Source organism: Streptomyces sp. NPDC088730, assembly GCF_044751215.1.
GTDB lineage: Bacteria > Actinomycetota > Actinomycetes > Streptomycetales > Streptomycetaceae > Streptomyces.
In genome coordinates this window covers 605,882-662,604 of record NZ_JBIVLK010000001.1, presented here as the reverse complement: position 1 = coordinate 662,604, position 56,723 = coordinate 605,882, and the positions used below count along the sequence as shown (strand labels likewise).

Here is a 56,723-nt window from a genome sequence, read left to right as displayed (position 1 = left end):
GATGATCCGCACCGGCCGTGCCGATGTGGTCCTCGCCGGTGGCACGGAGGCGGCCATCCACCCGCTGCCGATCGCCGCGTTCGCCAACATGATGGCGATGTCCAAGAGCAACGAAGAGCCCGAGAAGGCCTCGCGTCCGTACGACACGGCCCGTGACGGCTTCGTCCTCGGTGAGGGCGCCGGTGTCGTCGTCCTGGAGTCGGCGGAGCACGCCGCCGCGCGTGGCGCCCGGGTCTACGCGGAGGTGCTGGGCCAGGGGCTGTCCGCGGACGCCCACCACATCGCGCAGCCCGAGCCGACCGGGCGCGGCATCGCCGCGGCGATGCAGAACCTGCTGGACCAGACGGACCTGAAGCCGTCCGAGGTCGTGCACCTGAACGCGCACGCGACGTCCACGCCGCAGGGCGATGTGGCGGAGCTGAGGGCGCTGCGCAAGATCCTGGGCGACGACCTGGACCATGTCGCGATCTCCGCGACGAAGTCGATGACGGGTCACCTCCTCGGTGGCGCGGGCGGCATCGAGACCGTGGCGACGATCCTGGCGCTGCACCACCGGATGGCTCCGCCGACCATCAACATCGAGAACCTCGACGACGCGGTCGAGGCGGACATCGTGCGCGACGCTCCCCGGCCGCTGCCGGAGGGGCCGATCGCGGCGATCAACAACTCGTTCGGGTTCGGCGGGCACAACGTGGTGCTGGCGTTCCGCAGCGTGTGACCTCATGCCGTGAAGCCCGCCTCCCCCGTGCCGGGGAGGCGGGCTTCCTGCTGTGCGCGGCCCTTCTCGAGGGCGCTGCCCCCCGGACCCCGCTGCTCAATCGCCGGAGGGGCTTGAATGGCCCGCCGGCCCGCGGCACCGCCGGGCGCAGCCCGGCGGCAGATTCCCGCCCCGCCGACGGCTGAGGCGCGGGGGGCCGGGGCAGCGCGCCCGGAACCGGCCGCCGGTCACACCACCTGGTGGAGCCACCGCACAGGCGCGCCCTCGCCCGCGTGGCGGAAGGACTCCAGTTCGTCGTCCCACGGCTTGCCGAGGAGCTTGGCGATCTCCGCCTCCAGATCCGTCTCCCCCCGCACGGAGCGCGCCAGCGCGGCCCGCAGCCGGTCCTCCGGGACCAGGATGTCGCCGTGCATGCCGGTGACCGCGTGGAAGATGCCCAGCTCGGGCGTGGAGCTGTAGCGCTCCCCCTCCGCGGTGGGCGACGGCTCCGCCGTCACCTCGAAGCGCAGCAGGTCCCAGCCCCGCAGGGCCGAGGCGAGCTTCGACGCCGTGCCGGGCCTGGCCTGCCAGGAGAACTCGGACCGCCAGGTGCCGGGCGCGGCAGGCTGTCTGATCCAGTCGAGCTGCACCCGCACACCGAGGACACCCGCCACCGCCCATTCGACGTGTGGGCAGAGCGCGCGCGGTGCGGAGTGAACGTACAGGACTCCACGTGTCGTCACCGGGACCTCCAGTGTGGGACGAGGTTCGCCTTCCCCAGCGGCCTCGCGCCCGTAACGTCTCTTTCCAGCCGCTTCCCGAGGTTGTCATCAGTAAACAGCATCGGGAGTTAATCTCAGGAAAGGGGACGGTATGTGACGTGATGTGAGGTTCGGAAGCCACCCGAGTGGAGCCGGGCAGCCGGAGGAACCACTGGTTCGACGGGGAAAAGCTACCGTGCGGCGGCGTCCGAGGTGTGACGTACCGTCGGTCCTGGGCCCATGATTCGCCGAGCTTTCATCCAGCGGAGCGCGCGGGCCCGCCGACCGGTGCCAAGAGGGTTTGCCGGGGGCATGGACAGGAGGGGACCAGGGGATGCCGGATCGTTCCGTACGGCGCCGATCGCGCGGCGCGACGGCCGCGCTGGCCGCGTTGTCGTGTCTCGGCACGGTGGTACTGGCCGGCTGCGACTCCGGCTCGGACAGCACGACGAAGGGCGCGTCGGCCGGGCACCCCTCCGCGGCGGCCGCGCCGCTCTGGGACCGCAGCCCGGCTTCCGTCGCGGCCGTCGGGGACTCCATCACCCGCGGGTTCGACGCCTGCTCGGTGCTGGCGGACTGCCCCGAGGCCTCCTGGTCCACCGGCACGGACAGCGCGGTGAACAGCCTCGCCGTGCGGCTGCTCGGCGCCTCCGGCGCGGCGGACCACAGCTGGAACCACGCGGCGACGGGGGCCCGGATCGCCCAGCTGCCGGAGCAGATGGCGCTGGCCGCGAAGGAGGACCCCGCTCTGGTGACGGTGATGATCGGCGCCAACGACGCCTGCCGGGACTCGGTGCGGGCCATGACACCGGTGGCTGATTTCCGTAGGTCGTTCGAGGCCTCGATGCGTCAGCTGCGCGACGGCGCGCCGAAGGCCCAGGTGTACGTGTCGAGCGTGCCGGACCTGAAGCGGCTCTGGTCGACGGGGCGCGTCAATCAGCTGGGCAAGCAGATCTGGAAGCTCGGCATCTGCAAGTCGATGCTGGCCGACGCGGACGACATGAGCGCCTCCGCCGTGACGCGGCGCTCGGAGGTGCAGGACCGCGTGGTGGCGTACAACGGGGTGCTGCGCGAGGTGTGCGCGAAGGACGTGCGCTGCCGTTACGACGGCGGGGCGGTCTTCGACTACCGGTTCACCGGCAAGCAGCTCAGCCAGTGGGACTGGTTCCACCCGGGGCGCAACGGGCAGGCCCGGCTGGCGGAGATCGCGTACCGCAACGTCACGGCGGCCCGCCCGCCGGCGTAGGGCCCGCCCGGTCTAGAGTTCGCGATCATGGACACGGGTTCGAACACGGTGACGCGCACGGAAGACTTCGGCACCCTCGGGGACGGCCCGGCCGTGCACCGCTGGACGCTGGAGCGGGACGGCACGCGGGTGCGGGTGCTGACGTACGGCGGCATCGTGCAGTCGGTCGAGGTGCCGGACCGGGACGGGGTGCGGACCGGCGTGGCGCTCGGACTGCCGGACCTCGCCTCGTACCTGAAGTACACCGGGCCCTACTTCGGCGCCTTGGTCGGGCGGTACGCGAACCGGATCGGCGGCGCGGCCTTCGAGCTGGACGGGCGGACCCGGCGCCTCACGCGCAACGAGGGGCGCAACCACGTGCACGGCGGGGCCCGCGGCTTCGACAAGCGCGTGTGGGAGGCCCGGGAGATCGCGGACGGGGTGGAGCTGTCCCTGGTCTCGGCGGACGGCGAGGAGGGCTTCCCGGGGCGGCTGGAGCTCTCGGTGGCGTACACGCTGGACGCGGGCGGTGCGCTGCGGATCGCGTACCGGGCGACGACGGACGCGCCGACCGTGCTGAACCTGACGAACCACACGTACTGGAACCTGGCGGGCGCGGGCAGCGGCAGCGCGCTCGGCCAGCTGCTGCGGATCGCGGCCGGGCGGATCACTCCGGCGGACGCGGAGTCGCTGCCGACGGGCGAGTTCCGGCCGGTGGAGGGGACCCGGTTCGACTTCCGGGAGCCCCGTCCGGTGTCCGGGGGGTTCGACCACAACTACGTACTGGACGCGGGCACGCCCGGTCCGGCGGCCGAACTGTACGACGAGGTGTCCGGGCGGGTGCTGACCGTCGCGACCACGGAGCCCGGTCTCCAGCTCTACACGGCGGACCACTTCGACGGGGAGCCGTTCGTGCCGTGCGCCGGAATCGCGCTGGAGACCCAGCACTTCCCCGACTCCCCGAACCGGCCGGAGTTCCCGAGCACGGTGCTGCGGCCGGGCGAGGAGTACGTGTCTAGGACGGTGTACGGCTTCTCGGTGCGCTGAGCCGGACCGCGCCGGCCCGCAAGCCGTGCCTGCCGTGCGCACCGCGCCGGAGGCGCGGTCGGGCTGACGCTCAGTCGCCGAGGGGGTGCGGCGGGGAGAGTGCCGGTGTTCCACCGTCCGCGCTCTCCCGGTCGTCCGCCCCGTCGTCCGGGTCACCGTCCGGCCGGCCGTCCTCCCCCACCAGTTCGCGTGCCAGCAGGGTCGCACCGGCGACGGCCCCCGGCATCAGGAAGACGGCGACGAACGGGACCAGGAAGGCGAGGCCCAGCGGCACGCCGAAGCCGAGGATCAGCAGCTTGCGGCCGCGCAGCAGGACCAGCCGGTCCTTCAGCACCATGCCGCGCCGCTGGAGCGCGACGGCGGTGAGTTCCTCCGCCAGGAAGTAGCCGGTGACGCAGAAGCCGATCAGCGGGACGACGGTCTGGCCGGCGACCGGGACGAACCCGAAAGCGAAGAGCAGCAGCCCGTACAGCGCGACCCGCACCAGGATGCGCACGCTGTCGCGGGCGGAGATCCACAGTTCCCGCCAGAGCGGCAGCCCCGACTCGGGCGCCTCGCCGCCCTCGGCCCGGTCGACCTCCTCGGACAGCGCCTCGTAGAAGGGCTGCCCGACCAGCAGCGTGACGGCGGTGAAGGTGATCACCGCCAGGAACAGGCCGAACGCGAAGACCAGCACGGTCAGGGTGGTGCGGAGCAGCCCCAGCCAGGGCGAGGACCAGTCGTCGGCGAACGGGGTGGCCCAGGCCGCCAGGTCGTCGGCCCCGTAGCCGAGGCCGACGAGCGCGCCCACGTACACCACCAGGGTGATGAGACCGGGGACCAGGCCGATGCCGAGCCACCTGCCGTGCCGGACGACCCAGCGTTGCCCGTTGATCAAATGACTGAAACCCACCCCTAGATCACGCATGGCGTCAGCGTAGCGGGGAGCCGTACGGCGCAGGCCGGGTACTCCGGACACGGCCGAGGGCCGCACCCCGGACGGGATGCGGCCCTCGGCCCCGTACGGGCGCGATGCGCGGTACGGGGGTGCTGCGGTGGGGCCGGGTCAGGCGACCGACAGCTCGACCTTGATGTTGCCGCGCGTCGCGTTCGAGTACGGGCACACCTGGTGGGCCTTCTCGATGAGTGCCTGCGCGGTCGCGGTGTCGACGTTCGGGATGGTCGCGGAGATCGCGACCTCCAGGCCGAAGCCGCCGGCCTCGGTCTTGCCGATGGAGACCGCGGCGGTCACCGTGGAGCCGGAGATGTCGGCCTTCTCCTGGCGGGCCACGACGCCCAGCGCGCCCTGGAAGCAGGCGCTGTAGCCGGCCGCGAAGAGCTGCTCCGGGTTGGTGCCCGCGCCGCTTCCGCCCATCTCCTTCGGCGGGTTGACGACCACGTCGAGCTTGCCGTCGTCCGAGGAGACCCGGCCGTCACGGCCGTTCTCGGCGGTGGCGACGGCGGTGTACGCGACGGCGATGTCCTGAACGGTCATAGCTGTGATACCTCCTGCTGATGCGCCGCGACTCGCGCCCACGATCGCGACGGCCTGGGATGAGCCTAACGGGTGCCCCTGCGGCGGTGTCAGCCGAGGGAAACGATCATCTTTCCGGTGTTCTCGCCGCGGAGCAGGCCGAGGAAGGCCTCGAAGCCGTGCTCGATGCCCTCGACGACGGTCTCGCGGTACTTCAGCTCGCCCGAGGCCAGCCAGCCGGCCACCTCCTGGACGAACTGCTCCTGAAGGCCGGCGTGATCACCGACGAGCATGCCCTGGAGGCGCAGCCGCTTGCCGATGACAAGCGCGAGGTTGCGCGGGGCGGGGGTGGGCTCGGTCGCGTTGTACTGCGCGATCATGCCGCAGATGGTCGCGCGGCCGTGCACGTTGAACGAGGAGATCGCGGCTTCGAGGTGCTCGCCGCCGACGTTGTCGAAGTAGACGTCGATGCCCTCGGGGGCGGCCTTGCGCAGCTGCTCCGCGACGGGGCCGTCCTTGTAGTTGAACGCGGCGTCGAAGCCGTACTCCTCGACCAGCAGCTTGACCTTCTCGTCGGAGCCGGCGGAGCCGATGACCCGCGAGGCGCCCTTGAGCTTCGCCAGCTGGCCGACCTGGCTGCCGACCGCACCGGCCGCGCCGGAGACGAAGACCGCGTCGCCCTCCTTGAAGGACGCGACCTCGAAGAGGCCCGCGTAGGCGGTGAGCCCGGTCATGCCGAGCACGCCGAGGTAGGCGGAGAGCGGGGCGAGGGAGGCGTCGACCTTCACGGCGTGCTTGGCCGGGACGTCGGCGTACTCGCGCCAGCCGAGTCCGTGCAGGACGTGGTCGCCGACCGCGAACCCGTCGGCGTTCGACGCGACGACCTCGCCGACCGCGCCGCCCTCCATGGGGTGGTCCAGCTTGAACGGCGGGGTGTAGGACTTCACGTCGTTCATCCGGCCGCGCATGTACGGGTCGACCGAGAAGTGCAGGTTGCGGACGAGGATCCGGCCCTCGGCGGGAGCGGTGACCGGTGCCTCACGCAGCGCGAAATCCTCGGCCTTCGGCCAGCCGTGCGGACGGGCTACGAGGTGCCATTCACGGCTGGACGTGGGAAGAGCTGCAGACATGGGCTCGGTGTCTCCTCTTTGACTCGGGGGGATCGGGAGGGATCGGGGGTTCGGGCAGTGCTGTGGGGTGCGGGAAGCCGTTCGGCCGGAGCGGAAAAGCTTCACCATGTGAAACACCATGCGCCTGGATATTTCATGTTGTCAAGTAACCGGCTATCCTGAGCCTCATGGCCACTCGTACAGACCCACTGACCCTCGAAGTCGTCGAGCTCATCGGCACCGTCGTGGCGCGCTACTACGAGGAGTACGAGCAGGCCGCGGCCGCGCACAGCCTCACCGGCGCGCAGGCCCGGGTCCTCGGGCTGCTCTCCCTGGAGCCGATGCCGATGCGCAGGATCGCGCAGAAGCTGAAGTGCGAGCCGTCCAACGTCACCGGCATCGTGGACCGGCTGGAGGCGCGCGGCCTGGTGGAGCGCCGCCCCGATCCGGCCGACCGGCGGGTGAAGCTGGCCGCGCCCACCGAGAAGGGCAGCCGGACGGCACGGCAGCTGCGTGAGTCGCTCGACTTCGCCCGCGAGCCGCTGGCCGGCCTCTCCGACACGGACCGCGCGGTGCTGCGGGACCTGCTGCGCCGGATGCTGGGCATGGAACCACCTGCCTGAGCCCTGCCCGGCGATCCGGTGTGGAAACGTTGCCCCATGACCGCTGCCACGCCCTTCGGCCCCCGAGAGTTCCAGCTCGTCCTGTTGCGCCGGATGGCCGACCACCGGCCGGACCTGGTCGAGGACGCCCGGCACGAGCTGAGCGCCACGCTCGCGGAGATGCGCGAGGCCAACCGACGCTGGCAGGCCATGGTGCGGGCACCCAGGGGCCGGGGATCGCTGCGGCGCTACCGTTCCGTGCTCGGTGAGCCCGAGACCTCGGTGCGCCGCACGGTCGGCGACCTGGAGTGCGACGCGCTGCTGTGGCCGGTGCCGCTCTGGCCGGAGCTGCGGTTCGAGGTGATGGCGGGGCCCGGCGGGGCCGTGTGGAACGAGTGGCTGGTGCGGGCCCCCGGCGCGGCCGCCCCCGCCCTGCGCGGCGTCGCGGATCTGCGCCCCTGGTCGTGCACGGTGGACGAGGTGGCGCGGGCCTTCGCGCCGGCCCGCCCGATGGAGGGCAGCGCGCCGACCCGCTGGGCGCTCGCGATCACCGTTCCGGCCACGGCTCAGGACTCCGGTCCGGCAACCGCTCAGGGCGCGCCTCCGGCCGCCGGTGAACCGTATGTCGCGGAGTTCACCTGGGGGCTGTTCCAGCGGCTGCTGCCGCGCTGACGCAGCGGCCGGGCCCCGGCCGACGAGCCGTCAGCTCCGTACCCCCTACGGCGCATCCCAGCGCGCACAACGCTTCCCACCGGCGCACGATACGAGGACAGCCGGCTGCCCGTCGGTACCCCCATCAGCGCTCTCGGGAGACCCGCCGTGACCGTCAGCCTCGATCAGTTGCGCCGTTGCCATGTCGCCGTGGACCTCGGGGCCGCCCGGACCCGGGTGTACGTCAAGGGGCTCGGCCTCGTCGTCGACGAGCCGAGCGCCGCCGCCGTGAACACCCGGACCGGATCGCTCATCGCCGTCGGCGCGCTCGCCGAGCAGATGACGGGCCGCACCCCCGAGTACATCCGGGTGGTCCGTCCGGTCTCCGGCGGAACCGTCGTGGACATCGAGATGGCCCAGCGCATGCTGCGCCAGCTGCTGGGCGACAAGCTCCGCCGTCAGCTGCGCCGCAAGCCCCGGCTGCGCGCCGCCGCCTGCACCCCGCACGACAGCGATCCGCTCGCCCAGCGGGCCGCCGTCGAGACCCTGGTCGGCCTCGGCGCCCGCCGCGTGGAGCTGGTCGACACCCTGATCGCGGCGGCCGTCGGCTGCGGGCTGCCGGTCGAGCAGCCGACCGCCACCATGATCATGGTGTGCGGGGCCGCGACCACCCAGATCGCGGTGCTCTCGCTCGGCTCGATCGTGACCGCCGTACGCATCCCGATCGGCGGCGACGCGATCGACCACGCGGTCATCCAGCACCTGCGCCAGTACCACGAGCTGATGCTGCCGAGCCAGTCCGTGCGCCCCCTGCAACTGGCGCTCAGCGGCAACGGCCTGACCTCGCACGGGCCCGCCGTGACCGAGATCCACGGCCGGGACGTGGCCACCGGCCTGGCCCGCTCCGTCCAGGTCGACACCGCCGCCGTGCGGCAGGCGATCCACCGCCCGCTGACCTCGGTCCTGGACGGACTGGGCAAGGTGCTGCGGGACTGCCCGCCCGATCTGGTGGCCGACCTCGCGGACTGCGGGATCATGATGGTCGGCGGCAGCGCGCTGCTGCCCGGCCTCGACCAGATGCTGCGCGACGCGACCGGCATGCCGGTACAGATCGCCGAGCGGCCCGACGTCTGCTCGGTCCTGGGGCTCGGCGCCATGCTGGACGGGAAGATCCGCCCGATGGTCCTCGACCCGCTCTCCTGCTGAGCACCCCGGGTCGTAGGGCGGATGACCGACGAACCACACGACGCGGCGCCCCGCGGTGAGGTGCCGCAGGCGCCCCGGCTGCCGATGCTCCTGGAGGCGGTGCTGAGCGTGGGCACCGATCTCGGGCTGCGGGCCACCCTCCAGCAGATCATCGACACCGCCACCGCCCTCACCGGGGCCCGCTACGGTGCGCTGGGCGTGCTGGACCCCGAGCGCGGCACCATCAGCGAACTGATCGTCTGCGGACTGACCGACGCGGAGCGCGAGGCCATCGGGGACCTCCCGGACGGCCACACCGGCATGCTCGGCGCGCTCATCGAGGAGTCCCGGCCGCTGCGCTCCGACGACCTCACCGCCGACCCGCGCTCCACCGGCCTGCCCCCCGGCCACCCCCCGATGCACTCGTTCCTCGGCGCCCCGGTCCTGGTCCACGACGAGGTCTTCGGGAACATCTACCTCACCGAGAAGAGCACCGCGCACTTCACCGACACCGACGCGGCGCTCCTTCGGGTCCTCGCCTCGCAGGCCGGGATCGCGATCGGCAACGCCCGGCTCTACGAGACGGTCCGGCAGCGGGAACGCTGGATCGAGGGCGCTGCCGCGGTCACCAACACCCTGCTGACCAGGGAGAACGCGGCCGACGCCCTGATGACCGTGGCCGAACGCGCCAGGATTCTCAGCGACGCGGCGGCCGGGGTGATCCTCCAGCCGACCGAGGAGGGCGGGATGGAGATCGTCGTCGCGTCCACGCTCGACGACCCGGCCGGACTGGTGGGCACCGCCATCGAACCCGGCTCCCCCGTCCTGGTGCAGCTGCTGGGCGGTGAGCCGGTCTTCCTGGAGGACTCCGCGACCGATCCCCGGATGACCACCCACGTACGGTCCCGGTTCGGCCCCAGCATGATGCTGCCGCTGCAGAGCGGCGGGCGGCTCATCGGCACCCTCGCCCTGCCCCGGCGGCGCGGCGGCCGCCCCTACACGGCCGTGGACCGGCTGCTGGCCTCCCAGTTCGCCTCGCAGGCCGCCCTCGCGCTGGTCCTGGCGGACGCCCAGCACGACCGCGAGCAGCTGGCGGTGTACGAGGACCGGGACCGGATCGCCCGCGATCTGCACGACCTCGTCGTCCAGCGGCTGTTCGCCACCGAGATGATGCTGGAGTCGACCCGCCGCCGGGCCGCCACCGGGCAGACCGACGAGCTGCTCGGCCGGGCCGTCGACGAGCTGGACTCCACGATCCAAGAGGTCAGGACGACCATCTTCGCCCTCCAGCAGCCGCCCGCGCAGGCCCCCGCCACCTTCCGCGGCCAGGTGCTGCGGGAGACCCGGGGCGCGGCCGCGGTGCTGGGGTTCCCGCCGTCGGTGCACTTCACCGGGGCGGTGGACGCCCTCGTGCGGGAGCCGGCGGGCGGGCAGCTGCTGGCCGCGCTGCGCGGGGCGCTGGCGGCCGCGCACCGGCGGGCCGGGGTGTCGGAGATCGAGGTGGTCGTCGATGCGACGGCGGTGCTGCCGGACGGCCGGGCCGCCGTCCGGCTGACGGTCCGGGACGACGGGCGGGAGGAGGACGGCACGCGGCCGCCGGCCGTCAGCTGGCAGGCGCCCCTCTGAGCGCGACCCTGGTGTTGGAGTGGGCGACGCCCGCCTCCCGCCTCAGCCTGCGCAGCAGGACGTCGAGCGCCGCGGTGTCGGCGGCGACGGCGCGTACCAGGTAGTCGTGCCCGCCGGTCAGATGCACCACCTCGGTGATGCCGGGCAGCGTGAGCACGGCCTGCTCGAAGACCTCGTGGGTGGTGTCCATCCGCAGGGTCACCTCGATGAAGACGACGAGGCCGGTCCGGGTGTCGGCGGCGGGGTCGATGATCACGGTGAAGCCGCGGATGACACCGTCCCGGCGCAGCCGCCGCACCCGGTCGGCCGCCGCGTTGGCGCTGAGCCCGACCCGTTCCCCCAGATCGCGGTACGAGATCCGTGCGTCCTCCTGGAGGACACCGAGGATTTCCCTGTCCAGACGGTCCATACCGCGATTGTCTCAGCTTTCGGACATTCGCGACTTCGGGCGCCTCTCTCCCGGCCCCCGGATGGAGCACGCCGACGGGCCCGGTAGCTTCTTCCGGCCTTGACTGACTGTGTGGACACAGCCGTCAAGCAGTCACCCGCTCCGGCCGCCTCCGGCGCCGCCTACCGCAACCTCGTGATGGCCACGATCGGCTTCGCGCTCACCTTCTGGGCCTGGAATCTAATCGCGCCCATGTCCGACTCGTACAAGGAACGGCTCGGGCTGAGTTCGTTCCAGCAGTCGCTGCTGGTCGCCGTGCCGGTGCTGGTCGGTTCCCTGGGCCGGATCCCGGTGGGCGCGCTCACCGACAAGTTCGGTGCGCGGCTGATGTTCCCGCTGGTCTCCGCGCTCACCATCGTGCCGGTGCTGCTGCTGATCCCGGCGAAGGACTCCTACGGCGCGATGCTGGCGGTGGGCTTCCTGCTGGGGCTGGGCGGTACGACGTTCGCGATCGGCATCCCGCTGGTCAACTCGTGGTTCCCGCCCGCGGAACGGGGCCTGGCCCTCGGGGTGTTCGGCATGGGCATGGGCGGTGTGGCGCTGTCGGGGTACTTCACCCCGAGGATCGCCAAGCACGGTGACAACCTGCCGTTCCTGGTGGTCGCCGGGGCGCTCGTGGTGTACGCGGCGCTGGCGGCGGTGCTGGTCAACGACCGGCCGGGCCGGCAGGTGCCGACCGACACGCTGGCCCACCGGCTGGGTGCGGCGGGGCGGCTGCGGGTCACCTGGGAGCTGTCGGCGCTGTACGCGATCGGCTTCGGCGGCATCGTGGCGTTCGGTGTCTACCTGCCGACGTACCTGAAGACCTGGTACGACCTCTCGCCGACCGACGCCGGTACGAAGGCCGCCGGGTTCGCCCTGGTCACGGTGGTCTTCCGGCCGATCGGCGGCTGGCTCTCGGACCGGATGCACCCGGCGCTGGTCTCCGCCGCGGCGCTCGGCGTGGCCGCGCTGATGGCGATCGTCCAGGCCTTCGACCCGAAGCTGATGCCCGGCGGCACGATCGCGCTGCTGATCATGGCCGCCGGTCTCGGTACCGCGAGCGGCAGCGTCTTCGCCCTGGTCTCCCAGGTGACCCCGCAGGCGAAGGTGGGCAGCGTCACCGGGATCGTCGGTGCGATGGGCGGGCTCGGCGGGTTCGTACCGCCGCTGGTGATGGGCGCGATCTACAGCTCGAAGGGCTCCTACTCGATCGGCTTCATGCTGCTGTCCGATCTGGCGCTGGCCGGCTGTGTGTACGCGTACGGGCGGATGCGGACCATCACGCGGGACGCCTGAGGGCGGCACCGAAGGAGAACGGCAGCGTCCCCGCCGGGACGCTGCCGTTCGTCGTGGGCCGGCTCAGTCCGCGGACCGGGCCTCGTCACGCTGCTGCTCGAACCGGTCGGCCCAGTAGGCCGTCCGGTCGAGGTAGGCCGTCTCCGCGGCGGCCCCGGTCTTCCCGTACGCCCCTTCGTACGTCTGGTAGCCGTGTCCGGCGGGCGGGGTGCCCGACGCGGGTTCGATCGAGCTGCCCTCGTGCCATTCGTTGAAGGAGGTGACGGAGACCCAGGAGGGTGATCCGCCGATGTCCGGGTCGAGCGCGTTGCTCCACTCCAGGTCGTAGGAGGCGCCGTCCTCGCGTCCCAGGGTGGGGGTGGTGTTGCCGGGCACGGCCCGGTCGTCGATGTAGCCGGGGGCCACCGAGGGCGCCCAGACCAGGTTGTTGGCCTCTGCGTACTCCCCCGCCTGCTTCCAGCCGGGGGCGGTGGCGCCGGCGATGCCGTCGTAGGTGTAGATCCCGCCGAAGTGCGCGACCTTGGTGGTGTCGGTGGTCTGGGCGAGGACGATCGCGCTGTCGCTCACCGCGTCCAGGGCCGACCAGTCCTGGATCCTCAGGCTCTCGAAGATGTAGAACGCCGGCCGGTTGCCGTGCTCGGCGTCCCGGTAGTAGGCGGGGCTGTCGCCGTACTTGTCGTTCAGATAGGTGATGTCGTCGACCACGGAGGCCGCCGTCCGGCCGCCGTACGGTTCGATGTGCCAGGCGACCTTGATGCCGTGCCGGGCGGCGGCGTCCAGGACCATCGGGGCGAGCTTGTCCTCGTAGCCGCCCTGTCCCCACCAGCTGTAGACGATGACTCCGGCGCCCGACTGCTCGATCCACTTCATGTGCTGCTCGACGGCCCCGGCGGCGTCACCGGAGTCGTACGGGCCGAGCTTCGGGTAGAGGTCGGCGCCGATGTCGTCCCGCGGGGTGTGGCCGCCCTGCTCCCAGTGGCGCCAGCTGCCGTTGGTCTCCGGGGTGCCGTACCAGGGGTAGTAGAAGAGGTGCACGCCGGAGGAGCCGGCGGCCTTGGTGTCCCGCTCCCTGGCCAGGGTGAAGCTGTCGATGTCGAAGAGGGAGCCCGCTCCCCCGGTGAACCGGAGGAACAGCGGGCCGGAACCGGCACCGCTGAGGGCGCCGGTCACCTCCGTGAAGGTCTCCCAGCCGCCGGTCGGGGCGACGTCCACGGAGCCGAGCAGCGGTCCGGTGGCCGAGCCGGAGCGCACCTCGATGGTGCCGCCCGCCCCGGCGGACGAGACCTTCGCGGTGAAGGATGTGGCCCCGGCGGTGTCGACGGAGGCGTACCCCGTCCAGTCGCCGTTGTCGATGTAGCCGAGCGTGGCCCCGCCGCCCGCTCCGGCGTGCGCGGCGCTCTGCACGCCGGAGGAGGAGGTGTACGACTCCGCCTCCACGGACTCGTCACCGGGGCCGGTCGTTCCGGAGCCGCAGTCGGCCGGCACCGCGCCGGCCGCGTACTGGATGCCGCCGAGCAGCAGTCGGCGGAAGTCCGGATCGCTGTACGACTCGATGGTGTGGCCGAGGCCGGTGTAGAACGACCGCCCCTCCTGCTGCGGGTGGCACCAGGTGATCGGGTGGTCGTCGCCCATCTCGCCGCCGGTGTAGCTGCTTTCGTCCAGGGTCTGGAGCACGTGGACGTCGGCGCGCGGGTTGGTGCGGTAGTTGTACAGCTCGTCGGTCCGGGTCCACTCGTCGGCCAGGTGCGAGGTCGCCGGGTGGGCGTGGTCCTCGGTGACGACCTTGGCTTCCTGGATCGCCGGGTGGCTCTTGAACCAGGCGCCGACGAGGTGTTCGTAGGACGGCCAGTCGTACTCGGTGTCGGCGGCCGCGTGGACGCCGACGAATCCGCCGCCGCCGTCCACGTACGCGGACAGGGCGTCCTGCTGCGCGGTGTCCAGGACGTCGCCGGTGGTGCTGAGGAAGACCACCGCCTCGTACCCGGCGAGGTTCGAGGGGGTGAAGGCGGCGGCGTCCTCCGTGGCCGTGACCTCGAAGCCGTCCGCCGCGCCCAGTTCCTGGATCGCGGTGATGCCGGCCGGGATGGAGTCGTGCCGGAATCCGGCGGTCTTGGAGAAGACCAGCACGTCGTACGGGTCAGCGGCCGCGGCGGCTCCCGCCGGGGCGGGGGCCAGGAGGGCGGCTCCGAGGGCGAGGACCGCGGCGCACGCGATCCGGCGTGCGCGCCGGGCTGGTTGGCGTCTCATGTGCCGTCACCCCTCCGTCTCGAAGGTGAAGGCGTCCAGGTCGAAAAGGTTCCCCTGGCCCGTGGGCCCCTTGAAGACGAGGAAGAGTTCGGTGGTGCCCGCGGGCGCGTCGGTCACGTCCGCCGAGACGTCGGTGAACTTCTCCCAGTCGCCGGTGGGTGCGACGGTCAGGGTGGAGAGCAGGGTGCCGGTGGGGGAACCCGCGCGCAGCTCCAGCGTGCCGCCGGGACCGGCGGAGGAGACCCGGGCCGAGATGCCGGTGGCGTTGGCCAGGGCGTACGGCTCGAAGGAGATCCAGTCGCCGTTGTCGGTGAAGCCGACGGTGGCGCCGCCCTCCGCCGTTCCGTGCTGGGCCGCCTCGACGCCGGACTGGGCGGCGAAGTGCTCGGCCTGCCGGTGCCGGGGCTGGAGGATGTTGGCACCGTGGCCGGTGAGCCCGCCCGCGTCGGTGTACTCGGCGTCGAAGACCCCGTAGATGTTGGCGGCGCTGTCGTGCTCTCCGTCGACGGGTACGTCGATGGTGCCGGTGCAGCCGTTCTTCGAGGTGATCTGGTGCCGGTGGCTGTCGTGGCCCAGGAGGTAGGTCACCTTGACCTTCGAGCAGTCGACGGTGCCGTCCTCGGGGTCGGTGACCGTGACGGTGAAGGGCACGGAGTCACCGAAGGAGAAGAGCCCGCCGTTGGCCGGTGTGGTCAGGGTGACCGTGGGGGCGGTGTTGCCGGCCGTCACGACGAGGCTGGCGGTGCCGGTGAGTCCCTCGGGGTCGGTGACCGTGAGGGTCGGGTTGAAGGTACCGGCGGTGGTGTAGGTGTGCTGCGGATTCGCTTCGGTGGAGGTGGCGCCGTCACCGAAGTCCCAGGCGTAGCTGATCGCCCCGCCCTCGGGGTCCGCGCTGCCGTCCGCAGAGAAGGCGACGTCGAGCGGGGTGGGTCCCGAGGTGCGGTCCGCGGCGGCCTTGGCGACCGGGGAGCGGTTGCTGCCCGCCAGGTACTCGACGCGGTACAGCGCCTGGTTGCCGGAGCCGGTGCCGTAGTCCAGGACGTACAGCGCGCCGTCCGGGCCGAACGCGGAGTCCATCACCTGGGTCCCGGTCCACGGGAAGGAGTCGATGGTCCCGGGTGATCCGTCGGCCTTCACCTCGATCGGCTTGATCCACTTGCGGCCGTACTCGGCTGCGAAGAAGCGGCCGTCGAGCGATTCGGGGAACTTCACGGCCGAGTCGAGGTCCGCGTCGTAGTGGTAGACCGGGCCGCCCATCGGGGATTCGGAACCGCCCCCGAACTCGGGCGGTGAGCCCGCGTCCCCGCCGTACCTGATCCAGGCGGGCTGGACGGCCGGCAGCGTCGGCCGGCCGGTGTTGCGGAAGGAGTTGTTGGCCGGGCCGCCCGCGCAGTCGTACTTCGCGCCGGAGGGGCCGCCCGGGAAGGTGTACTCGTTGTACGTCTCCGAGGCGGTGTTGGTACCCGTGCAGTAGGGCCAGCCGAAGTTGCCGGGGGCGGTGACCCGGTCGAACTCGACCTGGCCACTGGGGCCGCGGTTGGCGTCGGTGGTGCCGGCGTCGGGGCCGTAGTCGCCGACGTATACGGCGCCGCTCTGCTTGTCGACGGACATCCGGAACGGGTTGCGGAAGCCCATCGCGTAGATCTCCGGCCGGGTCTTCTCCGTGCCGGGGGCGAAGAGGTTGCCGGCCGGGACGGTGTAGCCGCCGTCGGCCGTCGGCTTGATCCGCAGCAGCTTGCCGCGCAGGTCGTTGGTGTTCCCGGAGGAGCGCTGGGCGTCGAACTGCGGGTTGCGTTCGGTGCGTTCGTCGAGCGGCGCGTATCCGGCGGACTCGAAGGGGTTGGTGTCGTCGCCGGTGGTCAGGTAGAGGTTCCCAGCGGCGTCGAAGTCGATGTCACCGCCGACGTGGCAGCACTGGCCCCGGTCGTTGGGGACTTCGAGGACGACCTTCTCGCTCGCGGTGTCGAGGGTGCCGTCGGCCTTCATCGTGAACCGGGAGAGGTTGAGGTGCCCCTTCCACGCCTCGAAGTCGGCGGCGGTGCCGGTCACCGGGGCGTCGCCGGCCGGGGTGTCCAGTACGGGTGAGTAATAGAGGTAGAGGTAGCGGTTGGTGGCGAAGTCCGGGTCGGCCGCGACGCCCTGGAGCCCCTCCTCGTCATGCGTGTAGACATTCAGCTTGGCGGCCGTCTTCGTCGTCCCGGCGGCGTCGGTCAGCCGGACCGTGCCGTCCCTGGCGGTGTGGACGACGGACCTGTCCGGGAGGACGGCGAGGGACATGGCCTCGCCCAGCTCGTCCGTTCCCAGGGCCAGTTGGACCTGCTGGTAGTCGGCGGCCGGTATGTCGGCCTGTGCGTGGAGCGCGGTGGGGACCGCGGGTGCGGCCGCCGCGGTGCCGGCGGCGAGACCGCCGCCGGCCACCAGGGTGAGGGCCGTGAGAACCCTGGACCAAAGGGGTGGGGACAGAGGCATGAACGCTTCCTTCCTGACGGTGCGTGGGGTTGTCAGGCAAGGCGCTGTGTCGCGCTTTGCGACGTGCGTGTGCTGCCGGAGGGGCGGCGATGCGGCCAGGTTCTTACTTCGCGCCGCGCCGAGATGCCCTGCCGGAGTGAACTTTTTGCATGCTGGCAACGCAAAATTAATTTGTCAAGGTCGTATCCAAATTCCCGCCGGATGCCCCGTACAGCCATCCGGCAGCGGTTCCGGACCACATTTCGAGAACGGAAGCGCTTCACCTCTCTAGGCTTCACAGGGTGATGCCACTCTTGCCTGCACTCCAGGACCCCGCCGGTTCCCCGGCCGCCCGTGAAGCCGTCCGGTTCGGCGAACAGTCCCTCGATTACGCCCGGTTGGCCGCGGCGGCGGATGCGCTCGCGGCCCGGATCGCGGAAGCCGGCCGGGTAGCCGTCTGGGCCACCGCGACCCCGGAGACCGTGGTCGCGGTGGTCGCCGCGCTACGGGCGGGCGTGCCCGCCGTGCCGCTCAACCCGAAGACGGGCGAGCGGGAGCTGGCCCATATCGTCTCCGACAGCGCACCCTCGACGGTGCTGGCGGCGGCCGGTGACGTACTGCCTCCCGCACTGGCCGCACTGGTCCGGGTGGACGTGGACACGGCCGCCGCGCCGCGGACGCGCTCCAGCGAGTTCCCCGAGCCCTCCCCCGAATCCCCCGCTCTGATCGTGTACACCTCCGGCACCACCGGCCCGCCCAAGGGCGCGGTCCTGCCGCGCCGGGCCGTCGCCGCCACCCTGGACGCGCTGGAGGACGCCTGGCAGTGGACCGGCGACGATGTCCTCGTCCACGCGCTGCCGCTGTTCCACGTGCACGGACTGATCCTCGGCGTGCTGGGCCCGTTGCGGCGGGGCGGCTCCGTGCGCCATCTCGGCCGGTTCACCACCGAGGGCGTGGCCCGGGAGCTGGAGTCGGGCGGCACGATGCTGTTCGGCGTGCCGACGATGTACCACCGCATCGCGGAAGCGCTTGACCGGCCGGCCGCGTCCGGCGGGCTCGCGAAGGCCCTCGCGGGCGCCCGGCTGCTGGTCTCCGGCTCCGCGGCGCTGCCGGTCCACGACCACGAGCGGATCGCGGCGGCGACCGGCCGTCGGGTCATCGAGCGGTACGGCATGACGGAGACGCTCATGAACACGGGCGTACGGGCCGACGGCGAAGCCCGCCCCGGCACCGTCGGCGCCCCGCTGCGCGGCGTCGAACTTCGACTGGTCGAGGAGGACGGCAGCGCGCTCGCAGACCCCGCGTCCATCGGTGAGATCCAGGTGCGCGGCCCGAACCTGTTCACCGGCTACCTCAACCGCCCCGAGGCGACGGCCGCCGCGCTCACCGCCGACGGCTGGTTCCGCACCGGGGACATGGCCACCCTCGACCCCGACGGGTACGTACGGATCGTCGGCCGCAAGGCCACCGACCTGATCAAGAGCGGCGGCTACAAGATCGGCGCGGGCGAGATCGAGAACGCCCTGCTGGACCACCCGGGCGTCCGCGAGGCCGCCGTCACCGGCGAACCCGACCCGGACCTCGGCGAGCGGATCGTCGCCTGGGTGGTGCCGGCGGACCCCGCCTCCCCGCCCCCGGCCGAGGAGCTCGCGGGTCATGTCGCGGCCCAGCTCTCCCCGCACAAGCGGCCGCGCACCGTCCGCTACCTGGACGCGCTGCCGCGCAACGACCTGGGCAAGATCATGAAGCGGTCGCTCCATGGCTGACCGGCTCTCGGCCCGCGCGGCGATCGCCGCCGTCACCGCCGACTTCACCGAGTCCACCGCACCGCGCGAGGACACCTCGGCCGACGGCCCCCTCGGCTGGGCGGGATACGCGGACTCCCGGGCACGGGCCACCGCCCGCACCGGCGAGCGGGAGTCCGTCGTACACGGAATGGCCACCGTCGGCGGCCACCGCTGCGTGCTGGTCTCGTTCGAGTTCGGGTTCCTCGGCGGCTCGCTCGGGCAGCGCACCGGGGACCGGCTGGAGGCGGCGTACGAGGAGGCCGTGGCCCGTCGGCTCCCCCTCGTCTCGCTGATCGCCACGGGCGGCAGCCGGATGCAGGAGGGCATGATCGCGCTCACCCAGCTGCACCGGGTGGCCGCCGCCTCGGCCCGGCTGCGCGCGGCCGGCCCGGCGCAGCTCGCGGTCCTGCGCGACCCGACGACCGGCGGCGGCTGGGCGACCCTCGGCGCGGGCGCCGACGTCATCCTGGCGCTGCCCGGGGCCCAGGTCGGCTTCGCCGGCTCCCGGGTACGGCCGCCCGGCGCGGACCCGGCCGCGTACACCGCCGAGGGCCAGCTCGCGGCCGGCCAGCTGGACGCGATCGTCCCGCCGGCGGAGCTGGCCGCGACCCTGGGCCACTGGCTGGGGGCGCTGGCGTACCGGGAAGCGGGGGCCGCGGCGGAGACGGCCGGCCCGGCTTCCGGCCCCGCTCCCGCTCCCGTCCCGGAGGCCCTCTCCGCGACCGGGCTGCCCCGGACCGGCTGGGACGCGGTGCTCCGGGCCAGGTCCGCGTCGCGGCCGCGCGCCGAGGCGTATCTGGACGCCTACTTCGGGATACGGCTCCCCCTCCACGGCGACCGCTGCGGGGGCACGGACCCCGGGCTGCTCTGCGGCTTCGGACTGCGCCAGGGGCGGCCCATCGCGTACGTCGCCCAGTGCGGCACCCCGACCCGCCCGGCCGGCTACCGCACGGCGGCCCGGGTGATCAGGCTGGCCGACCGGCTCGGCGTCCCGGTCCTCACCCTGGTCGACACCCCGGGCGCCGCCAACGACGCCGAGGCGGAGCGGGCCGGTGCGGGCGCGGCCATCGCTGACGCGTTCGCGGCGATCGCGGCCGCCCGGGTCCCCGTCACGACCCTGGTGATCGGTGAGGGCGGTTCGGGCGGCGCGCTGGCCCTGGCCGCTCCGGGCAACACCCACGTCACCGCCGACAGCTACTTCTCGGTCATCGCCCCCGAGCTCGCGGCGGCGATCCTGAAGCGCTCCCCGGACCGGACGCACGCCACGGCGGACCAGTTGCGGCTGCGCCCGCAGGACCTGGTGGACCTGGGTGTCGCCCGCTCGGTCGTGAGGCCCGGCTCGGCGCGCACAGGAAGCGACAGGTAGATAGCGTAATAAAGGGGGCGGTTTCACAGGAATACATCGGGATACGTCTTCGAGCGAAGAGATGAGGCCAGATCATGGCCGCGGAATCAGAGGGCACTCCGTGCTGGGCCGACGCGACGTTCGGTGACATCGAGGGTGCGAAGCGCTTCTACGGCGAGGTGCTGGGCTGGACCTACGGCGACTCGCTGTCCGAGTACGGCAACTACACCCAGGCGTACGTGGACGGCAAGGCGGTCGCCGCCCTGATGCCTCCCGTCCCCGGCCAGGAGGTACCGGCCGCCTGGACGCTCTACCTCGCCTCGCCGGACGCCGCGGCCACCACCGCGAAGATCCGCGAGAACGGCGGCGAGGTGCTGGTGGAGCCCATGCGGGTCGGGGAGTTCGGCACGATGGTGCTGGCCCGCGACCCGGGCGGGACGGCGTTCGGCGTGTGGCAGCCCGGCAGTCACAAGGGGTTCGGTGCGCGCAACGTGCCCGGCGCCTACAGCTGGGCCGAGGTCTTCACCCGGGAGCCGGAGAAGGCGGACCCCTTCTTCCGTGCCGTGTTCGGATACGGGCTGAAGCGCATGGAGGACGACGCGGTCGACTTCGCGCTGTACGACCTGGGCGCGGACCCGGTGCTGGGCCGGATGAAGATGACGGAGGACTTCCCGCCGGAGGTGCCGCCGTACATGAACGTGTACTTCACCGTCGCGGACTGCGACGCGGCCGTGGCGAAGGCCGAGGCGCTCGGGGCGCGGCTCCGGTTCGGTCCGCTGACCATCCCGTTCGGCCGGTTCGCGGCGCTGACCGACCCGCAGGGGGCACCGTTCTCGCTGATCGACGGCACGACGACGGGCGGCGAGATGCCCAAGCTCGCGGACGTCGCCTGACGCCGCGCGGCCGCCCTTCGGGCGACGAAGGCGGTTTGACGACAGGCCTAGGCCTGGGGATCGTGTGCGTCGTACCGCGCGAACCGGGGCCACCGGAGGGCCAGCAGCAGCACGGCGGCCACGCACACGATCCCGCCCCCGGTCACCGCCAGCGCGGGCGATGCGAGGTCGGCGACCGATCCGGCCAGGAAGTCCCCGAGCCGGGGGCCGCCCGCGACGACGACGATGAACACGCCCTGGAGCCGGCCCCGCATCTCGTCCGGCACGGCGGCCTGGAGCATCGTGTTGCGGAAGACCATCGAGGTGGTGTCGGCGGCCCCCGCGAGTGCCAGGAAGACGAGCCCGAGCCAGAGCTGCCGGGTCAGCCCGAACACCGCGACGGCGGTACCCCAGCCCGCGACCGCGAAGAGCACGGCGAGCCCGTGCCGCCGGATCCGTCCCAGCCAGCCGGAGAACACCCCGCCCAGCAGCGCGCCCAGGGCCGGGGCCGCGACCAGCAGTCCGGTGGTCTTCGCGTCACCCCCGTACCAGAGGACGGCCACGACGGGGAAGAGCGCCCGGGGGTTGGCCAGCACCATGGCGCACATGTCGGTGAAGAAGGTCATCCGGAGATTGGGCCGGGTCCCCAGGAACCGCAGCCCGTCCATGACGGACGCCCGCTTCGCGGCCCCCGCGGGGTTCTCGCCCCGGTCCGGCAGCATCGAGGGGAGCCGCCACATCGCGTACAGCGAGGCGGTGAAGGTGACGGCGTCGACGCCGTAGGCGGCCCGGTAGCCCCACCAGCCGACGATGAGCCCGCCGAGCATCGGCCCGACGAGCCCGCCCGTGGTGCTGGTCATGGAGTTCAGCGCGTTGGCGGCGGGCAGCTGTTCGGCCGGCAGGAGCCGGGCGATCATCGAACTGCGGGCCGGGGAGTTGAGCGCGAAGCAGACGGCCTGGAGCGCGACGACCGCGTACAGCAGGCCCACCCGCTCCACTCCCGCGACGGTGATCGCCACCAGGGTGACGGAGAGCGCGAACGAGCCGAAGGCGCTGACCAGCCCCAGCTTGCGACGGTCCACGGTGTCCGCGATGGCCCCGCCGTACAGTCCGAAGACGACCAGGGGCAGGAACGAGCAGAACCCGATCAGTCCGACGGAGAACGCGGACCCGGTGAGGTCGTACACCTGGAGCGAGACGGCGAGCGCCGTCATCCCCTGCCCGACCCAGGAGACCGTGTTCCCGAACCAGAGCCGCCGGTAGTCGGGGGAGGTCCGCAGCGGGGTCAGGTCGGCGAATATTCGGGTGCGGGGTACATCGGGTTCGGTCGTTTCGGTCACGGAGCATGGTAGCGACCGGCCCGGACGGGCGACCTGATCCTGGAGATATTCCCGGACATCGCGAACATCGCGGACATCGCCCGCCTCCAACGGGATTTCCTCGCCCGCTCGGTGCGCTTCCTGGCCGCGGAGGCGGGGATACGCCAGTTCCTGGACATCGGCGCCGGACTGCCCACCGCGGACAACACGCACGAGGTCGCCCAGCGGGCGGCGCCGGAGTCCCGGATCGTCTACGTGGACAACGACCCGCTCGTACTGGCCCACGCCCGCGCCCTGCTCACCAGCACCCCCGAGGGCGCCTGCGCGTACCTCGACGCCGATGTGAAGAACGTCGACATGATCCTCGAAGAGGCCGCCAGGACCCTGGACTTCAGCAGGCCGGTCGGTCTGACCATGCTGGGGATCATGGGGCAGCTGCCGGACGAGGACGATCCGTGGACACTCGTCGACCGGCTGACACAGCCGCTCGCGCCGGGCAGCTACCTCGCCCTGAGCGACGGCACCGACACGAGCGACACCCTGAACCAGGCCATCGCCGCCTACAACGCCGGCTCGGCCGGCTCGTACCACCTGCGGAGCCCGGACAGGATCGAGGACTTCTTCCACGGACTGGAGATCGTCGAACCGGGCGTCGTCAGGACATCGGCCTGGCGCCCGGATCCCGGCGTCGAAGGTACGGACGTCCTGCGGGACCACGCGCTCTGCGGAGTCGGCCGCAAGCCCTGAGGCGGTGTGCCGCGTGGACCACAGGCGGAGACGGGGGCGCCGGGAGACGGCCCCTACCGCGCAGGGCGCTCCGCAGGGCTCCGCGCCACGGTGAAGTGCCGCTCCCCACCCGGATGTTCGATCTCGTCCAGCGCGGCCACGGCGAGGTCCTCCGCACTGATGCGCGAGGTGCCGTCGGGGTCTGTGAGCAGCGTGGTCGTGCCGCGGCGGTAGGCGCCGGTGCGGGTGCCGGGTTCGAGGAGGGACGGCGGGCTGAGGTAGGCCCAGTCGCCGTTCGCGTGCTCGTGGCAGGTCCGCAACTGGGTCGTACTGGCTTCCGCGACGGCCCGCCAGGCGGCGGGTACGTGGTCCGGGTCGTCGATCACCAGCAGTTCGGGATCGCGCGGTGACCGCAGGGGGCCCGCTCCGCCGATGACCAGCAACGGGATGCCCGCCCGGCCGGCCGCGTCCAGCGCGGCCGAGGTGAGCGCGGCGATCGAGTCCTCCTGGCCCGGGGCCGGCCGGATGGCGAGCAGGGCGGCGTCGGCCCCGCCGAGAGCGGCGTCGAGGGCCGCGTCGCGCTGTGCCGCCGGGGCGCCCGCGTCGACGGCCACGGGTATGACGGCGGCGGACCGGGCTCCGGCCGGGTGTCTGGACGCGGCGGTCACCCGGTGGCCGCGCGAGACGGCCTCGGTGACGAGACGTGAGCCGACCATGCCGGTGGCGCCGAGGACGGTGATGTTCATGAGGCGGGCCCTTTCCGGGTGCCGAGTGCGGGAGTGAACTGCCCGGCCGCGAGTGCCGCGAGGGCGAGGGCGAAGCCGAGGAGCTGGAGTGCGCCGAGGCTTTCGCCGGCGAGCAGCACGCCGAGGGCGGCGGCGACCAGCGGCGAGAGGAGTCCGAGCAGGGCCGTCGCGGTGACCGGGAGGGCGCGCAGGCCCCTGAACCAGAGGGTGTACGCGATCAGCCCGCCGGCCGTGCCCAGCCACAGGTATCCGGCCACGGCCCGGCCGTCCACCCCGCCGGGCACGCCCTCGACGAGCAGTGCGGGGGCCAGCAGTACCAGTCCGCCGGCGGTGAGCTGCCAGCCGGCGAACCCGACCGCGCTGACACCTTCGGGCCGGCCCCAGCGTTTGGTGAGCACGACGCCTCCCGCCATGGCCGCGGCTCCGGCGAGCCCGGCGAGGATCCCCAGGGCGTCGAAGGCGGCGCCGGGGCCGAGCACGACGAGCCCGACGCCCGCGACGCCGACGACACCCCAGGCCAGGCGCCAGGGGGACGGCCGTTCGGAGAGGACCGGGAGGGCGAGGAGGGCCACCAGGATCGGCTGGCTGGCCCCGAGGGTCGCCGCCACCCCGCCGGGGAGCCGTTCGGCGGCGATGAACAGCAGCGGGAAGAAGGCCCCGATGTTCAGGGTGCCCAGGAGCGCCGCCTTCCACCACCACACCCCGCGCGGCAGGGTGCGCGCGATGAGGAGCCCGAGCAGGCCGGCCGGGAGTGCGCGCATGAGCGCGGCGAAGAGCGGCGAGCCGGGCGGCAGCAGCCGGGTCGTGACGATGTAGGTCGTGCCCCAGACCGCCGGGGCGAACGCGGTGGCGATCGTGAGTCCGGCCCGGCGGACCGGTGGCGCGGACGCCGTGCGCGCAGGAGCTGTCGTTGTGGTCACCCGCTCACTCTCGGCCCCGGTTCATCCATGAGTCCAACACATGCTTTTCATGGCAATGATCGTGAGAGAAGATTGATGGATGGAACTCCGTCAACTTCGGTACGTGCTGGCCGTGGCAGAGACCCGGAACTTCACGCGCGCCGCCGAGCGGTGCTACGTGGTCCAGTCGGCGCTGAGCCACCAGATCAAGGCCCTGGAGGACGAACTCGGGGTGCGCCTGTTCGCGCGGACCAGCAGACGGGTCGAGCTGACGGCGGCGGGCGAGGCGTTCCTGCCCGCCGCCCGGGTCAGTGTGGAGGCCGCCGGGCGGGCGGCCGCCGACGCCACGGCGGCCGTCGGGGAGCTGCGCGGGCCGGTCGCCCTCGGCGTCATCCCGACCGTCACCGCCCTCGACATCCCGGGGGCGCTGCGGACCTTCCACCACGCCCACCCCGCCGTCCGCGTGACCCTGCGCACCGCGGGCAGCGACGAGCTCGCCTCCGCCGTGGAAGCGGGCACGGTGGACCTCGCCGTGCTGGGCCTGCCGGCGACGAGCGCCGCCCCCGCCGGTATCCGCACGCTCGAACTGGCCAGGGAGCGGCTCGTGGCGGTCGTTCCCGCCGGACACCGCCTGGCCGGGCGGCGCCGGCTGCGCCTGGCCGATCTGGAGGGCGAGACGTTCGTCGACTTCCCGGCCGGCACTCCCGGGCGCGCGCAGAGCGATCTCGCGTTCGAGGCGGCGGGCATCCGGCGCGACGTGACCTTCGAGTCGATGTCCGCCGGACTGATCCTCGACCTCGTCGGGCAGCACCTCGCGGTCGCCCTGCTGCCGCCCGCGATCCTGGCCCCGGACGCGTCCACGGCCGCCGTCCCCGTGACGGACGGGCCGGTCCGGATCGAGTACCTGGCCTGGAGCGCGTTCAACCCCACGCCCGCCGCCACCGCCCTGCTGACGGTGCTGCGCCCCTCCCCGGCCTCCGGTGATGCCGCCGGAAGCAGGAAGGGGCGCGGCTGAGGTCTCTCGGCCGGATCAGGCGAACCTGGCGGACACACCTCCGTCCACGGCCCAGTCCGCGCCGGTGACGAATCCCGCGGCGTCGGACAGCAGGAAGGCGACCACGGAGGCGACCTGTTCCGGGGTGCCGAGGCGGCCGAGGATGTGTTTGGACTCCGCTTCCCGGCGGACCTCGGGCCGCTCCTGCTCGAAGTACTCGGCCAGCAGGTCGGTCTCGATGTAGCCGGGGCTGACCGCGTTGACCCGGACGCCCCGGGGCCCCACCTCAAGGGCCATGCTGCGGGTCAGCCCCACCAGCCCCGCCTTGGCCGAGGCGTAGGGGAACATGCCGGGGCAGGTCATCGTGGCGTGCATGGAGGCGATGTTGACGATCGCGCCGCGCCCCCGGTCCGTCATGCCGGGCAGGACGGCCCGCGCCATCAGCCAGGCTCCCTTCAGGTCGACGCCGAACACCTCGTCCCACTGCTGGGTGGTCATGGTGACCACGTCGGCGTAGGAGTTGCGTCCCGCGTTGTTGACCAGCCCGGTCGCCGGGCCGAGTTCCCTGCCCAGGGCGGTCACCGCGTCCTGGACCTGGCCCTCGCTGGTGATGTCGCACTCGGCCCAGCTGGCGGCCGGACCGATGAGGCGCGCGGTCCGCCGCGCGCCGTCCCCGTCGATGTCCAGCAGACCCACCCGGGCACCGGCGGCCGCCGCCGCTGTGGCGACGGCGGCACCGATGCCGCGGGCCGCACCGGTGACCAGCACCACGTCGTCGGTCAGGTCGATCATGTCGGTCCTCTCCTTCCGCGCGAGGCGGATGCCGTCGGATCAGCTAACGAAACCAGACCTGCCGGTGACGCGGCGCGGCCGGCTGTCAGGGCAGCAGCCGCACCCGTGCCGTGCCGCTCCAGCCGGCCGGAAGCGTGATCGCGGGGTCGATGTAGTTGCCCCAGGCGAGGTCGGGGTAGTTGAGGCGGGCGCTGACGATCAGGCCGACGCCGGGAGCCCGGAGCGGGAACGCGTCGCCGGTCAGCGCCTCGAACGCGTCGAGCACCACATGGGCGCCGGACGCGGACGCGTTCTTGCGGCCGGTCACCCGGACGGTGACGGTGTGCTCGCCCTCGGCCAGCCCGGTGCGTTCGAACGCGCGCTGCTGGAACCGCTTCTCCGTCGCGTAGAGGTCCACCTCGGTGACGGCTCCGCCGTCGACGGAGACCTCGGCGATCCCCTGGTTCGGGCCCTTGGGGCAGATGAAGCGGACGCCGGTGCCCCAGAACGTGGCGGTCGCGGTGTCACCCGCGGTGCTGCTGAAGGACTCGGTCCGCCCGAGGTCGCCGCTCGTCCATGCCTCGGCCGAGTCCGCGTGCGTCCACGACCCGGTGTAGAGGACCCTGTCCGAGGCGTCGTCGATGACCGGGTTCACGACCTGGAAGGCGTCGACGAGGGCATGGGCGCCCTTGGAGGCGGCGTTCTTGGTGCCGGTGCACTCCACCTTGACGGTGTGCCGGCCGTACGTCAGCTGCGCGCTCCGGAAGACGAGTTGGGCCGGGGTCTTGCCCGTTCCGTAGAGGTCCACGGTCTCCGCGAGCTTGCCGTCCACCGAGATCTTCACGATGCCGAGGTTGTCCGCCCTGGCGGAGTAGAGCCCGACTCCGGTGCCCGTGAACGTCAGTTCCGCCGCCGCTCCGGCCGCGTCGGTGAAGGACTCCGTGCCGAACAGGTCACCGGCGGTGTAGTCGGCGCTCGCGTCCGCGTGGGTCCAGTCGCCCGTGTAGACGATCGCGGCGGAGGCGTCGTCGATCAGGTCCGGCTCCACGGGCGCGAGGCGGACCGAGTCGGTGCCGTCGGACTCGACCTGTACGCCCGCCCCTCCGGCACCCGCTGTGGCCCTGGCGATCCGCACCCCCGCCTTCGTGCTGCGGAAGTCGTTGGTCCAGTGGGCGGTGCTGTCCTTGCCGAACAGGAAGTAGCTGTGGGTGTCCTGCCCCCAGGACCAGTCCGGCCGGGTGCGGTAGCCGTCGGTCCCGGAGCCCCGGCTCCTGGTCGCCGTGCCGGAGGTCCGTCCGATGTGGTCGTCGGGGTACGCGGTCCACTGCCCGTCCCGCTGCCAGCTCAGGGTGTCCGTGCCGTCGGCGAGGACGTACCGGACGCCGACGTCGCTGATCTGGCCGGAGGGCGGGTTGGCGAGCGTGTAGGCCGTCGTCAGCAGGCCGCGCGGGCTCACGGTCACCTTGACGGTGGTGCCGATGGTGCCGAACCGCCCCTTGAGGGTGACGGACACCTGGCCGCCGGCCGTGGTCACGGTCGCGGACGTGCCGGCCCACCGGCCGGGAACGGCACGCGAGATCACCAGGTCCGGGCCGCCGCTGAGAATCCTGGTGCCGTCCGCGTACGCCTCGGTGAGCCGTGCGGTGTGCTTGTCGAACACCACCGTGAACGGGGCGTCGACGCCCTTGACGGTGATCGTGTCCGCGGTCTCGCCGACGGTGGGCGCCGTACCGCTGTCCGAGGGGAAGGACGGCTCCGCCCGGGTGTTGAGCCACAGCCGGTACTCGTCCACCAGGGCCGAGCCGCGCCGGAAGGTGAGCCGCAGGGCGTCGCCCGTTGACCAGGCACCGGCCGGGACCGTGAGCGTGCCGCTGCTCCGGGGCGCGATGTCGATGCCCCGGAGGGTGCCCGACCTGGCGCCGAGCCGCCAGCTGACGTCCAGCTCACCGAGGTTGCTGTGGTCGTACCAGTTCTTGACGGGCACCGCGATGGCGCGTCCCGGGGTCAGGCCGGTGAGCACCCCGTCGTCGATCCGCACCGGGGAGAAGGCCTTCTGGGTGAGCCAGAACTCGGGCTTGCGCCGCCGCCACAGGTCGATGACGCCCCACTCGCCGTAGCCGACCGGCCCGTTGTCCAGGTGGAACACCTCGTCGATGGCCGCCCAGATGGCACCGCCCACGACGCCGTCGGTGGTGCGGAACTTCTCCGCCAGCTTCGCGATGCTGTGCCCCCAGAAGTCGCGCACCCCGGGGTCCTCCCTGAGCGTGCCCACGTTGTAGCAGGGCACATGGGCGAACTCGCCATACTGGATGGGCTGCTTCGCGTTCCCGTTGGCGTTCTGGAGACTGGGGTAGTGGCCGCTGTAGATGTCGGTCTGGTTGCCCCCGTTGCTCTGGCCCATGTCCTCGAAGAGCGTCGGGCGGGACGGGTCGGTCTCGTGGGCGTAGGTGTTCTCCGCGGCGAAGTTGCGCCCCATGCCGCTCTCGTTGCCGACGGACCACTCGATCACGGAGGCGTGGCTGCGGTCGCGCTCGATCATCTCGGCGAACTGGGTCGTGTACTGCTCGGTGTAGGCGGGATCGTCAACGGTGGCCTGCTGGAAGCAGACCGGCGACTCGACCTCCACGTAGAGCCCGAGGCGGTCGGCCCAGTCCAGCAGCGCCGGGGTCGGCGGGTAGTGCGAGGTACGGATGAAGTTGCAGTTCGCCTCCTTGTAGAGGCGGGCGGCCTGCTCCTCCATCGCCGGGTTCGTCGAACGGCCCTGCTTCTCGGTGATGCTGTGGTGGCAGACCCCCAGCAGGTGTACCGGCTTCCCGTTGACGACCAGTTGGTTGCCCTTGGCCTCGACCTGCCGGAACCCGATCTTCCGGGTCACCGTCTGCGTCACGCCCCCGGCGGTGAACTCGGCCGACAGGGTGTACAGGTGGGGGTGTTCCGCGTCCCACTTGAGCGGGGCCCTGACCGGTATCACGGCCTGGCTCTGCGGGGCCTTGTCCGTCAGGGTGATCTTCGAGGGCGTAAGCGGTACGGGCTTGCCCGCGGGGTCGGTGAGGGTGAGCCGGGCCGTTCCGCTCTGGCCGGACTGGAGCGCGGCGGCCGCGGTCACGGTGAGCGTGGCGTCCTTGTACGCGCTGTCGAAGGCCGTGTCGGCGTGCAGCCTGGTCAGGTGCGCGGCGGGGAGGGCCACCAGCGTCACGTCGCGCAGGACGCCGCCGATGATGTGGTGCGCGTAGTCGGACTGGCCCGCGATGCTGGTGGCCCGGTCGGTGACGCCGAGCGTGACGAGGGCTTCGCGGCCGGGCGTGACCAGGGCGGTGATGTCGGCGTACCAGGTGGTGAACCCGCCGTCGTGGGTGCGTACGGCGGTGCCGTTGACCCACAGCCGGGCGTAGTTGTACACGCCGTCGAAGCGGAGCATGACGCGCTTGCCGGTGAAGTCCGCCGGGACAGCGATCTTCACCGCGTAGGCGCACTCGGTGTCCGAGGGCACCGTCTCGCCCTGGAGGGCGGGTTCGCCCGGCACGTCGAGCGGGTGCCACGAGGACGTGTCGGTGCCGGGGGTCCAGAACGAGGCCGGGGGACTGGACGTCCAGCGCCATCCCGAGGTGATGGGAACGAGCGGCGTACGCACTCCGGAGACGGTCTCCGGCAGCGGCGGGATCACGGGCGGGGCCGCGGCGGCATGGGCGGGCGCGGCGAGGAAGACGTTGCCCGCGACGGCGAGGAATCCGGCGGCCGCCAGACTCTTCAGCGCGCTGCGACGGCTGAACCCGTCGGCCGGCCGGTCGGTGTCCGGGCAGTCGGAAGGCTTACGGCGGTGAGGGAGCGTCACGTCAGGCCCTTCTTCTCCACTTGGCTGCTGCTGGGATGGGTTGTTCGTGAACTGGTGAGGGGATGGGCATCGGGGGGTTCACCGGGCCGCTCAGCTGGGGAGCCCGACCGCGCGTTCGCCGCTGCGGCGCTGCTGGATGACGACGGCGATGACGAGGAGGGCGCCCTGGGCGACGTTCTGCCAGAAGGTGTTGATGCCCTGGACGGTGAGCCCGTTCTCCAGGCAGCCGAGCAGGGCGACGGCGAGCAGGGTGCCGCCGATCCCGCCCTTGCCGCCCTTGAGCGCGGCGCCGCCCAGGGCGGCGGCGGTGATGGCCTTGAGTTCGAGGCCCTCGCTGCCGGAGGTGGGCTGGCCGGAGCCGGTGCGGGCGGTCAGCAGGATGCCGGCGACGGCGGCGACGACGCCGATGAGGGCGTAGACGCAGATCAGGTACTTGTTGATGTTGATACCGGCGAGGCGGGCGGCGGTGTCGTTGCCGCCGATCGCGTAGATGTTGCGGCCGACGTCGGTGTACCGCAGCAGGAGGTGGACGAGTACGGCGACGACGATGAGGATCCAGACCATGACCGGGAGACCGGCGATCTTGCCCCGGCCGAGGAAGACGAAGAAGTCGTCGTTGAGCACGTAGCCCTGGGCCCGCCCGTCGGACAGGAGCTGGGCGAGCCCCTTGTAGGCGGCGAGCCCCGCCAGGGTGGCGATCGTGGGGTTGACCCGGCCGTAGACGATGATCAGCCCGTTGAGTACGCCGGTGAGCAGGCCGACGCCGATGGCCGCGGCCATGCCGAGGAAGGCGTTGGTGTTGGTGCTGGTGAAGACCATGGCGCTGACGACGGAGGCCACCCCGGTCTGCGAGCCGACCGAGATGTCGAGGCCGCCGCAGATGATCACGACGGTCTGCACGATCGCGAGGAGACCGGTGATGGTGGCGGCCTCTGCGATGACCTGCATGTTGGACAGGCTCAGGTAGTTGTCGTTGAGGATCCCGAACAGGACGAGTACCAGGATCAGCGCGCCGACGAGGCTGATGTTCTGCCCGCTGACGCGGGAGAGCAGCCTCGGCCGGGAGGAGCCGGGGTCTTCCGACGGCTCCTTGACCGCTGGGGAGGGGGCGGTGGTGGTGGTCATGACGTGGCTCCGGGGGTGCTGGTGCTGATGATGTCGTCGGCCATCGCGAGCGCGAGGATGGATTCCTCGGTGGCCTCGTCGTGGTTCAGCTCGCCGGTGATGCGGCCCTCCTGCATGACGACGACCCGGTCCGCGAGGCCGAGGAGTTCGGTGAGTTCGGAGGAGATGACCAGCAGGGCGACGCCCTCGGCGGCGAGGTCGGCGATGATCTGGTAGATCTCCGCCTTGGCCCCGACGTCGATGCCCCGGGTCGGCTCGTCGAGGATCAGGACCTTCGGCTTGCGGGCCAGCCAGCGGGCCAGGACGACCTTCTGCTGGTTGCCGCCGGACAGCTTGCGCACCTCGTGGTCGATCGTCGGTGTGCGGACCCGTAGGCGGTCGGTGTAGTGCTGGGCGAGCTCGCGCTCCGCGCTCCGCCGGACGAACCGGGAGCGCCGCAGCCGGTCCAGGACGACCAGCGAGATGTTGGCCCGGACGGACTGCTGGAGGAAGAGGGCCTGGGCCTTGCGTTCCTCCGGCGCGAGTCCGAGTCCGGCCCGGATCACCGCGCCCGGCCGGCCGCTCGGCAGCGGGGTGCCGTCGAGGGTGGCGCCGCCGCTGTGGACGGGCTGGTCACCGGCGAGGGCCAGGGCGAGTTCGGAACGGCCCGCCCCGATGAGACCGGCCAGTCCGACGACCTCGCCCGCGTGGACCTGGAGCGAGATGTCGGTGACGTCGTCCGTGCTGAGGTGCCTGACGTCGAGGACGAGCCGGTCGGTGGCCACCCGCTGCCGCACGAACATGGTGGAGAGGTCGCGGCCCACCATGAGGCGCACGAGTTCCGCCTCGTCCGTCGTGTCCGCCTGCTGGACACCGACCAGGCTGCCGTCGCGCAGCACGGCGATGCGGTCGGCGAGCCGGAAGATCTCCTGCATGCGGTGCGAGACGTAGACGATCGCGATGCCCTGGTCGCGCAGCCGCCGGATCAGCGCGAACAGGGCCTCCACCTCGTGTTCCGCCAGGGAGGAGGTGGGTTCGTCGAAGGCGATCAGCCGGGCCGTCGTCGCTCCGGTGAGGGCGCGCATGATCTCGACCAGCTGGCGTTGCGCCGGGGTGAGCTGTGAGCCCAGGAGACCGGGATCCAGGACGCCGGCGAAGCCGAGCCGGGCCAGGTCGGCCTCGATCCGGCGGCGCAGCTCCGCCCGGTCGAACCGTCTGCCGGACTTGCGGGGCAGGGCGCCCGCGTAGACGTTCTCGGCGACGGAGATGTGCGGGATGATCTCCGGTTCCTGCGGGATGATCCGGATGCCGGCGGCGCGCGCACGGGCCGGGGAGTCGAGGGTGACGCTCTCGTCGCCGAGGACGATGTGCCCCTCGGTCGGCTGGTGGTCCCCGGTGAGGATCTTGAGCAGGGTCGACTTTCCCGCACCGTTCTCGCCCATCAGCGCGGTGACCTGACCCGGCGGGAAGTCGAGCGTGATCCCGCTGAGCGCCCGCACGGCACCGAACTGTTTGGTGACCCCCGAGATGCTGACAGCCGCGGCTTCGGGCGGTCCGCCGGAGGGGTCCGGGCCGGCTGTCGGGGGCGGGGGCTTGGTCATGTGTCGATTCACCTCGAAGGCGTGGCGCAGGGGGTGGTCAGGGGGTGGGGCCGGTGTCCGGGGCGTGCCGCCGCCCTGCGGCCACCACGGCCCGGCCGCCGCGGGGCGGGACGGTTCAGCCGCAGCTGAGGCCGGAGCTCTTCCAGGTGGAGTGGTCGACCATGGTGGTGGGGGCGAAGGCCTCCTCGGGGAAGTCCTTGCCGTTCTTGAGCTTGTCGTACATGGTCTGGACGGCCAGCGCGCCGACGTCCTTGCCGTTGATGAAGAGGGCGGCCTTCATGCCGCTCTTCTTGTCGGTCTGCCATTCCTTGCAGGCGAGGTAGGCCCCCAGGCCGACGCCGATGACGTGGTCGGGTCCGATCCCGGCGTTCTGCAGAGCGGTGACCCCGCCCATGGCGTTCTCGTCGTTGCAGCCCCAGACGACCCAGTTCCTGACCTTGGCGTTCGCGGTGACCGTCGCGGCGATCTTGTCCTGGGCGCCGGTGGGGGTGTTGTCGGTGGCCACGTTGATGGTCCGTACGCCCGGCACCGCCGCGTCGAAGGCCTTCCTGGCCGAGTTGACGCGGTCACCGCAGACGGTGACGTCCTGCTTCCACGCCGAGACGACTCGGGTGTCCGCGGCCTTCCAGCCGGCCTTCTTGAACTCGGCGGCGGCGCGCTTGCCGACCTCGGTGCCCATCTGGGCGCCGCTGAAGCCGATGCGGGACACCAGGTCGTCCTTGCCGCACATCGCCGGGTCGGGGCCGGTGGTGCAGATCTGGTCGTCGGAGGTCAGCAGTGCGACCTTGCCGTCCTTCGCTGTCTGCGCGACCTGAGGACCCACCGCCGGGTCGGGGACGACGATGATGACGCCCTTGGCCTTCTGGGCGACGGCGGACTGGACCTCGCTGACGGTCTTGTTGGCGTCGTTGCCCAGGTTGACCACCTTGAGGCTGACGCCGAGTTCTCTGGCCTTCGCCTTGGCACCGGCCGCCTCGCCCACGAAGTACTCCTGGTCGCCCTGCTTCTGCAGGTACGTGATGGAGATCTTGCCGTCGACCTTGCCGACCGAGTCCTCCCCGGAACTCTCCTTGCCCGAGGAGCACGCGGTGCTCAGACAGAGCGTGAGCAGCAGGCCGGTGGCGACGGCGGTGGACCGACGGGACGGACAGAACATGGGAGCTCCTTCGTGCTGGCAGCGACCGCCGCGCATCGCGCCGCGGGGGTCGTGTCGTGTGGTGCGGACCGATGTGCCGGTTCGCGGGGCGCGCCGGGGTGAGGGGGCAGGAAGCGGACAAACCGCACCGCTCCGTCACTCTGCATCCCACGGGTTCGCGCTTTCGTCATTTGATAGCATCATTAAATTCGTCGCCAGGGCAACCCCTTGCACGGTCACAGCGCGGTCTCGGGCGTCGGTGCCTCGTGGCCGTACCCACCGGAGGGCCACACATGGCAGAGCCAGAGATACCGTCAGCCGCCGCTCCCACCACGGGTGGCGGCCCGCTAAGAAGCCGCGCCTGGTTCGGCGACGGCGGCAAGAACGGATTCATCGCCCGTCACCACCTGCGCGCCATGGGACGCGGAGGTCACAACTTCGACGGGCGCCCCGTCATCGGCATCTGCAACACGTACTCCGAACTGACCCCGTGCAACGGCCATTTGCAGATCCTGGCGGACGCCGTGAAGCGCGGAGTGCTCCAGGCGGGCGGCTTCCCGCTGGAATTCCCGGCGATGTCCCTCGGTGAACCGTTCCTCCGGCCGACCTCGATGCTCTACCGCAATCTCGCGGCCATGGAGATCGAGGAGCAGATCAGGGCCAACCCGCTCGACGCCGTCGTGCTGCTCACCGGCTGCGACAAGACCACCCCCGCCGCGCTGATGGGCGCCGCCAGCGCGGGCGTACCCGCCATCGTGCTGACCGGCGGCCCCATGCTGAACGGCCGGTTCAGGGGCCGGGACGTGGGCTCCGGCACCGACATCTGGCGCATGACGGAGGAGCTGCGCGCCGGGACGGTATCGCAGGAGGAGTTCACCGAGTTCGAGTCGTCCCTGAACCGTTCGGCGGGCCACTGCATGACCATGGGCACGGCCTCCACCATGGCCTGTCTGACGGAGGCGCTGGGCATGATGCTCCCCGGCGGCTCCGGGCTGCCCGCCGTGGACGCCCGGCGCGGCACGCTCGCCGAGGAGACCGGCGCACGCGCCGTGGCGCTCGCGGGAAGCGACCTCACCCCGGGACGGATCATGACCCGGCACGCCTTCGAGAACGCCATCCGGGTCAACGCGGCGATCGGCGGCTCCACCAACGCGGTGGTCCACCTGCTCGCCATCGCCGGCCGGCTCGGCGTTCCGCTGGAGCTGGACGACTTCGACCGGCTCGGGGCCGAACTCCCCCTGCTCATCGACCTGATGCCGTCCGGGCGGTTCCTCATGGAGGAGTTCGCCTACGCGGGCGGGCTCCCGGCTCTCGTCAACGACCTGCGGGACGGCCTGCACGACGACACCGTGACGGTCACCGGCCGCTCCCTGACGGCCGGCTGCGCGGGTGCGCAGGTGTACGACCGCGAGGTCATCCGGGCGTTCGACAACCCGGTGCTGCCCGCCGGGAGCGGAACGGCCGTGGTCCGCGGCAGCCTCGCCCCGGACGGCGCCGTCATCAAGCAGTCGGCCGCCGCACCGCACCTGCTGGACCACACGGGCCCCGCCCTCGTCTTCGACGCCCTTGAGGACTACCTCGCGGTCGCCGAGGACCCCGCGCTCGACGTCACCGCGGAAACGGTCCTGATCGTGCGCAACACCGGACCGCGCGGCTATCCGGGCATGCCGGAGGTGGGCAACCTGCCCCTCCCGAAGAGGCTGCTCGACGCCGGGATCAGGGACATGGTGCGGGTGTCCGACGCCCGCATGTCCGGCACGGCCTTCGGCACCTGTGTGCTGCACGTGGCGCCGGAGGCGGCTGCCGGTGGTCCGCTGGCGCTCGTCCGTACCGGAGACCGGGTCAGGCTCGACGTACCCGGCCGACGGCTCGACGTACTGGTCGACGAGGCCGAGATGGAGCGGCGCCGCTCCGCGTGGCGGCCGCCGGAGCCGCCCGCCGCCCGTGGCTGGACCCGGCTCTACACCGAACACGTCACGCAGGCCGACACCGGCGCCGACCTCGACTTCCTGGTCGGCTCGACCGACTCGACCCCGCCCCGCCAGGCCTTCTGAGGAGCCGACATGGCCGCACACCCGAACAAGCCCGTCGACACACTGGTCCGCGGCGTCTCGCCCGTCCTGGAGGTGCCCTTCCGCGGTGACGGAGCGCTCGACCCGGATGGGTTCGCCACCGTGGTGGACCGGGTCCTCGCCGCCGGGGTCGGTTCGCTGATGTTCCCCGGCTTCGCGAGCGAGTTCCACAAGCTCGAACCCGACGAGAGGGAGCTGCTCACCGAACTCCTGCTGCGGCGGACCCGCCCGCGTCACGATGTCGCGGCCATCATCTCCGTACCCGACCATGCCACCCGCTCCGCGGTCCGCCAGGCGCTCCGGGCCGCCGAACTCGGGGCCGACGCCGTCAACCTGCTCCCGCCGCACTTCCTCGCGCCCTCCAGGGACGCCGTCTCGGCCCATCTGCGCGAGGTGCTCGCCGCCGTCGACCCGCTGCCCGTCGTGGTGCAGTACGCCCCGGCGCAGACCGGAACGGCGCTGGACGCGCCCACGCTGCACCGGCTGGCCGCGGACCACCCCAACCTGCGCTGGGTCAAGGTCGAGTCCGCCCCGCCCGGCCGGCTCATCGCGGCTCTGGCCGCAGGTCCGCGTCCGCTGCCCTCCCTGGTCGGCTACGCCGGTCTGCAACTCCCCGACGCCCTGCGGCGAGGGGCGGCCGGCGTGCAGCCGGGCTGCTCCTTCACCGAGCTGTACACCGGGATCTGGGAGCTGTGGGAGCGCGGCGACGAGGCCGGGGCCGTCGCCCTGCACACCCGGATGCTGCCCTACCTCTCGTACTGGATGCAGAACGTGGAGCTCATCATCGCCGTGGAGAAGGAGATCTCCGTACGCCGTGGCTGGTTCGCCTCCGCGCACTGCCGGGCACCGGGTTACCGGCTGGACGGGGAGGAGCTCGGCATGATCGACCGCTTCTGCGCGGAGTTCGCGCCCCTCGTACCGGAACTGGCCCGATGAGCGCCGAAGTCGTCGTCTGCGGCGAGGCCATGCTCCTCCTGCTGGCCGAGCCCGGCGTGCCGCTGGAGCACGCGCTCTCCTTCCGCCGCTCCGTCGCGGGCGCCGAGAGCAATGCGGCCGCGGGCCTCGCCCGGCTCGGGCACTCCGTCCGCTGGCTCGGCCGCGTCGGTGACGATCCGGCGGGGCGGTCCGTGCTGGCCCAGCTCCGCGCGCAGGGCGTGGACACCGGGTACGCGGTGACGGACCCGGAGGCCCCGACCGGGGTCCTCATCCGGGACAGCCACCCGGCGCGCGCGATCGACGTGCAGTATCTGCGTGCGGGCTCGGCCGCGTCCCGGCTTTCGCCGGAGCAGCTGGAGCCCGGCATGTTCGAGGGGGCGCGTCTCGTCCACGTCACCGGAATCACCCCGATGCTGTCGGAGTCCGCGCACCGGGCGACCTGGCGCCTGGCCGAACTGGCGCGGGCGGCCGGCGCGGTGCTCTCGTTCGATCCGAACATCCGCCACAAGCTCGGTCCGCCGGACCGCTGGCGCGAGACCGCCGGCCCGCTGCTGGCCCGTGCGGACGTGGTGCTGGCGGGCGAGGACGAGCTGGAGGCGCTCGGTGTGCCGGACCCGGCCGCCCTGCTGGACTCCGGCCCCGGCACGCTCGTCGTGAAGCACCGCGACAAGTCCGCCACGTGCCTCACCCGCGGCGCCGGGGCGCACCACCGTCCCCCCTTCGACGTGCCGGTCACCGACCCCGTGGGGGCGGGGGACGCCTTCGCCGCGGGCTTCCTCTCCGGTCTGCTGCACGGCTTCGACACCGCCCGTTGCCTGAGCCGGGCCGCCGCGGTCGCCGCCCTGGTCGTCCAGTGCCCGACCGATACGGACGGGCTGCCCGACCGGGCCGGCCTCGACCGCGCCCTGGCCTCGTTCACCGGCGCCGGCACCGAGAGCGTCATCCGCTGACGCGGGACCCAGCAGCAGGACTTCACCAGCAGGACTCAGGAACAGAACTCCGGAACGGGAGAGTACGAACGCCATGTACCGCTGGGAGACCGTCCAGGCCGTCACCGCACAGCGTGTGTTCGGCATCATCCGCACGACAGGTCCCGACGAGGCCGTCGCCGCCGCGGAAGCCGTACTGAACGCCGGGCTGAACTCCGTCGAGATCGCCCTCACCACACCGCGCGCCCTCACCGCCCTGGCCCACCTCACCGGGACCCGCCCGGGCGCCCTGATCGGCGCGGGCACCGTCATCGACGCGACCGCGGCACGCGCGGCCGTGGAGGCGGGCGCCCGTTTCCTCGTCTCACCGAGCCTCCACCCGGAGGTGATCCGCACGGGCCACCGCTACGGGGTCCCGGTCTTCCCCGGCGTCACCACCCCGACCGAGATGGTGCACGCCCTGGAGGAGGGCGCCGACGCGCTGAAGCTCTTCCCCGCGTCGGCCTTCTCGCCCAGCTGGCTGCGCGACGTACGCGCCGCACTCCCCCAGGCCCCCGTACTGCCCACCGGAGGTGTGACAATCGACAACGCGCCGGAATGGATCGCCGCGGGGGCGGTGGCCTGCGGCATGGGGTCGGCACTGACATCGGGCGGCGCCCGCGCCGCGGGTGACCGGGTGAGCACCCTCCTGCGCACCCTCGCCGGAGCCCGTTGACGTCACCGGACGGCAGCACCGGCGGGTGCCGGGCGTTTCGAGAACGAGCGACAGGGAGTGGCGTGGAACTGCACGGACTGCACGGCCAGGTGGTCAACCGGCTCGGGGAGTCCCTCGCCGCGGAGGAGATCCGGGCGGGCGACGTGCTCCGCCTGGAGGACGTACAGGACCAGTACGGAGTCTCCCGCACCGTGGCCCGCGAGGCGGTCCGGGTCCTGGAGTCGAAGCGCGTCGTCACCAGCCGGCCCCGCATCGGCATCACCGTGCGGCCGATGACCGAGTGGAACCTCTACGACCCCCAGGTGATCCGCTGGCGGCTGGCCTCCCCGTTCCGCAGCGCCCAGTTGCGCGAACTCACCGAGCTGCGGGCCGCGGTGGAACCCTCCGCCGCGGCCCTCGCGGCGGTGAGCGCCCCGCCCGAAACCCGCGACGCGCTCGTCGCGCTCGCGGAGGCGATGGAGACGGTCGCCCGCGCCGATGACACCCCCGGCTTCATAGCGGCGGACCTGGCCTTCCACCGCGCCCTGCTGAACGCCTCGGGAAACGGCATGTTCGCCCAGCTCTCCGAGGTCACGGAAGAACTCCTCGTCGCCCGCCGCGACCTGCCCCTGATGCCCGACCACGTGGACGCGGACGCGGTACGCCGCCACATGGAGGTGGCCGAGGCCATCGCCGCCGGACGCCCGGAGACCGCGTCACGCTGTGTCCGCGCGATCGTCGACTCCGCCCACCGCGAGGTCGAGCAGCTGCTGGAGGGTGGCACCCACTGCGCGCTCAGCGGCCGCCCCGGATCGCCCGGCGCCGGCACGACGTGACGCCGGCCTGCCGGATGGGCCGCCCTTCGGACACCTGCGGGACGGCTCACCGTGCGACTCGGGCCGATCGCGGATACGGCCCGTCACATCACCGCGCGGGAGCGGCCGTCGCTCAGGCGTTCGCGGGTCCTGGCATGAGCCATCCGAAGGAGCCCGCGGCGGGTCGCCGCGGCGCTCAGGCGGCGCATACCCTGACCCGGCTAGCGTCGCGACGGCAATTGTGCAGCTCACGACGTTTCTGCAGTGGTGGGGCGGGTGGGACTCGAACCCACGGCCGACGGATTATGAGTCCGCTGCTCTAACCGGCTGAGCTACCGCCCCGTTTCGGCGTGGCGCGTACATGTGTACGCGCCGTCTGCCGCAGCATAGCCGGTCATACGATCTCTCGCTCCGGGTGCCCGGGTACTCGTGACCATGAAGACCGCACTGCTCCCTGCCCGGTTCCGGGTGACGCGAAGTTGACGCGAAAGAGTCACGCCGGCCCCACGTGCACCACGGGTCCGGACCGCCGGGGACCGGATTCGGGCACACGAAAAAGGACCCCGCAGGGCCCTCTTCCGTTCCGCTCCCCCGACTGGACTCGAACCAGTAACCCTCCGGTTAACAGCCGAATGCTCTGCCAATTGAGCTACAGGGGATCGCGCTCCCCCGACTGGACTCGAACCAGTAACCTGCCGGTTAACAGCCGGCTGCTCTGCCAATTGAGCTACAGGGGATTGCTGCGTTGCCTCGGACGGCACCTGCCTGGCGGATGCCGGGCGGCGGACGTTCGCTGCGACACATACATTAGCGCAAGCAGGGGGGTGCTTTGCCAATCGGTATCGGCCGGGGTGATCTCCGACGCCCGCGGGTAGGCGAGCAGCACACGTCGCACGGAGTGAAGGAAGGGTGGCAGCCATGCGGTACCGGCTCACGTTCATCGCCGGAGTGGCCCTCGGTTACGTGCTCGGCACGCGCGCCGGGCGGGAGCGTTACGAGCAGCTGAAGAAATCCGCACGCCAGTTCGCCCAGAACCCGGCCGTGCGCAACACCTGCGAATCGGCGGCCCAGAGCGGCCGTGAGTTCGCCGGGAAGGCGGCCCACGCGGTGGGCGAGAAGGTCGGCGACAAGGTCCCGCCGTCGGTGGCGGACCGGGTGCGTTCGCTGCGCGGGCGCGGGGCGAACGGCGAGGACGACTGGGGTACGAGCAACACCTGAGGACGGCGGCCGAGGCCGGCCCCTGAGGCCTCGTCCCTCCACAGCTGCCGCACCGCCGTGCGGGAACGCTCCGGCGGTGCGGCAGAATCTGTGTATGGGCATAGTCGCCGGCTTGGACAGTTCTTCCGCCTTCACGCACATCGTGGTCTGCGATACGGACACGGGTGCCGTACTGCGCCAGGGGTACGCCGCACACCCCGTGGAGGCGAAGGCCACCGAGGTCGACCCGCAGGCGTGGCTGCTCTCACTCGGTGAGGCGGCCGGCGGCGGGCTGCTCGAAGGCGTGCAGGCCATCGGTGTGTCCGCGCAGCAGCACGGGCTCGTGCCGCTGGACCACCAGGGCAACCTCGTACGTCCCGCGCTGCTCGGCAACGACAAGCGGGCGCAGGTCGCCGCGGCCGACCTGATCGACGGACTGGGCGGGCGGCAGGCCTGGGCCGAGGCGGTCGGGGCGGTGCCGCAGGCCGCGCAGCCGGTGTCGAAGCTGCGCTGGCTGGCGCGGACCGAGCCGGAGATGGCGCAGCGGGTCGCCGCCGTGCTCCAGCCGCACGACTGGCTGGTGTGGCAGCTGCTGGGCCGTCCGGCGCGGCGGACCACCGACCGGGGCGCGGCCTCCGGGACCGGTTACTGGTCGGCGGGCAGCGAGTCCTACCGGCCGGATCTGGTCGAACTGGCCCTTGGCCGGCAGGCGGCGCTGCCCGAGGTGCTCGGACCGTGCGAAGCGGCCGGGACGACGCCGGAGGGCCTGCTGATCTCGGCGGGTACCGGAGAGACGATGGCGGCGGCGTTCGGGCTGGGGGTCGGGGTCGGTGACGCCGTGGTCTCGCTGGGGGCCTCGGGCTCGGTGATGGCGGTGCACCACGAGGCGCTGGCCGATCCGACCGGGATGATCACCTCGTTCGCGGACGCGACCGGGATGCACCTGCCGGTGGTGCACACGTCGAACGCGGTACGCGCGCTGCGCGGGACCGCCGAGATGCTGGACGTGGAGGGGCTGGAGGAGCTCTCGTCGCTGGCGCTGAAGTCGACGCCGGGCGCCTCCGGACTGGTGCTCCTGCCGTATCTGGAGGGTGAGCGGACTCCGCACCTGCCGCACACCGCGGGGACACTGAGCGGGCTGCGGCGCGAGTCGATGAAGCCGGAGCACCTCGCTCGGGCCGCGTTCGAGGGGATGCTCTGCTCGCTGGCCGACGCGCTGAACGTGCTGCGGGACCGCGGGGTCGAGGTGCGGCGGGTGTTCCTGCTGGGCGCCGCGGCCGAGCTGCCGGCCGTGCGGGCGCTCGCGCCGATGCTGCTGGGGACGCAGGTGGTCGTGCCGGAGCCGGCGCAGTACGCGGCGCTGGGTGCGGCCCGGCAGGCGGCCTGGGCGCTCGGGGTCTCGCAGGGGACGCTCGATCCGCGCACTCCCCCGGTCTGGCGGGACGCGGCGGCGCAGGTGCTGGATCCCGGCGAGGAGCTGCCGGTCGGCAAGGCGGTGCGCCAGCAGTACGTGGCCACGCGGGACCAGATCCACCCCGGGGCGTTCGACGCCGCGCGCTGAGAGGCTGCCTTCGGCGACCCGCCCGGGTGCCGGAAGGACGTTCGACGGCGGAATTATGGACCGGGTCTGTTTTTTGACCTGGACTTGAATAAAAACGTTCGCGGTCGCGGTGTGCGGTGCCGGAAAATGGGTCGACTCCCGACCTATGCCGACTCCGAGAGACACGCGTGCTCATAAAACTCCTGCGGACCTATCTCGGTCCGTACAAGAAGCCGATCGCGCTGCTGGTGGTCTTCCAGCTGCTCCAGACCTCCGCCGCCCTCTATCTGCCCACCCTGAACGCCGACATCATTGACAACGGTGTCGTCAAGGGCGACACGGGCTACATCCTTCAGTACGGCGGCGCCATGATCGTCGTCAGCATCGCCCAGGTGGTCTGCAACATCGGGGCCGTCTACATCGGTGCCCGTACCGCCTCCGCGCTCGGCCGCGATGTCCGGGCGTCGGTCTTCGACCGGGTGCAGTCGTTCTCCGCGCGTGAGCTCGGCCGGTTCGGCGCGCCTTCGCTGATCACCCGTACGACCAATGACGTCCAGCAGATCCAGATGCTGATCCTGATGACGTTCACGCTGATGGTCTCGGCGCCGATCATGTGTGTCGGCGGCATCATCATGGCGCTCGGCCAGGACGTCCCGCTGTCCGCGGTGCTCCTCGCGGTGGTGCCGGTCCTCGGGATCGCGGTGAGCCTGATCGTGAAGCGGATGCGTCCGCTGTTCCGGACGATGCAGGAGCGGCTCGACACGGTGAACCGGGTGCTGCGCGAGCAGATCACCGGCAACCGCGTCATCCGCGCCTTCGTCCGCGACGACTACGAGGAGAAGCGTTTCCGGGGCGCCAACACCGAGCTGACCGATGTGGCACTGTCCACAGGCCGGCTGATGGCACTGATGTTCCCGACCGTGATGACGGTCGTGAACGTGTCGTCGATCGCCGTCGTCTGGTTCGGTGCGCACCGGATCGACAGCGGCGGGATGCAGATCGGCGCGCTGACCGCGTTCCTCTCGTATCTGATGCAGATCGTCATGTCGGTGATGATGGCCACCTTCATGTTCATGATGGTGCCGCGCGCCGAGGTGTGCGCCGAGCGCGTCCAGGAGGTCCTGGAGACCGATTCCAGCGTGGTGCCGCCGGTCGACCCGGTGACCGAACTGCGCGCCCACGGGCATCTGGAGATCCGGGGCGCCGACTTCCGCTACCCCGGTGCGGAGGCGTCGGTGCTCCGCTCCGTGGATCTGGTGGCCCGGCCCGGCGAGACGACCGCGATCATCGGGTCGACGGGCAGCGGCAAGTCGACGCTGCTCGGTCTCGTACCCCGGCTGTTCGATGTGACGGACGGTCAGGTGCTGGTCGACGGGACGGACGTGCGGACGCTGGCTCCGGCACTCCTGGCGAAGACCGTGAGCCTGGTCCCGCAGAAGCCGTACCTGTTCTCCGGAACGGTCGCGACCAACCTGCGGTACGGAAACCCGGACGCGACCGACGAGGAGCTGTGGCACGCGCTGGAGGTCGCCCAGGCCAAGGAGTTCGTCGAGGGCCTGGAACACGGTCTGGACGCGCCGATCGCGCAGGGCGGCACCAATGTCTCCGGCGGGCAGCGGCAGCGGCTCTCGATCGCCCGGACGCTGGTCCAGCAGCCGGAGATCTACCTCTTCGACGACTCGTTCTCCGCGCTGGACTACACCACGGACGCCGCGCTGCGCGCGGCTCTGCTGCGGGAGACCGCGGCCGCGACCGTGGTGATCGTCGCGCAGCGGGTGTCCACCATCCGCGACGCCGACCGGATCCTGGTGATGGACGAGGGCCGGGTGGTCGGCTCCGGCAGCCATCGCGAGCTGATGGAAGGCAATGAAACATACCGGGAGATCGTGCTCTCCCAGCTGACGGAAGCGGAGGCCGCGTAATGGCCGGGCCTGGCGGACGCATGATGGCGGGCGGGGCGCCGACCGAGCGGTCCATGGACTTCAAGGGCTCCACGAAGCGGCTGCTGAAGCGCTTCGCCAAGGAGCGGACCACGCTGTACGTGATGCTGGTGGCCGGCGCGCTGAGCGTGGCGCTCTCGGTGGTCGGCCCGAAGATCCTCGGCAAGGCCACCGACCTGGTGTTCGCCGGGGTCATCGGCCGGCAGATGCCGGAGGGGACGAGCAAGGAGCAGGCCCTCGCGGGTCTGCACAAGACCAACAGCGGCCTGGCCGACATGCTCTCCAAGGTGGACTTCACCCCGGGCAAGGGCATGGACTTCGACGCGATCGGCCATGTGCTGCTGGCCGCGCTGATCACGTACGTCGGTGCCGGGCTGCTGATGCTGGTGTCGACGAGGCTGTCGATCCGGGTCATCAACCGGGTCGTGTTCCAGCTGCGCGAGGACATCCAGACGAAGCTGTCTCGGCTGCCGCTGTCGTACTTCGACCGCGCCAAGCGCGGCGAGGTGCTCAGCCGGGCGACGAACGACATCGACAACATCTCGCAGACGATGCAGCAGACGATGGGCCAGCTCATCAACTCGGTGCTGACCATCATCGGCGTGCTGATCATGATGTTCTGGATCTCGCCGCTGCTGGCGCTCGTCGCACTGGTGACGGTGCCGCTGTCGGTGGTCGTGGCGACCAGGGTGGGCAAGCGCTCGCAGCCGCAGTTCGTCCAGCAGTGGAAGGTGACGGGCAAGCTCAACGCCCACATCGAGGAGATGTACACCGGACACAACCTGGTGAAGGTCTTCGGCCGGCAGGAGGAGTCCGCGCGGGACTTCGCCGAGCAGAACGAGGCACTGTACGAGGCCGGGTTCAAGGCGCAGTTCAACAGCGGGATCATGCAGCCGCTGATGATGTTCGTGTCCAACCTGAACTACGTGCTGATCGCCGTGATCGGCGGGCTGCGGGTGGCCTCCGGCGCGCTGTCCATCGGTGATGTGCAGGCCTTCATCCAGTACTCCCGGCAGTTCTCCATGCCGCTGACCCAGGTCGCCTCGATGGCGAACCTGGTGCAGTCCGGGGTGGCCTCGGCCGAGCGGATCTTCGAGCTGCTGGACGCGGAGGAGCAGGACGCCGACCCGGCGAAGGGCGAGGGCGCGCACCCGGAGGAGCTGCGCGGCAGCGTCTCGCTGGAGCACGTGTCGTTCCGCTACGACCCGGAGAAGCCGCTCATCGAGGACCTGTCGCTGAGTGTCGAGCCGGGTCACACGGTCGCGATCGTCGGACCGACCGGTGCGGGCAAGACGACGCTGGTCAACCTGCTGATGCGGTTCTACGAGGTGACGGGCGGCCGGATCGCCCTGGACGGGGTGGACATCGCGAAGATGTCCCGCGCCGACCTGCGGTCCGGAATCGGCATGGTCCTCCAGGACACCTGGCTGTTCGGCGGGACCATCGCGGAGAACATCGCGTACGGCGCCTCCGGCGAGGTGGGCCGGGAGCAGATCGAGGAGGCGGCGCGGGCGGCCCACGCCGACCGCTTCATCCGCACCCTGCCGGACGGCTACGACACGGTGATCGACGACGAGGGCACCGGCGTCAGCGCGGGTGAGAAGCAGCTGATCACCATCGCGCGGGCGTTCCTGTCCGACCCGGTGATACTGGTGCTGGACGAGGCGACCAGCTCCGTCGACACCCGCACGGAGGTGCTGATCCAGAAGGCGATGGCGCAGCTCGCGCACGGCCGTACGAGCTTCGTGATCGCGCACCGGCTCTCCACCATCCGGGACGCCGACGTCATCCTGGTGATGGAGAACGGCTCGATCGTCGAGCAGGGCACGCACGACGAGCTGCTGGCGGCGGACGGCGCGTACGCGCGGCTGTACGCGGCCCAGTTCGCGCAGGCGGTCGCCGAGGTCGACTAGGGCCTGATCCGCCGGACAGGCCCTGGACCGGGCCGCTCCGCGGCTGCCCCCGGCCCGTACGCTCGTGCGTCAGTCGAGGTAGCCGCGGAGCTGGTCCGCGAAGGCGTGGTCCCGGAGCTTGTTGAGGGTCTTGGACTCGATCTGGCGGATGCGTTCACGGGTCACGCCGAAGATCCGGCCGATCTCCTCAAGCGTGCGGGGCCGGCCGTCGGCCAGCCCGTACCGCAGCTGGACCACCTTCCGCTCGCGCTCGTTGAGCGTCGAGAGCACCACGTCCAGGTGTTGGCGCAGCAGCAGGAACGCGGCGGACTCGACGGGGGACGCCGCGTCGCCGTCCTCGATCAGATCGCCCAGCGAGACGTCGTCCTCCTCCCCGACCGGGGCATGCAGGGAGACGGGTTCCTGGGCCAGCCGCAGCACCTCGCCCACCCGCTCGGGGGTCAGGTCGAGCTGGGCGGCGACCTCCTCGTGCGTCGGTTCGTAGCCCCGTTCCTGGAGCATCCGGCGCTGGACCCGTACGACGCGGTTGATCAGTTCGACGACATGGACCGGGACCCTTATGGTCCGCGCCTGGTCGGCCAGCGCGCGGGACATGGCCTGCCGGATCCACCAGGTCGCGTACGTCGAGAACTTGTAGCCGCGGGCGTAGTCAAACTTCTCGACGGCCCGGATCAGTCCGAGGTTTCCCTCCTGGACCAGGTCGAGCATGGTCAGTCCGCGCCCGACGAAGCGCTTGGCCACGGAGACGACCAGGCGCAGGTTGGCCTCGATGAGGCGGCGTTTGGCCATCCGGCCGATGACGACGAGCCGGTCCAGGTCAACGGCGAGGCGGGTGTCGGGGTCCGGGGTGCGGGCGAGGCGCTCCTCCGCGAACAGCCCGGCCTCGACGCTGCGGGCGAGCTCCACTTCGTCGGCGGCGGTGAGCAGCGGGATGCGGCCGATCTCCCGCAGGTACTGCCGGAACAGGTCGGAGGACGGCCCGCCCGTGTCCGGCCGGCCGCGCGGCGCCGGGGGCTCCGGCAGCTCCGCCGACTCCTCCATGACCGCCTCGGACGGCTCGGACGGCTCGGACGGTACGGGTGGCGGCGGGTCCGCCGCGGCCTCCGGATGGCGTACGGCCCGGTGCTGCGCGGGGATGGCCGCGGCATGCTCGGTCTTGCTCACGGTCCGGGTCTGCACGGGGGCGACCTCCAGGTGATCGCTGCCGGACCGCGGGGATGGAGGACCACCGGTCGGTGGGCCGGCCGCGCTCCGATGACTCAGGCACCGCCACCCAGTGTGGGGTACGACACACAGCTGCCACGAGGGGCGTGCGGGGACTTTCTGAGACCGGGCGGTTACCGAGGGGTTACCCGGGGCGCTCGCGGCGCGGTCAGAGCGCGTCGGCTCCGCTGTTGCGCAGGGACTGGGCGTACTGCTGGAGGACCCAGACCTCGTTCTGCGCGGCGGCCAGATGGTCCGGGGCGACATTGCTGCCGAGCCGGGCAAGGCTGCCCTGGACGTCGTCGATCCGGCGGTCGACGGCCCGCAGCCGGACCTTGACCAGGTGTTCGCCCGCGTAGGCCTCGTCGATGGACTTGCCGTGGAAGACCTCGACCGCCAGCTCGGTGACCAGCTTGCGCACCGATTCGTTGGGCGTCGCGTCGAGCACCTGGACGAGGTACTCGCGGGTCTCGGGGACGCCCATCTCGGCGCCGCCCGCCTCCGCGATGCACTGGCGGACCGCGGCGTACGGCGGGGCGGTGAACTCGTCCACCCCGTAGGCGTCGAAGGCCGGGGAGACCAGGGCGGGCTTCTGAAGGGCGAGCTTGAGCAGCTCGCGCTCGGTGCGGTGGGCCGGACTGCGGAGGTTGAGCGCGGGGCCGGAGGGACCGGAGGGGCCCGAGGGACCGGCGGGGGGCTGGGCCTGCTGGTGCTTGGCTCCGGCGCGGGAGGAGGAGCGGGTGGGCCCGCGCTGGTCGCCGCCCCGGCTCCGGGCCCACTGGGCGAGCTGGTTGACCCTGTGTACGACGTACTCCTGGTCCAGGATGCCGACGAAGCCGGCCAGCTGGACGGCGACCTCGCGCTGCACGCTGCCCGTCTTGATCTTGGCGACGACGGGGGCGGCCTCGTCGAGCGCGGCGGCGCGGCCGGCCGGGGTCTCCAGGTCGTAGCGCCCGACGATCTGGCGCAGCGCGAACTCGAAGAGCGGGGTCCTGGGTTCCACCAGGTCACGGACGGCCTCGTCGCCCTTGGCGAGGCGCAGATCGCAGGGGTCCATGTTGTCCGGGGCGATCGCGATGTAGGTCTCGGCGGCGAACTTCTGGTCGTCCTCGAAGGCGCGCAGGGCGGCCTTCTGGCCTGCCGCGTCCCCGTCGAAGGTGAAGATCACCCGGGCGCTGCCGTTGTCCATCAGGAGGCGGCGCAGGATCTTGATGTGGTCGCCGCCGAACGCGGTACCGCAGGTGGCGATGGCGGTGGTGATCCCGGCGAGGTGGCAGGCCATCACGTCGGTGTAGCCCTCGACGACGACGGCCCGGCTGGCCTTCGCGATGTCCTTCTTGGCCAGGTCGATGCCGTACAGCACCTGGGACTTCTTGTAGATCGCGGTCTCTGGGGTGTTGAGGTACTTCGGACCGTTGTCGTCGTCGCGCAGTTTGCGGGCGCCGAAGCCGACGATGTCCCCGGCGGTGTCGCTGATCGGCCACATCAGCCGGCCGCGGAAGCGGTCGATGGGGCCGCGCCTGCCGTCCTGGGAGATGCCGGAGGCGATCAGCTCCTTGTCGCTGAAGCCCTTGCCGCGCAGATAGCGGGTGAGGTGGTCCCAGCCGGCCGGGCTGTAGCCGACGCCGAAGTGGGCGGCGGCGGCCTGGTCGAAGCCGCGCTCGGCGAGGAACTTGCGGCCGATCTCGGCCTCGGGGCCGTCCAGCTGCTCGACGTAGAACTGGGCGGCCGCCTTGTGCGCCTCGACCAGCCTGATCCGCTCGCCGCGCTGGTGGGAGGGGTTGTACCCGCCCTCCTCGTACCGCAGGGTGATGCCGGCCTTGGCGGCGAGCCGCTCGACCACCTCGGAGAACTGGAGGTGATCGATCTTCATCACGAAGGCGATCGTGTCGCCGCCCTCCTGGCAGCCGAAGCAGTGGAAGAGACCCTTGCTCGGACTGACCTGGAAGGAGGGGGACTTCTCGTCGTGGAAGGGACACAGGCCCTTGAGGTTTCCACCGCCCGCGTTGCGCAGCTGGAGGTACTCGGAAACGACGGCGTCGATCGGGACCGCGTCCCGTACCGCCTTCACGTCGTCGTCATTGATCCTGCCTGCCACGAGTGAAGTCTACGGGTGGGATACGACAGCCCTCGGCCGGGCGGGCGCGCGGGGGTGTTGGGCGCGGCCCTTCCTTGGTGCGGGGTTCCGTCCTCAATCGCCGGACGGGCTGGGGGTGCGGCGTGCTCCGCCGGGTGCGGGGGTGTGCCCTCCCGGTGGGTGGGGGTTCGGGGTCCCTCCGGGGCGTCTCCTCGGACGACGAACGTGCGGGGGGCCCGTGAGGGACCCGGGTCTGTGTTCGTCGTCCTGCGGGGACCCCCCTGCACGCCCCCGAACCCGGCCGTCGCGCGTCTGCGGGCGCGAGTGATGCAGGGGTGGGGACGTGCAGGGGGTCCCCGCAGGGAATGGCGTACGACCCGGGTCCCTCACGTATCCGGGTGAACACGCCATTCCCGAGGAGACACCCCGGAGGGGCGCCACCCCCCACCCACCGGGGCAGGGGCGGCCCCCGCACAACGCGGACCGGGGCAACGGTCAGATCAGTGACTCCAGCGGTACCGACGGGTCGGCCAGCGCGTCCGGGTCGACCGGCCGACCGGCCTTGATCAGTTCCTGCACGGTGTCCGTGACGTCCCACACGTTCACGTTCATCCCGGCGAGCACCTTGCCGTCCTTCAGCCAGAACGCGATGAACTCGCGCTTGCCGGCATCGCCGCGGATCACCACCTGGTCGTAGCTGCCCGGCGGGGCCCAGCCCGAGTACTCCAGGCCGAGGTCGTACTGGTCGGAGAAGAAGTACGGCACCCGGTCGTAGGAGACCTCCTGGCCGAGCATGGCGCGGGCCGCCGCCGGACCGCTGTTCAGCGCGTTGGCCCAGTGCTCCACCCGCAGCCGGGCGCCGAGCCCCGGGTGGGCGACGTTGGCGACGTCACCCGCGGCGTAGATGTGCGGGTCGCTGGTGCGCAGCGAGGCGTCCACGGCGATGCCGCCGCCTTGGGCGCGCGGGGCGATGTCGAGTCCGGCGGCCTCCGCGAGGGCGGAGCGCGGGGCGGCCCCGATCGCGGCGAGGACGTCGTGGGCGGGGTGCTCCTCGCCGTCGTCGGTGCGGACCGCGAGCACCATGCCGTCCTGGCCGACGATCTCGGTGAGCCGGCCGCCGAAGTGGAAGCGGACGCCGTGGTCGCTGTGCAGGTCGGTGAAGAGCTGGCCCAGCTCGGGGCCGATGACCTTCAGCAGCGGGGTCGCCTCCGGTTCGACGACGGTGACCTCGGCGCCGTATCCGCGGGCCGCCGCCGCGACCTCCAGGCCGATCCAGCCGGCTCCGGCGATCACCAGATGGCCGTTGTCGCGGCCGAGCGCGGCCAGTACGTTGCGCAGCCGGTCGGAGTGGGCGAGGCGGCGCAGGTGGTGGACGCCCGCCAGGTCCGTGCCGGGGATGTCGAGGCGGCGCGGCTCGGCGCCGGTGGCCAGGAGCAGCTTGTCGTAGTGGATGACGGTGCCGTCGCCCAGCTCCACGGAGCGGGCGTCGCGGTTCAGTACGGTGACGGGCTGGCCGAGGTGGAGCTCGATGTCGGCCCCCGCGTACCAGGCCGTCTCGTGGACGAAGACGCTGTCGCGTTCCTCCTTGCCGGCCAGGTATCCCTTGGAGAGCGGTGGGCGTTCGTAGGGATGGTCGCGCTCATCACCGATCAGGATGACCCGGCCGCTGAATCCCGCCGAGCGGAGCGTCTCCGCCGCCTTCGCTCCGGCCAGTCCTCCGCCGACAATGACGAACGTCCGATGTGCGTCGACCACTTGATGCCTCCTCGGTGCTTGCTGCGCGGCGCCAACTGCGAGCGTCCCGCACGCAGCGTGATGGCGAAAGGGGGTGTGACCCGATCAGGTCACACCCAGTGGTCATGGGCCGGTCCGCGGACCGGTGCCGCACCACGGGGAACAGGGTGGCAGGTACGCAGCGGGCCACGCGGTACGCGTCCCCCAGCACACCACCTGTCACATCGTCGGCGGCGCAGCCGCGCGGAAGGGGCGCGGTGCGGGGTCATCGGCCGGGGGCACCGAGCGACCGGTGCAGGGTACGGGCCGACGCGTCGGTCAGGGCGGCGATCTGGTCGACCAGGACGCGCTTGCGGGCGCGGTCGTCGGGCGCGGACTCGTACAGTGCCCGCAGCTGCGGCTCAAGGCCCTCGGGGGCGCGGGCGGTCAGGGCCGCGGCCAGTTCCGCGATGACGATCCGCTGGTCGGCGCGGATCGCCTCCTGTTCGGCGCGCTGCATGACGTAGCGGTCCGCGACCGCCTTGAGCACCGCGCATTCGTTGCGGGCCTCGCGGGGCACGACGAGCTCGGCGCCGTATCTGCCGAGCCGGCCGGTGCCGTACGCCTTGCGGGTGCCGGTCTCGGCGGCGAGGCAGAACCGGCCGATGAGCTGGCTCGTGGCGTCCTTCAGCCGGGCCTGGGCGACGGCGGAGCCGTCGTAGCCGTGCGGCCACCAGTCCTGGCCCATGAGCCGGTCCAGCGCCTCGGACAGCTCCTGCGGGTCGGTGTCCGCCGGGACGTACCGTCCGATGGCGACCTGCCAGATCTCCTGGCGTTCCGGCTCGGCGTCCAGGCAGTTGGGATCGATGTGCCCGGCGTGCAGGCCGTCCTCGAAGTCGTGGACGGAGTACGCCACGTCGTCGGACCAGTCCATCACCTGGGCCTCGAAGCACTTGCGGTCCTGCGGGGCGCCCTTGCGGAACCAGTCGAAGACCGGCAGGTCGTCCTCGTACACGCCGAACTTCGGTGAGCCGGGGTCTGTGGGGTGGGCGCCACGGGGCCAGGGGTATTTGGTGGCGGCGTCGAGGGCGGCGCGGGTCAGGTTGAGCCCGACGCTGGCCAGCTCGCCGGTACGCGGGTCGGGCACGAACCGCTTCGGTTCGAGCCGGGTCAGCAGCCGCAGCGACTGGGCGTTCCCCTCGAATCCGCCGCAGTCGGAGGCGAAGTCGTTGAGCGCCTGCTCGCCGTTGTGGCCGAAGGGCGGGTGGCCCATGTCGTGGGAGAGGCAGGCCGTCTCGACCAGGTCGGGGTCGCAGCCGAGTGCGGCGCCGAGTTCGCGGCCTACCTGGGCGCACTCCAGGGAGTGGGTGAGCCGGGTGCGGGGGCTGGCGTCCCAGCCGAAGCTGCGGGTGCCGGGGGTGACCACCTGGGTCTTCCCGGCGAGCCTGCGCAGCGCGGCGGAGTGGAGCACCCGGGCGCGGTCGCGCTGGAAGGCGGTGCGGCCGGGCCGCTTGTCCTCCTCGGTGTCCCAGCGCTCGGCGTCGGCGGCGCCGTAGGGCGCCGTGTCCGATGTGTGTGCGCCGTGCGCCTGGGTCGTGCCGTACGTGCCGTCCATGGCAATGACACTAATCGGCCGGGCCGGCAAGAGGGCTCAGACGGGTGCCAGGAAGTGTGTGTTCATCGGATTTTCCCGTGCCGGGACTCCGGTGGCCCGTGCCTGGTCGTAGCGGCGCAGCAGCAGCCGGGCCATCGCCGGGTGCGCGCCGAGCGGGGCGGCGGCGATCCACGGCGCGTGCCTGGACGCGGCCGAGGCGAAGCGTCCGGGGGCGGTGAAGTACGCGGCGACGGCGACCCTCCGGCGGCCCCGGGCGGCCAGCGCGCGCAGGGCGGCCGGGACGGTGGGCGTCGCGGCACAGGCGTACGCCGGAACGACGGGCACCCCGCCGAGCCGTTCGCTGAGCAGGTGCGCGGTGCGGCGGGTGTCGGCGGCCGATTCGGGATCGCGCGAGCCGGCGGCGGCCAGGACCACCGCGCTGCCGCGGTTCCCGTCGTCCGCGGGCCGCCACCCCGCCTCGATGAGCCGCCCGTGCAGCGCCTCGGCCAGGAACGGGTGCGGGCCGAGCGGCGCGGCGGTCCTGGTCCGCGGGGCCGGGGCGCCGGCGACGGCTTCCGGGATGTCCTGCTTGACGTGGTACCCGCGCCCCAGCAGCAGCGGCACCAGGACCGCCTCCCCGTCGCCCAGGGCCGCCAGGGTCTCCGGCAGGAGGGGCGCGTTCAGCTCGATGTGCCCGAGCCGGACGTCGAGCCCCGGCCGCAGCTCCCGCACCCGGTCGAGCAGCCGCGTCACCGTGTGCAGCGCCTGCGGGTCCCGGCTGCCGTGGGCGACGGCGACCAGGGCGGGGGCGGCGGGTATCAGGGGGTTCGCGCCGCCCGGTGCGGGCTGCTGCCGGGTGCGGTGCACGGGCCGTCGGGTTCCGTTCAGGGAGACGAGGCTGAGCTGGGTGTCGAGCTGCGCGGTGATGCGGCTCAGCAGTTGCGCCGTGCTGTCGAGGGGCAGGGATTCCTGCGGGCGTTCCGGTGCCGGCTCCGTCATGAGCCCGATGGTGCCGGGCGCAGGTTGCCGCGTCGTTGCGCGCCGGTCACGGGTGTTTTCCGGTGCCTCACCGCAGGGCCGGGGCCGCTGTCAGACGGCGTCGGCCGTGGCGTCGGCCGCGGTGTCATCCGCTCCGTGGAAGGCGTCGGTCGCGGCCGCGGCCAGCAGTCGTTCGATGACGTGGGCGACGCCGTCCTCCTGGTTGCTGACGGTGTGCGCCGGGACGGCGGCCAGCACGGCCGGGTGGGCGTTGGCCATCGCGTAGCCGGTGCCGGCCCAGTCGAGGACGGTGAGGTCGTTGGGCATGTCTCCGAAGGCGATGACCTCGGCCGCTTCGATGCCCCGTCCGGCGCACAGCACCGCCAGGGTGCCGGCCTTGGTGACGCCCCGCGCGCTGATCTCCAGCAGCCCGTGCCCGCCCGAGTGGGTCAGCTGTACGTCGCTGCCCGCGCCCGGCCGGGCCGCCGCGAGCAGGGTGTCCGCGTCGAGCCGGTCCGACCAGGCGAGCAGCTTGGTGACGGGGGCCTCGGTGAGCCACAGGTCGGCGAGTGAGGGTACGGGGATCTCGGCGCCGTCCTCGGCGAACCGCATCCGGAAGGCCGGTTCGTACAGGACCTGGTTGCCGGTCTCCAGGGCGAAGCCCACCTCGGGCAGCGCGGCGGCCAGCGCGGTGACCACTCGCCGGGCGGTGACCAGGGGCAGGTGGCGGGAGGAGACGACGGTGCGGGTGGCTATGTCGTACACCGTGGCGCCGTTGCTGCACACCGCCGTGCCGATGAGGCCGGTGGCCTCCGCGAGCCGGTCGACGAACCGGGGCGGGCGGGCGGTGACGATCACGATCTCCGCACCGGCGTCCTCGGCCGCGCGCAGGGCGCGCAGGGTGCGGGGCGAGAGCGTGCCGTCGTCGCGGAGCAGTGTGCCGTCGAGGTCCGAGGCGATGAGTCGTGGGAGCCGCATCGGCCGATGCTACCGACGGCCTTCCGCGGAGAACCCTTTGGGCCGTCCTGTCGTCAGTAGTCACAGAGGAACAGTTCCGCACGGCACGACATGTCTCGGGACGTCTCGGTACATGACAGGCAGACGGACAGGAACGGGGGCGCTCCCATGCGGCTGAAGCGACGGGGAGCAGGGGCGGACGGCCGGGGCGGGCTCGCGAGAACGGCAGCCCGGCTGCGGACCGGGCTGCCGCGGACCCGGCGCGGGCGGCGTCGGGCCGTGCAGGGGGTGATGGTCGCCTGTGTGCTGGCCCTGGCGCCCGTCACCTGGATGCACTCGGTCGCGGACGCCCGGGTCAGGACGGCGGCGGACGCGCCCGCACAACAGGTCGCCGTGGTGTTCGGGGCGGGGCTGTGGGACGGGAAGCCGTCCCCGTACCTGGCGAACCGGCTGCGGGCCGCGGCGGAGCTGTACCGGGACAAGAAGGTGAAGGTCGTGCTGGTGACCGGCGACAACAGCCGGGTGGAGTACGACGAGCCGGACGCGATGCGCACGTTCCTGGTCCGGCAGGGGGTGCCGGACAGCAGGATCGTCAGCGACTTCGCGGGCTTCGACACCTGGGACTCGTGCGTCCGGGCCAAGAAGATCTTCGGGGTGGACCGGGCGCTGCTGGTCACCCAGGGCTTCCATGTCCGCCGGGCGATCGCGCTGTGCCGGGCGGCGGGCATCGACGCGTACGGCGTCGGGGTCGACGCCAAGCACGACGCGACCTGGTACTACGGCGGGACACGGGAGATCGCCGCGGCGGGGAAGGCGGCCCTGGACGCGCTGTTCAAGCCCGATCCGCACTTCCTGGGGCCCCGGGAGCCGGGGGTGGAAACGGCCCTCGCGGCGGACGCGCGGTGAACACGCGTCCTCGCGGCGGATGCTGGGGGCCGTTGTGGGAGGCACGGGCCGTCAGCTCCCTCCCGGGGCGTCCGGGACACCGGTCCTCGCCGCGGCGACCGGAGGGGACGAGGTGGCCGGGGCGGTCTCCGCAGAGACCCGGCCGGGATAGCGGCCGCTGCCCCGTACCACCGGATCACGATGGTCTCCGGGGTGTCCTGGCCGTGCGCCTCCTGGAGCCGGGCCCCCTGGTTGCTCGTACCGCTCGGCGTTGCTCGTACCGCTCGGCCGTCGTCTTGAGGAGCGGCTGCCCCTCCCCGGCGTTCTCCCGCCGGCAGACGGAGATGGCGGGCGCGGGAGACCTGTACGCAGGCCACGGGCCGCGCCCGCACCACGCCCTGCGCCGGCGGCCCGGCCTTCTCCTCACCGTCCGTCGTGGTCGGAACGGTCTGCCTTCCGGGCGGAGTCGGTTCGGTCTCCTCGGGTCCGGCAGCGCCCCTGCCCCGATGGTCGGGCACCGGTCCGGCCGACGCCCGGTCAGCCGCCGTACGGCCGCACCTTCTTCGCCTCCCGCAGCGCCCGGCCCCACCACACCAGCTGGTCGAGCAGCGACTTCGCGGCGGCGTCGGCACCGGCCGGGTCCCGGTGCCTGCCCTCGTCGTCGAACAGCGCACCGGCGTTGTGGAAGGAGACGGTGTCGCGGATCGAGACGGTGTGCAGTTCGGCGAAGACCTGCCGCAGGTGCTCGACCGCGCGCAGCCCGCCGGAGACCCCGCCGTAGGAGACGAAGGCGACCGGCTTGGCCTGCCACTCGGCGTGGTGCCAGTCGATGAGGTTCTTGAGGGGGGCCGGGTAGGAGTGGTTGTACTCGGGGGTGACGACGACGAAGGCCTCGGCAGCCGCCAGCCGGGCCGAGACCTCGCCCAGCAGGTCCCGGTCCTCGGGCCCGGGACGGTAGGAGAGCGCGGTCGGCAGGGCGAGTCCGGCGACGTCGATGAGATCGGTCTCGATGCCGGGGTGGGCGTCGGTGCGGGAGCGGAACCAGTCGGCGACGACGGGTGCGAAGCGGCCCTCGCGGTTGCTGGCGAGGATGACCGCGACCTTCAGCGGGGCGTCGGCGGAGGCCGTGGTCGCGGGTGTGGTTTCGGCTGTGTTCTCAGCTGCGATGAGGTCCATGGGACGAGGCTCGTACTTCAACCATGGTTGAGGTCAAGCCCGACGCGACCGGCTCTTCCGCCGAGCGCCTCGGCATACGGTGGCCCGCATGACGACGCCAGCAGCCGCACCGGTCCCGTACGCCGAGTTCGACGGACATCCGGCCACCGAGGACGATCTGCGGACAGCCGCCTTCTTCAACTACGGCCACTTCACC

The 56,723-nt window shown here is 72.0% G+C and carries 46 protein-coding genes and 3 tRNA genes (2 of these 49 running past the window's edge); 24 read left to right on the top strand and 25 right to left on the bottom strand.

What is annotated here, in order from left to right; translation table 11 throughout:
• Positions 1–718 carry the 3' portion of a beta-ketoacyl-ACP synthase II gene (gene fabF / locus ACIP89_RS02830; RefSeq protein ID WP_402112601.1) on the top strand. The gene continues 545 nt to the left of window position 1, outside the view, so the window shows 718 of its 1,263 coding nt (coding positions 546–1,263); the start codon falls outside the window, past its left edge; the stop codon is at positions 716–718.
• 227 nt (positions 719–945) lie between these two features.
• Here fabF and ACIP89_RS02825 read toward each other — a convergent pair whose 3' ends face one another.
• Complete coding sequence (locus ACIP89_RS02825; RefSeq protein ID WP_123526144.1) at positions 946–1,440, bottom strand: DUF3145 domain-containing protein; 495 nt, start codon at positions 1,438–1,440, stop codon at positions 946–948.
• 352 nt (positions 1,441–1,792) lie between these two features.
• Between ACIP89_RS02825 and ACIP89_RS02820 the strand changes: the two genes are divergently transcribed.
• Positions 1,793–2,704, top strand: a complete 912-nt coding sequence (locus ACIP89_RS02820) for an SGNH/GDSL hydrolase family protein (RefSeq protein ID WP_402112598.1) — start codon at positions 1,793–1,795, stop codon at positions 2,702–2,704.
• Between the two features lie 27 nt (positions 2,705–2,731).
• A complete protein-coding gene (locus ACIP89_RS02815; RefSeq protein ID WP_402112595.1) occupies positions 2,732–3,730 on the top strand; it encodes an aldose epimerase family protein in 999 nt (332 codons plus the stop codon).
• A gap of 70 nt (positions 3,731–3,800) precedes the next feature.
• On the opposite strand, the gene ACIP89_RS02810 is transcribed toward ACIP89_RS02815, so the two are convergent.
• The 3 genes from ACIP89_RS02810 to ACIP89_RS02800 all read right to left on the bottom strand — a co-directional run bounded on the left by ACIP89_RS02810 (position 3,801) and on the right by ACIP89_RS02800 (position 6,313).
• Complete coding sequence (locus ACIP89_RS02810; protein WP_402112592.1) at positions 3,801–4,637, bottom strand: EI24 domain-containing protein; 837 nt, start codon at positions 4,635–4,637, stop codon at positions 3,801–3,803.
• A 138-nt stretch (positions 4,638–4,775) separates the two neighbouring features.
• A complete protein-coding gene (locus ACIP89_RS02805; RefSeq protein WP_401921317.1) occupies positions 4,776–5,204 on the bottom strand; it encodes an organic hydroperoxide resistance protein in 429 nt (142 codons plus the stop codon).
• An 89-nt stretch (positions 5,205–5,293) separates the two neighbouring features.
• A complete protein-coding gene (locus tag ACIP89_RS02800; protein ID WP_401921318.1) occupies positions 5,294–6,313 on the bottom strand; it encodes an NADP-dependent oxidoreductase in 1,020 nt (339 codons plus the stop codon).
• Positions 6,314–6,480: 167 nt separating this feature from the next.
• Between ACIP89_RS02800 and ACIP89_RS02795 the strand changes: the two genes are divergently transcribed.
• The 4 genes from ACIP89_RS02795 to ACIP89_RS02780 all read left to right on the top strand — a co-directional run bounded on the left by ACIP89_RS02795 (position 6,481) and on the right by ACIP89_RS02780 (position 10,356).
• Positions 6,481–6,915 carry a MarR family winged helix-turn-helix transcriptional regulator gene (locus tag ACIP89_RS02795; RefSeq protein WP_401921319.1) on the top strand — a complete coding sequence of 145 codons (435 nt, stop codon included), beginning with the start codon at positions 6,481–6,483 and terminating at the stop codon, positions 6,913–6,915.
• Positions 6,916–6,951: 36 nt separating this feature from the next.
• A complete protein-coding gene (locus tag ACIP89_RS02790) occupies positions 6,952–7,566 on the top strand; it encodes a hypothetical protein (protein WP_402112591.1) in 615 nt (204 codons plus the stop codon).
• Between the two features lie 147 nt (positions 7,567–7,713).
• Complete coding sequence (locus ACIP89_RS02785; RefSeq protein WP_401921322.1) at positions 7,714–8,751, top strand: rod shape-determining protein; 1,038 nt, start codon at positions 7,714–7,716, stop codon at positions 8,749–8,751.
• A 21-nt stretch (positions 8,752–8,772) separates the two neighbouring features.
• On the top strand, positions 8,773–10,356 hold the full coding sequence (locus ACIP89_RS02780) for a GAF domain-containing protein (RefSeq protein WP_402112588.1): 1,584 nt from the start codon (positions 8,773–8,775) through the stop codon (positions 10,354–10,356).
• On the opposite strand, the gene ACIP89_RS02775 is transcribed toward ACIP89_RS02780, so the two are convergent.
• Complete coding sequence (locus ACIP89_RS02775) at positions 10,334–10,765, bottom strand: Lrp/AsnC family transcriptional regulator (protein WP_401921325.1); 432 nt, start codon at positions 10,763–10,765, stop codon at positions 10,334–10,336. The two genes, ACIP89_RS02780 and ACIP89_RS02775, sit on opposite strands and share 23 nt — an antisense overlap.
• Positions 10,766–10,876: 111 nt before the next feature.
• On the opposite strand from ACIP89_RS02775, the gene ACIP89_RS02770 reads away from it, so the two are divergent.
• Positions 10,877–12,082, top strand: a complete 1,206-nt coding sequence (locus ACIP89_RS02770; protein ID WP_401921326.1) for an MFS transporter — start codon at positions 10,877–10,879, stop codon at positions 12,080–12,082.
• A gap of 63 nt (positions 12,083–12,145) precedes the next feature.
• On the opposite strand, the gene ACIP89_RS02765 is transcribed toward ACIP89_RS02770, so the two are convergent.
• A complete protein-coding gene (locus ACIP89_RS02765) occupies positions 12,146–14,329 on the bottom strand; it encodes a ThuA domain-containing protein (protein WP_402112587.1) in 2,184 nt (727 codons plus the stop codon).
• A 6-nt stretch (positions 14,330–14,335) separates the two neighbouring features.
• Positions 14,336–16,798 carry a PQQ-dependent sugar dehydrogenase gene (locus ACIP89_RS02760; protein WP_402112586.1) on the bottom strand — a complete coding sequence of 821 codons (2,463 nt, stop codon included), beginning with the start codon at positions 16,796–16,798 and terminating at the stop codon, positions 14,336–14,338.
• A gap of 284 nt (positions 16,799–17,082) precedes the next feature.
• On the opposite strand from ACIP89_RS02760, the gene ACIP89_RS02755 reads away from it, so the two are divergent.
• The 3 genes from ACIP89_RS02755 (at position 17,083) to ACIP89_RS02745 (ending at position 20,802) form a co-directional block, all read left to right on the top strand.
• Complete coding sequence (locus ACIP89_RS02755; protein ID WP_401921330.1) at positions 17,083–18,543, top strand: acyl-CoA synthetase; 1,461 nt, start codon at positions 17,083–17,085, stop codon at positions 18,541–18,543.
• Complete coding sequence (locus tag ACIP89_RS02750; RefSeq protein WP_402112583.1) at positions 18,536–19,930, top strand: carboxyl transferase domain-containing protein; 1,395 nt, start codon at positions 18,536–18,538, stop codon at positions 19,928–19,930. Before ACIP89_RS02755 ends, ACIP89_RS02750 begins: the two co-directional genes overlap by 8 nt.
• 74 nt (positions 19,931–20,004) lie before the next feature.
• Complete coding sequence (locus ACIP89_RS02745) at positions 20,005–20,802, top strand: VOC family protein (protein WP_402112581.1); 798 nt, start codon at positions 20,005–20,007, stop codon at positions 20,800–20,802.
• Between the two features lie 47 nt (positions 20,803–20,849).
• Here ACIP89_RS02745 and ACIP89_RS02740 read toward each other — a convergent pair whose 3' ends face one another.
• Positions 20,850–22,121, bottom strand: coding sequence for an MFS transporter (locus ACIP89_RS02740; protein ID WP_401922216.1), 1,272 nt, complete (start codon positions 22,119–22,121; stop codon positions 20,850–20,852).
• 33 nt (positions 22,122–22,154) lie between these two features.
• On the opposite strand from ACIP89_RS02740, the gene ACIP89_RS02735 reads away from it, so the two are divergent.
• Entirely contained in the window at positions 22,155–22,847 is a 693-nt protein-coding gene (locus ACIP89_RS02735; RefSeq protein WP_402113471.1) for an SAM-dependent methyltransferase, read from the top strand.
• Between the two features lie 53 nt (positions 22,848–22,900).
• Here the strand turns inward: ACIP89_RS02735 and ACIP89_RS02730 are convergent, their stop codons facing one another.
• Both ACIP89_RS02730 and ACIP89_RS02725 read right to left on the bottom strand, forming a co-directional pair.
• Positions 22,901–23,572 carry an NAD(P)-dependent oxidoreductase gene (locus ACIP89_RS02730; RefSeq protein ID WP_402112579.1) on the bottom strand — a complete coding sequence of 224 codons (672 nt, stop codon included), beginning with the start codon at positions 23,570–23,572 and terminating at the stop codon, positions 22,901–22,903.
• Entirely contained in the window at positions 23,569–24,492 is a 924-nt protein-coding gene (locus tag ACIP89_RS02725) for an EamA family transporter (RefSeq protein WP_402112576.1), read from the bottom strand. Before ACIP89_RS02725 ends, ACIP89_RS02730 begins: the two co-directional genes overlap by 4 nt.
• Positions 24,493–24,571: 79 nt before the next feature.
• Here ACIP89_RS02725 and ACIP89_RS02720 point away from each other — a divergent pair, with 79 nt between their 5' ends.
• Positions 24,572–25,486, top strand: a complete 915-nt coding sequence (locus ACIP89_RS02720) for a LysR substrate-binding domain-containing protein (protein WP_402112573.1) — start codon at positions 24,572–24,574, stop codon at positions 25,484–25,486.
• A gap of 15 nt (positions 25,487–25,501) precedes the next feature.
• On the opposite strand, the gene ACIP89_RS02715 is transcribed toward ACIP89_RS02720, so the two are convergent.
• The 5 genes from ACIP89_RS02715 to ACIP89_RS02695 form a co-directional block, all read right to left on the bottom strand.
• Positions 25,502–26,257, bottom strand: coding sequence for an SDR family NAD(P)-dependent oxidoreductase (locus ACIP89_RS02715; protein WP_402112570.1), 756 nt, complete (start codon positions 26,255–26,257; stop codon positions 25,502–25,504).
• A gap of 85 nt (positions 26,258–26,342) precedes the next feature.
• The gene (locus ACIP89_RS02710; RefSeq protein ID WP_402112567.1) at positions 26,343–30,068 is read right to left on the bottom strand and encodes a glycoside hydrolase family 2 TIM barrel-domain containing protein; all 3,726 of its coding nucleotides are present in this window, start codon (positions 30,066–30,068) and stop codon (positions 26,343–26,345) included.
• A gap of 90 nt (positions 30,069–30,158) precedes the next feature.
• Positions 30,159–31,193: an ABC transporter permease gene (locus ACIP89_RS02705; protein ID WP_402112564.1), complete on the bottom strand. Its 1,035-nt coding sequence runs from the start codon at positions 31,191–31,193 to the stop codon at positions 30,159–30,161.
• Entirely contained in the window at positions 31,190–32,773 is a 1,584-nt protein-coding gene (locus tag ACIP89_RS02700; protein ID WP_401922208.1) for a sugar ABC transporter ATP-binding protein, read from the bottom strand. The genes ACIP89_RS02705 and ACIP89_RS02700 overlap by 4 nt, the downstream gene beginning before the upstream one ends.
• A 115-nt stretch (positions 32,774–32,888) precedes the next feature.
• Positions 32,889–33,929, bottom strand: coding sequence for a substrate-binding domain-containing protein (locus tag ACIP89_RS02695; RefSeq protein WP_402112562.1), 1,041 nt, complete (start codon positions 33,927–33,929; stop codon positions 32,889–32,891).
• Positions 33,930–34,201: 272 nt separating this feature from the next.
• Between ACIP89_RS02695 and ACIP89_RS02690 the strand changes: the two genes are divergently transcribed.
• From ACIP89_RS02690 to ACIP89_RS02670, 5 genes are all read left to right on the top strand, one after another.
• Positions 34,202–35,962, top strand: a complete 1,761-nt coding sequence (locus ACIP89_RS02690; protein ID WP_402112559.1) for an IlvD/Edd family dehydratase — start codon at positions 34,202–34,204, stop codon at positions 35,960–35,962.
• 9 nt (positions 35,963–35,971) lie between these two features.
• Positions 35,972–36,916 carry a dihydrodipicolinate synthase family protein gene (locus tag ACIP89_RS02685; RefSeq protein ID WP_402112558.1) on the top strand — a complete coding sequence of 315 codons (945 nt, stop codon included), beginning with the start codon at positions 35,972–35,974 and terminating at the stop codon, positions 36,914–36,916.
• The gene (locus ACIP89_RS02680; protein WP_402112555.1) at positions 36,913–37,866 is read left to right on the top strand and encodes a sugar kinase; all 954 of its coding nucleotides are present in this window, start codon (positions 36,913–36,915) and stop codon (positions 37,864–37,866) included. Before ACIP89_RS02685 ends, ACIP89_RS02680 begins: the two co-directional genes overlap by 4 nt.
• 73 nt (positions 37,867–37,939) lie before the next feature.
• Positions 37,940–38,560, top strand: a complete 621-nt coding sequence (locus tag ACIP89_RS02675; RefSeq protein ID WP_402112552.1) for a bifunctional 4-hydroxy-2-oxoglutarate aldolase/2-dehydro-3-deoxy-phosphogluconate aldolase — start codon at positions 37,940–37,942, stop codon at positions 38,558–38,560.
• A gap of 62 nt (positions 38,561–38,622) precedes the next feature.
• A complete protein-coding gene (locus ACIP89_RS02670; RefSeq protein ID WP_401921349.1) occupies positions 38,623–39,375 on the top strand; it encodes a FadR/GntR family transcriptional regulator in 753 nt (250 codons plus the stop codon).
• Positions 39,376–39,619: 244 nt separating this feature from the next.
• Here the strand turns inward: ACIP89_RS02670 and ACIP89_RS02665 are convergent.
• The 3 genes from ACIP89_RS02665 to ACIP89_RS02655 all read right to left on the bottom strand — a co-directional run bounded on the left by ACIP89_RS02665 (position 39,620) and on the right by ACIP89_RS02655 (position 40,091).
• Positions 39,620–39,696, bottom strand: a tRNA-Ile gene (locus ACIP89_RS02665).
• Between the two features lie 244 nt (positions 39,697–39,940).
• Positions 39,941–40,013, bottom strand: a tRNA-Asn gene (locus tag ACIP89_RS02660).
• A gap of 5 nt (positions 40,014–40,018) precedes the next feature.
• Positions 40,019–40,091 (bottom strand) — tRNA-Asn (locus ACIP89_RS02655).
• Positions 40,092–40,272: 181 nt separating this feature from the next.
• Between ACIP89_RS02655 and ACIP89_RS02650 the strand changes: the two genes are divergently transcribed.
• From ACIP89_RS02650 to ACIP89_RS02635, 4 genes are all read left to right on the top strand, one after another.
• Positions 40,273–40,572, top strand: coding sequence for a YtxH domain-containing protein (locus ACIP89_RS02650; protein WP_401921350.1), 300 nt, complete (start codon positions 40,273–40,275; stop codon positions 40,570–40,572).
• Between the two features lie 94 nt (positions 40,573–40,666).
• Positions 40,667–42,112 (top strand): FGGY family carbohydrate kinase, encoded by a 1,446-nt coding sequence (locus tag ACIP89_RS02645; protein ID WP_401921351.1) that lies wholly within the window; start codon positions 40,667–40,669, stop codon positions 42,110–42,112.
• A 167-nt stretch (positions 42,113–42,279) separates the two neighbouring features.
• Entirely contained in the window at positions 42,280–44,013 is a 1,734-nt protein-coding gene (locus ACIP89_RS02640; RefSeq protein WP_401922198.1) for an ABC transporter ATP-binding protein, read from the top strand.
• Positions 44,013–45,944 (top strand): ABC transporter ATP-binding protein, encoded by a 1,932-nt coding sequence (locus tag ACIP89_RS02635; protein ID WP_401921355.1) that lies wholly within the window; start codon positions 44,013–44,015, stop codon positions 45,942–45,944. The genes ACIP89_RS02640 and ACIP89_RS02635 overlap by 1 nt, the downstream gene beginning before the upstream one ends.
• A 69-nt stretch (positions 45,945–46,013) precedes the next feature.
• On the opposite strand, the gene ACIP89_RS02630 is transcribed toward ACIP89_RS02635, so the two are convergent.
• The 6 genes from ACIP89_RS02630 to ACIP89_RS02605 all read right to left on the bottom strand — a co-directional run bounded on the left by ACIP89_RS02630 (position 46,014) and on the right by ACIP89_RS02605 (position 54,487).
• The gene (locus ACIP89_RS02630) at positions 46,014–47,123 is read right to left on the bottom strand and encodes an RNA polymerase sigma factor (RefSeq protein WP_402112549.1); all 1,110 of its coding nucleotides are present in this window, start codon (positions 47,121–47,123) and stop codon (positions 46,014–46,016) included.
• Positions 47,124–47,316: 193 nt separating this feature from the next.
• Complete coding sequence (gene dnaG / locus ACIP89_RS02625; protein WP_401921358.1) at positions 47,317–49,245, bottom strand: DNA primase; 1,929 nt, start codon at positions 49,243–49,245, stop codon at positions 47,317–47,319.
• A 474-nt stretch (positions 49,246–49,719) separates the two neighbouring features.
• Positions 49,720–50,979 (bottom strand): NAD(P)/FAD-dependent oxidoreductase, encoded by a 1,260-nt coding sequence (locus ACIP89_RS02620; protein WP_401921359.1) that lies wholly within the window; start codon positions 50,977–50,979, stop codon positions 49,720–49,722.
• A gap of 244 nt (positions 50,980–51,223) precedes the next feature.
• The gene (locus ACIP89_RS02615; protein WP_402112547.1) at positions 51,224–52,552 is read right to left on the bottom strand and encodes a deoxyguanosinetriphosphate triphosphohydrolase; all 1,329 of its coding nucleotides are present in this window, start codon (positions 52,550–52,552) and stop codon (positions 51,224–51,226) included.
• 36 nt (positions 52,553–52,588) lie between these two features.
• The gene (locus ACIP89_RS02610) at positions 52,589–53,530 is read right to left on the bottom strand and encodes a sirohydrochlorin chelatase (RefSeq protein WP_402112544.1); all 942 of its coding nucleotides are present in this window, start codon (positions 53,528–53,530) and stop codon (positions 52,589–52,591) included.
• Positions 53,531–53,620: 90 nt separating this feature from the next.
• Positions 53,621–54,487 (bottom strand): Cof-type HAD-IIB family hydrolase, encoded by an 867-nt coding sequence (locus ACIP89_RS02605; RefSeq protein ID WP_402112542.1) that lies wholly within the window; start codon positions 54,485–54,487, stop codon positions 53,621–53,623.
• A 147-nt stretch (positions 54,488–54,634) separates the two neighbouring features.
• Here ACIP89_RS02605 and ACIP89_RS02600 point away from each other — a divergent pair, with 147 nt between their 5' ends.
• Entirely contained in the window at positions 54,635–55,372 is a 738-nt protein-coding gene (locus ACIP89_RS02600) for a vancomycin high temperature exclusion protein (RefSeq protein WP_402112539.1), read from the top strand.
• A 516-nt stretch (positions 55,373–55,888) separates the two neighbouring features.
• On the opposite strand, the gene ACIP89_RS02595 is transcribed toward ACIP89_RS02600, so the two are convergent.
• Positions 55,889–56,527: an NADPH-dependent FMN reductase gene (locus tag ACIP89_RS02595; protein ID WP_401921366.1), complete on the bottom strand. Its 639-nt coding sequence runs from the start codon at positions 56,525–56,527 to the stop codon at positions 55,889–55,891.
• Positions 56,528–56,615: 88 nt separating this feature from the next.
• On the opposite strand from ACIP89_RS02595, the gene ACIP89_RS02590 reads away from it, so the two are divergent.
• Positions 56,616–56,723, top strand: partial view of an aminotransferase class IV family protein gene (locus tag ACIP89_RS02590; RefSeq protein ID WP_402112536.1) — the beginning only. 693 nt of this gene lie beyond the right edge of the window; only the first 108 of its 801 coding nucleotides appear in the window; its start codon is at positions 56,616–56,618; its stop codon lies off the right edge, out of view.

What these genes read in the sequence shown, in the direction of transcription:
- ACIP89_RS02760 (WP_402112586.1), bottom strand. Translation starts at nt 16,798, where the DNA reads ATGCCTCTGTCCCCACCCCTTTGGTCCAGGGTTCTCACGGCCCTCACC.
- ACIP89_RS02610 (WP_402112544.1), bottom strand. Translation starts at nt 53,530, where the DNA reads ATGACGGAGCCGGCACCGGAACGCCCGCAGGAATCCCTGCCCCTCGAC.
- ACIP89_RS02795 (WP_401921319.1), top strand. Translation starts at nt 6,481, where the DNA reads ATGGCCACTCGTACAGACCCACTGACCCTCGAAGTCGTCGAGCTCATC.
- ACIP89_RS02650 (WP_401921350.1), top strand. Translation starts at nt 40,273, where the DNA reads ATGCGGTACCGGCTCACGTTCATCGCCGGAGTGGCCCTCGGTTACGTG.
- ACIP89_RS02750 (WP_402112583.1), top strand. Translation starts at nt 18,536, where the DNA reads ATGGCTGACCGGCTCTCGGCCCGCGCGGCGATCGCCGCCGTCACCGCC.
- ACIP89_RS02705 (WP_402112564.1), bottom strand. Translation starts at nt 31,193, where the DNA reads ATGACCACCACCACCGCCCCCTCCCCAGCGGTCAAGGAGCCGTCGGAA.
- ACIP89_RS02720 (WP_402112573.1), top strand. Translation starts at nt 24,572, where the DNA reads ATGGAACTCCGTCAACTTCGGTACGTGCTGGCCGTGGCAGAGACCCGG.
- ACIP89_RS02695 (WP_402112562.1), bottom strand. Translation starts at nt 33,929, where the DNA reads ATGTTCTGTCCGTCCCGTCGGTCCACCGCCGTCGCCACCGGCCTGCTG.
- ACIP89_RS02780 (WP_402112588.1), top strand. Translation starts at nt 8,773, where the DNA reads ATGACCGACGAACCACACGACGCGGCGCCCCGCGGTGAGGTGCCGCAG.
- ACIP89_RS02635 (WP_401921355.1), top strand. Translation starts at nt 44,013, where the DNA reads ATGGCCGGGCCTGGCGGACGCATGATGGCGGGCGGGGCGCCGACCGAG.
- ACIP89_RS02600 (WP_402112539.1), top strand. Translation starts at nt 54,635, where the DNA reads ATGCGGCTGAAGCGACGGGGAGCAGGGGCGGACGGCCGGGGCGGGCTC.
- ACIP89_RS02755 (WP_401921330.1), top strand. Translation starts at nt 17,083, where the DNA reads ATGCCACTCTTGCCTGCACTCCAGGACCCCGCCGGTTCCCCGGCCGCC.
- ACIP89_RS02815 (WP_402112595.1), top strand. Translation starts at nt 2,732, where the DNA reads ATGGACACGGGTTCGAACACGGTGACGCGCACGGAAGACTTCGGCACC.
- ACIP89_RS02685 (WP_402112558.1), top strand. Translation starts at nt 35,972, where the DNA reads ATGGCCGCACACCCGAACAAGCCCGTCGACACACTGGTCCGCGGCGTC.
- ACIP89_RS02615 (WP_402112547.1), bottom strand. Translation starts at nt 52,552, where the DNA reads ATGGACGGCACGTACGGCACGACCCAGGCGCACGGCGCACACACATCG.
- ACIP89_RS02775 (WP_401921325.1), bottom strand. Translation starts at nt 10,765, where the DNA reads ATGGACCGTCTGGACAGGGAAATCCTCGGTGTCCTCCAGGAGGACGCA.
- ACIP89_RS02595 (WP_401921366.1), bottom strand. Translation starts at nt 56,527, where the DNA reads ATGGACCTCATCGCAGCTGAGAACACAGCCGAAACCACACCCGCGACC.
- ACIP89_RS02805 (WP_401921317.1), bottom strand. Translation starts at nt 5,204, where the DNA reads ATGACCGTTCAGGACATCGCCGTCGCGTACACCGCCGTCGCCACCGCC.
- ACIP89_RS02605 (WP_402112542.1), bottom strand. Translation starts at nt 54,487, where the DNA reads ATGCGGCTCCCACGACTCATCGCCTCGGACCTCGACGGCACACTGCTC.
- ACIP89_RS02745 (WP_402112581.1), top strand. Translation starts at nt 20,005, where the DNA reads ATGGCCGCGGAATCAGAGGGCACTCCGTGCTGGGCCGACGCGACGTTC.
- ACIP89_RS02730 (WP_402112579.1), bottom strand. Translation starts at nt 23,572, where the DNA reads ATGAACATCACCGTCCTCGGCGCCACCGGCATGGTCGGCTCACGTCTC.
- ACIP89_RS02810 (WP_402112592.1), bottom strand. Translation starts at nt 4,637, where the DNA reads ATGCGTGATCTAGGGGTGGGTTTCAGTCATTTGATCAACGGGCAACGC.
- ACIP89_RS02700 (WP_401922208.1), bottom strand. Translation starts at nt 32,773, where the DNA reads ATGACCAAGCCCCCGCCCCCGACAGCCGGCCCGGACCCCTCCGGCGGA.
- ACIP89_RS02790 (WP_402112591.1), top strand. Translation starts at nt 6,952, where the DNA reads ATGACCGCTGCCACGCCCTTCGGCCCCCGAGAGTTCCAGCTCGTCCTG.
- ACIP89_RS02675 (WP_402112552.1), top strand. Translation starts at nt 37,940, where the DNA reads ATGTACCGCTGGGAGACCGTCCAGGCCGTCACCGCACAGCGTGTGTTC.
- ACIP89_RS02680 (WP_402112555.1), top strand. Translation starts at nt 36,913, where the DNA reads ATGAGCGCCGAAGTCGTCGTCTGCGGCGAGGCCATGCTCCTCCTGCTG.
- ACIP89_RS02690 (WP_402112559.1), top strand. Translation starts at nt 34,202, where the DNA reads ATGGCAGAGCCAGAGATACCGTCAGCCGCCGCTCCCACCACGGGTGGC.
- ACIP89_RS02820 (WP_402112598.1), top strand. Translation starts at nt 1,793, where the DNA reads ATGCCGGATCGTTCCGTACGGCGCCGATCGCGCGGCGCGACGGCCGCG.
- ACIP89_RS02645 (WP_401921351.1), top strand. Translation starts at nt 40,667, where the DNA reads ATGGGCATAGTCGCCGGCTTGGACAGTTCTTCCGCCTTCACGCACATC.
- ACIP89_RS02715 (WP_402112570.1), bottom strand. Translation starts at nt 26,257, where the DNA reads ATGATCGACCTGACCGACGACGTGGTGCTGGTCACCGGTGCGGCCCGC.
- ACIP89_RS02765 (WP_402112587.1), bottom strand. Translation starts at nt 14,329, where the DNA reads ATGAGACGCCAACCAGCCCGGCGCGCACGCCGGATCGCGTGCGCCGCG.
- ACIP89_RS02800 (WP_401921318.1), bottom strand. Translation starts at nt 6,313, where the DNA reads ATGTCTGCAGCTCTTCCCACGTCCAGCCGTGAATGGCACCTCGTAGCC.